Annotated in this window: 50 protein-coding genes (1 of these 50 cut by a window edge); 29 read left to right on the top strand and 21 right to left on the bottom strand. The window is 70.0% G+C overall.

The genetic code is table 11. The features are described 5' to 3' along the window. The 4 genes from KF837_15850 to KF837_15835 form a co-directional block, all read left to right on the top strand. Positions 1 to 38 carry the 3' portion of a bifunctional riboflavin kinase/FAD synthetase gene (locus KF837_15850; protein MBX3228794.1) on the top strand. It extends 850 nt beyond the left edge of the window, so the window shows 38 of its 888 coding nt (coding positions 851–888); its start codon lies off the left edge, out of view; the stop codon is at positions 36 to 38. Between the two features lie 15 nt (positions 39 to 53). Then, the gene (locus KF837_15845; GenBank protein MBX3228793.1) at positions 54 to 1,028 is read left to right on the top strand and encodes a tetratricopeptide repeat protein; all 975 of its coding nucleotides are present in this window, start codon (positions 54 to 56) and stop codon (positions 1,026 to 1,028) included. 4 nt (positions 1,029 to 1,032) lie between these two features. Further along, complete coding sequence (locus KF837_15840) at positions 1,033 to 2,091, top strand: ankyrin repeat domain-containing protein (GenBank protein MBX3228792.1); 1,059 nt, start codon at positions 1,033 to 1,035, stop codon at positions 2,089 to 2,091. 76 nt (positions 2,092 to 2,167) lie between these two features. Beyond that, positions 2,168 to 2,746 carry a hypothetical protein gene (locus tag KF837_15835; protein MBX3228791.1) on the top strand — a complete coding sequence of 193 codons (579 nt, stop codon included), beginning with the start codon at positions 2,168 to 2,170 and terminating at the stop codon, positions 2,744 to 2,746. A gap of 118 nt (positions 2,747 to 2,864) precedes the next feature. Here the strand turns inward: KF837_15835 and KF837_15830 are convergent, their stop codons facing one another. Further along, positions 2,865 to 4,634, bottom strand: a complete 1,770-nt coding sequence (locus KF837_15830; GenBank protein MBX3228790.1) for an acyl-CoA dehydrogenase family protein — start codon at positions 4,632 to 4,634, stop codon at positions 2,865 to 2,867. Positions 4,635 to 4,699: 65 nt separating this feature from the next. On the opposite strand from KF837_15830, the gene KF837_15825 reads away from it, so the two are divergent. The 6 genes from KF837_15825 to KF837_15800 all read left to right on the top strand — a co-directional run bounded on the left by KF837_15825 (position 4,700) and on the right by KF837_15800 (position 11,416). After that, positions 4,700 to 5,281 carry a winged helix-turn-helix transcriptional regulator gene (locus KF837_15825; protein MBX3228789.1) on the top strand — a complete coding sequence of 194 codons (582 nt, stop codon included), beginning with the start codon at positions 4,700 to 4,702 and terminating at the stop codon, positions 5,279 to 5,281. Between the two features lie 329 nt (positions 5,282 to 5,610). Then, complete coding sequence (gene folP, locus KF837_15820; GenBank protein ID MBX3228788.1) at positions 5,611 to 6,474, top strand: dihydropteroate synthase; 864 nt, start codon at positions 5,611 to 5,613, stop codon at positions 6,472 to 6,474. Continuing rightward, positions 6,474 to 7,559, top strand: coding sequence for a diadenylate cyclase CdaA (cdaA, locus tag KF837_15815; GenBank protein MBX3228787.1), 1,086 nt, complete (start codon positions 6,474 to 6,476; stop codon positions 7,557 to 7,559). The genes folP and cdaA overlap by 1 nt, the downstream gene beginning before the upstream one ends. 6 nt (positions 7,560 to 7,565) lie before the next feature. Continuing rightward, a complete protein-coding gene (locus KF837_15810) occupies positions 7,566 to 8,483 on the top strand; it encodes a YbbR-like domain-containing protein (GenBank protein ID MBX3228786.1) in 918 nt (305 codons plus the stop codon). A 9-nt stretch (positions 8,484 to 8,492) separates the two neighbouring features. Next, positions 8,493 to 10,637 carry a serine/threonine protein kinase gene (locus KF837_15805; protein MBX3228785.1) on the top strand — a complete coding sequence of 715 codons (2,145 nt, stop codon included), beginning with the start codon at positions 8,493 to 8,495 and terminating at the stop codon, positions 10,635 to 10,637. After that, entirely contained in the window at positions 10,634 to 11,416 is a 783-nt protein-coding gene (locus KF837_15800; GenBank protein ID MBX3228784.1) for a Cof-type HAD-IIB family hydrolase, read from the top strand. Before KF837_15805 ends, KF837_15800 begins: the two co-directional genes overlap by 4 nt. On the opposite strand, the gene KF837_15795 is transcribed toward KF837_15800, so the two are convergent. Next, positions 11,413 to 12,150: an ABC transporter ATP-binding protein gene (locus KF837_15795; protein ID MBX3228783.1), complete on the bottom strand. Its 738-nt coding sequence runs from the start codon at positions 12,148 to 12,150 to the stop codon at positions 11,413 to 11,415. The two genes, KF837_15800 and KF837_15795, sit on opposite strands and share 4 nt — an antisense overlap. 152 nt (positions 12,151 to 12,302) lie before the next feature. On the opposite strand from KF837_15795, the gene KF837_15790 reads away from it, so the two are divergent. The 3 genes from KF837_15790 to KF837_15780 are packed head-to-tail and all read left to right on the top strand — an operon-like array spanning position 12,303 to position 15,425. Continuing rightward, a complete protein-coding gene (locus KF837_15790; protein MBX3228782.1) occupies positions 12,303 to 13,175 on the top strand; it encodes a serine/threonine-protein phosphatase in 873 nt (290 codons plus the stop codon). A gap of 56 nt (positions 13,176 to 13,231) precedes the next feature. Continuing rightward, positions 13,232 to 14,665, top strand: a complete 1,434-nt coding sequence (locus KF837_15785; protein ID MBX3228781.1) for a hypothetical protein — start codon at positions 13,232 to 13,234, stop codon at positions 14,663 to 14,665. 16 nt (positions 14,666 to 14,681) lie between these two features. Then, positions 14,682 to 15,425, top strand: coding sequence for a class I SAM-dependent methyltransferase (locus KF837_15780; GenBank protein ID MBX3228780.1), 744 nt, complete (start codon positions 14,682 to 14,684; stop codon positions 15,423 to 15,425). A gap of 8 nt (positions 15,426 to 15,433) precedes the next feature. On the opposite strand, the gene ada is transcribed toward KF837_15780, so the two are convergent. The 3 genes from ada to KF837_15765 are packed head-to-tail and all read right to left on the bottom strand — an operon-like array spanning position 15,434 to position 18,609. Next, entirely contained in the window at positions 15,434 to 16,546 is a 1,113-nt protein-coding gene (ada, locus tag KF837_15775; protein ID MBX3228779.1) for a bifunctional DNA-binding transcriptional regulator/O6-methylguanine-DNA methyltransferase Ada, read from the bottom strand. A 3-nt stretch (positions 16,547 to 16,549) separates the two neighbouring features. Then, a complete protein-coding gene (locus KF837_15770; GenBank protein ID MBX3228778.1) occupies positions 16,550 to 17,941 on the bottom strand; it encodes a M20/M25/M40 family metallo-hydrolase in 1,392 nt (463 codons plus the stop codon). An 11-nt stretch (positions 17,942 to 17,952) separates the two neighbouring features. Continuing rightward, positions 17,953 to 18,609 carry a TetR/AcrR family transcriptional regulator gene (locus tag KF837_15765; protein ID MBX3228777.1) on the bottom strand — a complete coding sequence of 219 codons (657 nt, stop codon included), beginning with the start codon at positions 18,607 to 18,609 and terminating at the stop codon, positions 17,953 to 17,955. 90 nt (positions 18,610 to 18,699) lie between these two features. Between KF837_15765 and KF837_15760 the strand changes: the two genes are divergently transcribed. After that, positions 18,700 to 20,112 carry a radical SAM protein gene (locus tag KF837_15760; protein ID MBX3228776.1) on the top strand — a complete coding sequence of 471 codons (1,413 nt, stop codon included), beginning with the start codon at positions 18,700 to 18,702 and terminating at the stop codon, positions 20,110 to 20,112. Positions 20,113 to 20,117: 5 nt separating this feature from the next. Here the strand turns inward: KF837_15760 and KF837_15755 are convergent, their stop codons facing one another. Next, positions 20,118 to 21,311 (bottom strand): GAF domain-containing sensor histidine kinase, encoded by a 1,194-nt coding sequence (locus tag KF837_15755; protein ID MBX3228775.1) that lies wholly within the window; start codon positions 21,309 to 21,311, stop codon positions 20,118 to 20,120. Between the two features lie 87 nt (positions 21,312 to 21,398). Between KF837_15755 and KF837_15750 the strand changes: the two genes are divergently transcribed. Then, entirely contained in the window at positions 21,399 to 21,791 is a 393-nt protein-coding gene (locus tag KF837_15750; protein ID MBX3228774.1) for a response regulator, read from the top strand. Positions 21,792 to 21,800: 9 nt separating this feature from the next. On the opposite strand, the gene KF837_15745 is transcribed toward KF837_15750, so the two are convergent. The 4 genes from KF837_15745 to KF837_15730 all read right to left on the bottom strand — a co-directional run bounded on the left by KF837_15745 (position 21,801) and on the right by KF837_15730 (position 26,975). After that, positions 21,801 to 22,229, bottom strand: coding sequence for an SWF/SNF helicase family protein (locus tag KF837_15745; protein MBX3228773.1), 429 nt, complete (start codon positions 22,227 to 22,229; stop codon positions 21,801 to 21,803). Beyond that, positions 22,142 to 22,855 carry a YdeI/OmpD-associated family protein gene (locus KF837_15740; GenBank protein MBX3228772.1) on the bottom strand — a complete coding sequence of 238 codons (714 nt, stop codon included), beginning with the start codon at positions 22,853 to 22,855 and terminating at the stop codon, positions 22,142 to 22,144. The genes KF837_15745 and KF837_15740 overlap by 88 nt, the downstream gene beginning before the upstream one ends. Positions 22,856 to 22,861: 6 nt before the next feature. Then, positions 22,862 to 24,871, bottom strand: a complete 2,010-nt coding sequence (locus tag KF837_15735) for an ABC transporter permease (GenBank protein ID MBX3228771.1) — start codon at positions 24,869 to 24,871, stop codon at positions 22,862 to 22,864. A 427-nt stretch (positions 24,872 to 25,298) separates the two neighbouring features. Further along, the gene (locus KF837_15730; GenBank protein ID MBX3228770.1) at positions 25,299 to 26,975 is read right to left on the bottom strand and encodes a lysine--tRNA ligase; all 1,677 of its coding nucleotides are present in this window, start codon (positions 26,973 to 26,975) and stop codon (positions 25,299 to 25,301) included. A gap of 150 nt (positions 26,976 to 27,125) precedes the next feature. On the opposite strand from KF837_15730, the gene KF837_15725 reads away from it, so the two are divergent. The 3 genes from KF837_15725 to KF837_15715 all read left to right on the top strand — a co-directional run bounded on the left by KF837_15725 (position 27,126) and on the right by KF837_15715 (position 31,622). Further along, on the top strand, positions 27,126 to 27,965 hold the full coding sequence (locus KF837_15725; GenBank protein MBX3228769.1) for a hypothetical protein: 840 nt from the start codon (positions 27,126 to 27,128) through the stop codon (positions 27,963 to 27,965). A 1,027-nt stretch (positions 27,966 to 28,992) separates the two neighbouring features. Beyond that, positions 28,993 to 30,771: a hypothetical protein gene (locus KF837_15720; protein MBX3228768.1), complete on the top strand. Its 1,779-nt coding sequence runs from the start codon at positions 28,993 to 28,995 to the stop codon at positions 30,769 to 30,771. Beyond that, positions 30,768 to 31,622, top strand: a complete 855-nt coding sequence (locus tag KF837_15715) for a hypothetical protein (protein MBX3228767.1) — start codon at positions 30,768 to 30,770, stop codon at positions 31,620 to 31,622. The genes KF837_15720 and KF837_15715 overlap by 4 nt, the downstream gene beginning before the upstream one ends. Positions 31,623 to 31,712: 90 nt before the next feature. On the opposite strand, the gene KF837_15710 is transcribed toward KF837_15715, so the two are convergent. Then, positions 31,713 to 32,546, bottom strand: coding sequence for an endonuclease (locus tag KF837_15710; GenBank protein MBX3228766.1), 834 nt, complete (start codon positions 32,544 to 32,546; stop codon positions 31,713 to 31,715). A 133-nt stretch (positions 32,547 to 32,679) separates the two neighbouring features. Then, the gene (gene pip / locus KF837_15705) at positions 32,680 to 33,633 is read right to left on the bottom strand and encodes a prolyl aminopeptidase (protein MBX3228765.1); all 954 of its coding nucleotides are present in this window, start codon (positions 33,631 to 33,633) and stop codon (positions 32,680 to 32,682) included. 49 nt (positions 33,634 to 33,682) lie between these two features. Between pip and KF837_15700 the strand changes: the two genes are divergently transcribed. Beyond that, positions 33,683 to 35,266: a TldD/PmbA family protein gene (locus KF837_15700; protein MBX3228764.1), complete on the top strand. Its 1,584-nt coding sequence runs from the start codon at positions 33,683 to 33,685 to the stop codon at positions 35,264 to 35,266. Further along, positions 35,263 to 36,612 (top strand): TldD/PmbA family protein, encoded by a 1,350-nt coding sequence (locus tag KF837_15695; GenBank protein MBX3228763.1) that lies wholly within the window; start codon positions 35,263 to 35,265, stop codon positions 36,610 to 36,612. The genes KF837_15700 and KF837_15695 overlap by 4 nt, the downstream gene beginning before the upstream one ends. Position 36,613: 1 nt before the next feature. Here KF837_15695 and KF837_15690 read toward each other — a convergent pair whose 3' ends face one another. Continuing rightward, positions 36,614 to 37,066 (bottom strand): hypothetical protein, encoded by a 453-nt coding sequence (locus KF837_15690; protein MBX3228762.1) that lies wholly within the window; start codon positions 37,064 to 37,066, stop codon positions 36,614 to 36,616. 54 nt (positions 37,067 to 37,120) lie between these two features. Here KF837_15690 and KF837_15685 point away from each other — a divergent pair, with 54 nt between their 5' ends. Continuing rightward, on the top strand, positions 37,121 to 37,912 hold the full coding sequence (locus tag KF837_15685) for a hypothetical protein (GenBank protein MBX3228761.1): 792 nt from the start codon (positions 37,121 to 37,123) through the stop codon (positions 37,910 to 37,912). A gap of 3 nt (positions 37,913 to 37,915) precedes the next feature. On the opposite strand, the gene KF837_15680 is transcribed toward KF837_15685, so the two are convergent. Beyond that, positions 37,916 to 40,180 carry a PQQ-dependent sugar dehydrogenase gene (locus KF837_15680; protein MBX3228760.1) on the bottom strand — a complete coding sequence of 755 codons (2,265 nt, stop codon included), beginning with the start codon at positions 40,178 to 40,180 and terminating at the stop codon, positions 37,916 to 37,918. Positions 40,181 to 40,483: 303 nt separating this feature from the next. Next, the gene (locus tag KF837_15675) at positions 40,484 to 41,293 is read right to left on the bottom strand and encodes a methyltransferase (protein ID MBX3228759.1); all 810 of its coding nucleotides are present in this window, start codon (positions 41,291 to 41,293) and stop codon (positions 40,484 to 40,486) included. A 64-nt stretch (positions 41,294 to 41,357) separates the two neighbouring features. Here KF837_15675 and KF837_15670 point away from each other — a divergent pair, with 64 nt between their 5' ends. The 4 genes from KF837_15670 to KF837_15655 are packed head-to-tail and all read left to right on the top strand — an operon-like array spanning position 41,358 to position 46,260. Further along, on the top strand, positions 41,358 to 42,467 hold the full coding sequence (locus KF837_15670; GenBank protein ID MBX3228758.1) for a hypothetical protein: 1,110 nt from the start codon (positions 41,358 to 41,360) through the stop codon (positions 42,465 to 42,467). Then, the gene (locus KF837_15665; protein ID MBX3228757.1) at positions 42,467 to 43,270 is read left to right on the top strand and encodes an alpha/beta hydrolase; all 804 of its coding nucleotides are present in this window, start codon (positions 42,467 to 42,469) and stop codon (positions 43,268 to 43,270) included. Before KF837_15670 ends, KF837_15665 begins: the two co-directional genes overlap by 1 nt. A 3-nt stretch (positions 43,271 to 43,273) precedes the next feature. Further along, a complete protein-coding gene (locus KF837_15660) occupies positions 43,274 to 44,932 on the top strand; it encodes a fumarate hydratase (protein MBX3228756.1) in 1,659 nt (552 codons plus the stop codon). A gap of 5 nt (positions 44,933 to 44,937) precedes the next feature. Beyond that, positions 44,938 to 46,260 (top strand): serpin family protein, encoded by a 1,323-nt coding sequence (locus KF837_15655; protein ID MBX3228755.1) that lies wholly within the window; start codon positions 44,938 to 44,940, stop codon positions 46,258 to 46,260. Between the two features lie 4 nt (positions 46,261 to 46,264). Here KF837_15655 and KF837_15650 read toward each other — a convergent pair whose 3' ends face one another. Then, positions 46,265 to 46,627 carry a hypothetical protein gene (locus KF837_15650; protein ID MBX3228754.1) on the bottom strand — a complete coding sequence of 121 codons (363 nt, stop codon included), beginning with the start codon at positions 46,625 to 46,627 and terminating at the stop codon, positions 46,265 to 46,267. Continuing rightward, a complete protein-coding gene (locus tag KF837_15645; protein MBX3228753.1) occupies positions 46,624 to 47,001 on the bottom strand; it encodes a hypothetical protein in 378 nt (125 codons plus the stop codon). The genes KF837_15650 and KF837_15645 overlap by 4 nt, the downstream gene beginning before the upstream one ends. A gap of 439 nt (positions 47,002 to 47,440) precedes the next feature. Between KF837_15645 and KF837_15640 the strand changes: the two genes are divergently transcribed. Together KF837_15640 and KF837_15635 are read left to right on the top strand one after the other, a co-directional pair. After that, a complete protein-coding gene (locus tag KF837_15640; GenBank protein MBX3228752.1) occupies positions 47,441 to 48,889 on the top strand; it encodes a protein kinase in 1,449 nt (482 codons plus the stop codon). Between the two features lie 23 nt (positions 48,890 to 48,912). Then, positions 48,913 to 49,311 carry a hypothetical protein gene (locus KF837_15635; protein MBX3228751.1) on the top strand — a complete coding sequence of 133 codons (399 nt, stop codon included), beginning with the start codon at positions 48,913 to 48,915 and terminating at the stop codon, positions 49,309 to 49,311. 7 nt (positions 49,312 to 49,318) lie between these two features. Here KF837_15635 and KF837_15630 read toward each other — a convergent pair whose 3' ends face one another. After that, positions 49,319 to 50,356 (bottom strand): hypothetical protein, encoded by a 1,038-nt coding sequence (locus KF837_15630; GenBank protein MBX3228750.1) that lies wholly within the window; start codon positions 50,354 to 50,356, stop codon positions 49,319 to 49,321. A gap of 67 nt (positions 50,357 to 50,423) precedes the next feature. Here KF837_15630 and KF837_15625 point away from each other — a divergent pair, with 67 nt between their 5' ends. Beyond that, complete coding sequence (locus KF837_15625; GenBank protein ID MBX3228749.1) at positions 50,424 to 51,587, top strand: hypothetical protein; 1,164 nt, start codon at positions 50,424 to 50,426, stop codon at positions 51,585 to 51,587. A 17-nt stretch (positions 51,588 to 51,604) separates the two neighbouring features. Here KF837_15625 and KF837_15620 read toward each other — a convergent pair whose 3' ends face one another. Both KF837_15620 and KF837_15615 read right to left on the bottom strand, forming a co-directional pair. After that, positions 51,605 to 52,555: a PEGA domain-containing protein gene (locus KF837_15620; protein ID MBX3228748.1), complete on the bottom strand. Its 951-nt coding sequence runs from the start codon at positions 52,553 to 52,555 to the stop codon at positions 51,605 to 51,607. A gap of 15 nt (positions 52,556 to 52,570) precedes the next feature. Continuing rightward, the gene (locus KF837_15615) at positions 52,571 to 54,019 is read right to left on the bottom strand and encodes a serine/threonine protein kinase (protein ID MBX3228747.1); all 1,449 of its coding nucleotides are present in this window, start codon (positions 54,017 to 54,019) and stop codon (positions 52,571 to 52,573) included. A 257-nt stretch (positions 54,020 to 54,276) separates the two neighbouring features. On the opposite strand from KF837_15615, the gene KF837_15610 reads away from it, so the two are divergent. Further along, complete coding sequence (locus tag KF837_15610; GenBank protein ID MBX3228746.1) at positions 54,277 to 55,680, top strand: sigma-54-dependent Fis family transcriptional regulator; 1,404 nt, start codon at positions 54,277 to 54,279, stop codon at positions 55,678 to 55,680. A 576-nt stretch (positions 55,681 to 56,256) separates the two neighbouring features. Here the strand turns inward: KF837_15610 and KF837_15605 are convergent. Further along, positions 56,257 to 57,007: HNH endonuclease (locus KF837_15605; protein MBX3228745.1), on the bottom strand; the 751-nt coding region annotated here is incomplete at its 5' end.

Raw genomic sequence — 57,007 nt, 5'->3', positions numbered from 1 at the left:
GGCTCCTCGCCGGCTTGCCTCCCAAAGCCGCCCGCTGATACGACCCGATCCGAATGGACCGCGTCGATCTCGAGCGGCTCGATCGCGAGAGCCTCGTCCTCCGCGCGCAGGCGGCCGGCATCCGGCGCGCGCGCGTCCTCACGCGGCCCGAGCTCGTCGACGAGCTCCTCCGCCTCGACGTGAGGATCGACGAGGCGCAGCTCAAGCGATCGCGCGGCTTCTTCGGCCTCGCGCGCGACCTGCTCTCGCGCGTCGTCGAGCGCGGCCTCCACTTGCCCGACGCGGCGGAGCGCTTCCGCGCGGCGCTCGTCGATCCGGTCCGCGAGGTCCCGCGGCCCGAGGCGCAGGCGATCCCGACCGTCACGCTCGCGGAGATCTACGCCGCGCAAGGACACAAGGACCGCGCGATCGACACGCTCCGCCGCGTCCTCGCGGAGGAGCCCGACCACCTCGCCGCGCGCGCCCTCCTCGAGAAGCTCGAGGCGAAGGACTACGTCCCGCCGACGGAGCCGCTCCCCCCCGAGCCGGAGGTCGAGCCCGTCCAGCCCGATCCCGAGCCCGAGCCCGAGCCCGATCCGGAGGCCGAGGTCCTGACCGTGGCGCCGCCATCGGAGCGAGCGCCGATCGCCGATCGCTGCGTCGCGGTCCCCGCCGGCGGCGCGCACTACGTCTGGTGGAGCCTCTCGGCCGCGTCGCAGCAGCTCGCCGAGGAGTCGTTCTTCTTCCTCCGGATCGTCACGATCGCGCCGTCGTGGGAAGGTCCGCGCGTCGAGACGCGAGACCTCGCCGCGGATCCGCGCGCGGGCGAGCTCGTCCTCCGTGACCTCCCCGCCGACGCGGTGGTGCGCATCGCGATCGGGTTCGTCCCCGCCGGCGAGTTCGTCCCCGTCGCGCACTCCCCTGCGCTCGAGCTCGGGCCCGGCAGCACCCTCCGGCACTGGACCTTCGACGCGAGCGAGCCGAGCCTCCTCGACGACGCGATCGTCCGCGCGGCGGCGGAGCGCGCGGCGCAAATCGTAGCGGGTTGACGCCGTGTCCGAGGATCTCCTCCTCTACGCACAGCTCGGGCGCGCCGACCGCATCGCGCGGCTCGTCGCCGGCGGCGTCGATCCGGACTGGCGGCGCGAGGATGGCGTCACGACGCTGATGATGGCGGCGATGACGGGGCGGCTCGAGGTCATGAGCTCGCTCATCGACTGCGGGGCGACGATCGATCTCCAGGCCCCGGACGGGACGACCGCGCTCCTCGCCGCGTGCGCCTACGCGCGAACGACGCGCGACATCGCCGGGGTCGAGCTCCTCCTCGCGCGCGGCGCCGATCCGAACCTCGGAAACACCGAGGGGAACGACGCGCTGATGCTGTGCGCGCGGCACGGCCTCGTCGAAGGGGTCGTCGCGCTCGTGAAGGCGGGGGCGAAGCCGAACCGTGCGAACCGCCACGGCAGCACCGCGCTCATGCAGGCGGCGCGCGGTCACCTCGTCGAGACGGTGCGCGTCCTCCTACGCGCCGGCGCCGACCGCGCGCTCCTCGACGAGAACGGCCTCAACGCCTCGCGCTACGCCTACGAGGTGGGACCGCCGCCGCCGGAGCTGTCGATCCTCCTCGCGCCGAGCGATCTCGGCTCGCTCGAGCTCTCCCACAGCGCGTCGCGGTTCGACCGGCCCGAGTTCAAGATCAAGCTCCTCGGGTCGTGGAACGAGACCGAGGGGGAGGGGAGCTACGAGTACCTCGAGGTCACGGGCGAGCGGCAGATCGTGGTCTCGATCGTGAACCTCCCGGAGGAGCTCGATCCGGACGAGCGCCAGGACGCGATCGCGCGGAACGTGGCCGCCCACAACGCCCAGACGCGGGCGGAGGCGGAGGGCGCGGAGGTGCGCTTCACGGAGGTGCGCTTCCACGAGACGCCGGAGAGCATGCAGGCGCGCTGGACGGCGACGTCGATGGGCGGAAACCTCTTCGTCGCGAACGCGATCTACGCGCTCCCGACGCGTTTCGTGAGCCTCTCGTACCGCGACTACCGCCCCAACCTCAGCGACGAGACGCGCGGCCGGCAGGCGGGGGAGAGCGTCGCCTCGTTCCGCGTGAAGTAGTCGATCGCGAACGTAAATCGCCTCGACGGATCGCCGTCCGCGATCCAGGGTTAATGAGACGATCGTGCGAGCCACCGTGAGCGTTGTCGTATTGGCGCTCCTCGGACTCTCCGGATGCGCGGGGAGCGTCCCAACGGCGGAGTCTCGCCACTTCGTCCCGAGCACGCTGACGCCGATCGCGCTCCTCGACTTCGACGTGGTCTCGTTCGTCGACGTCGACCTCCACACCGCGGTCCAGACGCGCGAGGCGGTCGAGAGCGAGTTCGGCAAGGCCTACGGCACGCCGGGGCATCCGCGCTGGTTCTTCCACGCGTTCGATCGCCAGAACCTCGACTTCATCGTCGCGCGCTACGAGCCGAACGACGCCCACCCTCCGCGCTACGTCGCGCAGCGCCGCCTCCGCGTGAAGCGCACCCCCGAGGCGGAGCGCGCGCTCGGCGTCACCGACGTGGTGCGCGACTACGAGATCGGCGGCGCGAACGGCGTGAAGGCGGGGATGACACGCAAGGAGGCGCTCCGCCGCCTCGGCCGCGTCGAGGTCGAGCACGCGCTCCCATCCCCACGCACGACGAAGGCCCGCTTCGCCACCGCGTGTATCGTCTTCGTCGACGACAAGATCGCGCGGGTGTGGCCGCGCGACATGTGCGTTCTCTAGTTTCGAGAGGGCTCTGCCCTCTCGAGCTCTCCCGCCGGGGGCCGTCGCGCGGGGACGCGCTCCGCGCCCCCGGGCTCCCCGAGAGAGCGCTCACCGCTTCAGCGGCTTCACGGCTGCTTCAAAGGATGTCGAGGGGGTAGCCGCCGTCGGAGCAGGTTTTGGCTGCGATCGCCTTGCGGTGTTCGTCGTCGTTGTCGTCGAAGGAGACGACGTTTTCGGCGAGGCGCGCTTTGGCCGCGCGCGCGAACATCGTGAGGAGGTCGATCTCGCGGCGGCTGCCCTCCTCGCCGCGCTTCTCGATCGAGCGCGTCGTCCGCGCGATGCAGGCGGTGAGGGCGTAGAGGTCGATCGCGACGTCGGCGACGCGCTTCTGGGTGTACTGCATCTCGGCGATGTTCTTGCCGTGACGGCGGAGCACCTTGTCGACGCTCTTCGCGAGGTGCTGCGAGTAGTCGATCACGAGCTGGCTCTGCGCTGCGAGCGACGGGTGCGCGCGCGCGAGGCGATCGCGGTTGAGGACCGAGCGCGCCTTCTTCATCGCGAGCTCGCTGAGGAGGCCGAAGCCCTTGATCGGCTCGCGCATCGCGCGCGACACGTCCTCGATCTGGAGGCTCGCGCCCTGCATGCCGGAGAGGGCGACGAAGCAGCGGAGGATCTCGTTCGTGCCCTCGAACACCATCATCGCGCGCGCGTCGCGGACCATCCGCTCCCACGGCTCGTTCGCGGAGTAGCCGAGGCCGCCCGCGATCTGCGCCGACTCGTTCGCGACGCGCCAGAGCACCTCCGAGCCGAAGACCTTGCACATCGCGCTCTCGACCGAAAAATCGGTGCGCCCCGCGTCGACGATGCCGGTCGTGAGGTACGTCGTGCACTCGAGCGCGAAGATCTCCGCCGTCATCGACGCGATCTTGTCCTTGATCATCGGGAACTCGGCGATGTGCCGGCCGTACGTCTTCCGCTCCGTCGCGCGGTCGACCGCCATCTTGAGGAGGCGCTTCGACGCGCCGATGCAGCTCGACGCGAGCGCGAGGCGGGCGGTGGTGAGGACCTCCATCGCGACCTTGAAGCCACGGCCGACCTCGCCGAGGACGTGCTCGGGCGAGACGCGCACGCCGTCGAACGAGAGCGTCGTCGTGGAGGCGCCGCGGACGCCGAGCTTCGGATCGTTCGGTCCGTTCGTGACCCCCGCGCCGCGCTCGACCACGAACGCGGTGAGGCGCGGCTTCGCGCCGTCCTCCGCCGGCGAGGTGCGCGCGAACACGACGAGGACGTCGGCGACGCCGCCGTTCGTCACCCACGCCTTCTCGCCCTTGATCACGAACGCGTCGCCGTCGCGATCGGCGCGCGTCTGGATCGCGCCGGCGTCGCTGCCTGCGCCGACCTCCGCGAGCGCGAACGCCGCGAGCGTCTCGCCGCGCGCGCAGCGCGGGAGGTACTTGGCCTTCAGCTCCTCGCTCCCGAAGTAGAGGAGCGCGGAGAGGCCGAGGCTCTGGTGCGCGCTCACCGTGAGCGCGACCGACGCGTCGAGCGCGGCGAGCTCCTGGACGACGCGGGCGTACGCGGTGAGGCCGAAGCCCGCGCCGCCGAGCGTCCGCGGGACGACGAGGCCGAAGAGGCCCGCGTCGCGCAGCGCGGAGATGACCTCGAGCGGGATCGCGCCTTCGCGGTCGATGCGCGCCGGCTCGATCTTCGGCGCGAGCTTCCGCACCGACTCGAGCACGCGATGGATCTCGTCGACCTCGCTCCGCGTCGGCTCCGGGAACGGGAACACGAGGCCCTCGGCCGGGGAGCCGACGAAGAGGCTCTTCGCGAAGGACTCGTCGCTCGAGGCGCTCGTGGCGGGGGCCGGGATGTGTCCCGACGGCGGAGACGAAGGCAAGTGCGCCATCCCGATAGAGTCGCACGTTTTGTCGCTGCGCTGCATTCGCGCGTGCGAGGTGCTAGGTGTCACGCATGCCGAAGGAGCTGCCGCCGAGCGTCGACGACTGCGCGGAGATGAGCCTCCAGTGCGCGTGTCACAACCTCCGCCGTGCCTCCCGCGCGATGACGCAGCTCTTCGACGCCCACTTCGACGAGATCGGCCTGAAGGCGACGCAGTTCACCGTCCTCGCAGCGCTCGCATGGTCGGCCGATCGTCCGATGCCGATCGGCGAGCTCGCCGAGATGCTCGTGCTCGATCAGTCCTCGCTCTCACGCAACCTCGCCGTGCTCGAGCGCCTCGGCCTCCTCAAGCTCGAGCCCAGCCCCTCCGACCGCCGCGAACGCCTCGTCCGCCTCACGCGCTCCGGCCGCGCCACCCTCACCCGCGGCTACCCGATCTGGAAAAAAGCCCAGGCCGCCATCGCCACCGCCCTCAACGACGACCTCACCCGCCACCTAAAGTTGCTACACAAACTAACGCGCATAGCTCTTACTCAACGTCGGGGCTTCGCCCCGACACCCCACCCCAGACACGGCCCTCGCGCTGCGCGCTCGGGGCGCTTCGCGCCCGCTTTCGCGGCCGCTTCTGGGGCCCCGTCGAGGCGCCCGCACTAACAGCCCGCCGCGCCCCAAGCACGAAGAGCGAGCATTGGCTTCGAGCGGCGGCACCAAGCGCTGGCAGCAAAGCGGCACCAAGCGCTGGCAGCAAAGCGGCACCAAGCGCCGGCAGCAAGAGGCACGAAGCGCTGGCAGCAAGCGGCAGCAAAGTGGCGGCCCCTTCGAGGGGCCCCGCGAACGCGACCGCCACAGCGGTTGCAAAGCAACCCGCCGCGCAAAGCGCGGCGGGTCGTGTTCGCGGGGTGGGGGTGTCGGGGGCGAAGCCCCTGACGTTGAGAGAGAACCTTGTTTGGGGGCGTGCATCTTGCTACGCCTTTCCTAAGGAGATGGCGGCACGGAGCGAGAAATTCGCCGACGTGATCCGAGGGGCCGTGGCACGCCGCGGTGCAGCCCTGATGGGGATCTGCAACGTCACGCCGGACTCCTTCTCCGACGGCGGTCGCTACCTCGCGGCGTCGGACGCCGCGGCGCGTATCGACGAGCTCATCGCCGAGGGCGCGGACATCATCGACGTCGGCGGCGAGTCGACGCGGCCGGGCAGCAAGCCGGTGCCGGCGGAGGAGCAGCTCGAGCGCGTGCTCCCCGCGATCCGTCACGCCGCCGCGCGCGGCGCGTGCGTCTCGATCGACACGGCGAGCCCGAAGGTCGCCGCGGCCGCGCTCGACTGCGGCGCGCACGCGATCAACGACGTGTCGCTCCTCACGGACGAGGGGCTCGCGGACGTCGCGGGCGGCAGCGGCGCGGCGCTCATCCTCTCGCATTACCGGCCCGCGGTCGGAATGCGCGCGTCGCTCCAGGAGTACGGCGACGTCGTGAAGGACGTCCTCGTCGACTGGGAGCGCGCGGCGGAGCGCGCGATCGCGCGAGGGGTCCCGCGCTCGGCGCTCGTCATGGATCCCGGCCTCGGCTTCTCGAAGACGGCGCGCCACAGCCTCGAGCTGCTCCGCCGCGCGCGCGTCCTCGTCGAGAAGCTCGACGGCGTGCCGGTCCTCGTCGGCGCGAGCCGCAAGTCGTTCCTCACCCTCATCGATCGCGACGCCGCGGCCGCCGATCGCGACGGCGCGTCCATCGCCGCCGCGATCCACGCCGTTCACGCCGGCGTCCGTGTCCTCCGCGTCCACGCCGTGCGCGCGACGCGCCAGGCGATCGATCTCGACAACGTCCTCGGCACCCCGCGGAGGAAGATCTGATGCTGGACGGCCTCCGGCATCTCTTCGCTGCAAGGTCGCTGACGCAAGCGGCGATCGACGTCGCCGACCTCCTCATCGTCGCGTACGTCGTCTACCGCGCGCTGCTCGTCCTCCGCGGCACGCGCGCGATGCAGATGGGCACCGGCCTCGGCGTCATCTTCCTCGTCTACGTCGTCGCGAAGTGGGCCGGCTTCCTCACCCTCTTCAACCTGCTCTCGTCGCTCCTCTCGAGCGTCATCCTCATCGTCGTCGTCGTGTTCCAGAACGACATCCGCCGCGGCCTCATGCGCGTCGGATCGCGCGCCTTCTTCACCGGGATGTCGCGGCAGCAGGAGACGCGCGTCATCGACGAGGTCGTCGCGGCGGCGACCGAGCTCGCGCGCCATCGCATGGGCGCGCTCATCTGCTTCGAGCAGGACGCGAACCTCGAGGAGTTCGTCGTCGGTCAGGGCACGACCGTGGACGCGCAGGTCCAGCGCGAGCTCCTCGTCAGCATGTTCATCCCGGAGGGGCTCAACAAGCTGCACGACGGCGCGGTCGTCATCCGCAACCTCCGCATCGCGAAGGCCGGCGTCTTCTTCCCGATGCCGGACGTGAAGGTCCTCGACAAGTCGCTCGGCTCGCGTCACCGCGCGGCGCTCGGCATCACGGAGGAGACGGACGCCGTCGTCGTCGTCGTCTCGGAGGAGCGCGGCACGATCAGCTTCTGCTTCAACGGCAACATCGTCCCGAACCTCGACGGCGCGTCGCTCAAGCAGGCGCTCCTCGGCCTCTTCGGGCAGCGCGCGCGCGCGAAGAAGAAGGGCGGCGCGGCCGCGGCGCAGAAGGGGCGGAGCACGCTCGTGCCCTCGTCGGGCCCCGTCCGCGTGACGTTGCCGCCGGCGGAGGTCATCGCGCCGGTCACGCGCCGCTCCTCGATCATCCCGGAGGACTCCGTGCCGGCGCAGCGGGTGACGGATCCGACCGCGACGCGGCCGATGCAGCCGGCGCCGACGCTCGCGACGCCGCTGCCGACCCCGCTCCCGATCTCGAACACGCTCCGGCCCTCGACCGTCCCGCCGCCGCCGAAGGACGATGGGGAGTAAGTCGCCATGTGGGAGCGGATCAAGGCGGCCCTCACCGAGAACCTGAACCTCAAGCTTCTGAGCTTCGCGTTCGCGCTCGTCCTCTATTCGCTCGTCCACGGCGGGCAGGACGCGCGCGGATCGCTCTCCGTCGACCTCGAGGTGAACCTCCCCGCCGAGAGCGGCGACAAGGTCCTCGTCGGGACGATCCCGCGCGACGTGCGCATCTTCGTCCGCGGGTCGACGCAGACGATCGACAACCTGCGCGGCGGCTCGGTGCACATGCTCGTCGACCTGACGGAGGCGCCAGAGCACGTCATCTTCAACCAAAAGATGGTGCGCCTGCCCGACGGCGTGCGCGTCGAGGTCGAGCAGTTCGAGCCGCCGAACATCGAGCTCAAGTGGGAGCAACGCGTCACGCGCGACGTGCCGGTCCAGGTCTCCGTCGTCGGCTCGCCGGCGGAGGGCTTCGTCGTCAAGGGACCGCTCACGTCCGAGCCGAAGACGGTGAAGGTCCGCGGCCCGCAGAGCGACGTCATGGTGCTCCAGTTCGTGCGCGCGGAGGCGTTCGACGTCCGCACGATCACGGCGGACGGGCTCTATCCGCGGCCGCTCGCGGTCGAGAAGCCGAGCCCGCGCCTCCGCATCGATCCGACGAGCGTCGTCGTGACGGCCGAGATCGCGCGCGAGGTGAGCGAGACGGAGTTCAAGAAGCTCGCCGTCGCCGTCGTCGGCCAACCGAAGGCGAAGACCACGCCGGCCGAGGTGAACGTCCGCCTCGTCTGTCCGCCCGAGATCGTGAAGAGCCTCCATCAGGACCAGATCGTCCCGCAAGTCGACGTCACGTCGAAGGAGCCGACCGGGAGCGAGAGCCTGCCCGTCGGGCTCCACATCGAGCGGTGCGAGGCGCACTTCACGCCTCCGAACGTCATCGTCAAGTGGTGAACGGCTCGGATGGCGGCTGAAGACCTCCCTGTCCTCATCGCGTCGCTCTCGAAGGACGAGGCGCGCCAGCTCGAGGAGGCCGCGCGCGTCGGACGTGACGTGCGCCTCAACCTGAAGTGGTCGCCGATCGAGGCGGGTCCCCACCTCCTCGAGGTCTATCTCCCGACCTCGCCGATGCCGCTCAACTTCCTCGCCGAGCCGCTCGAGGTCGGTGACGGCGAAGAGGGCGTGGTCCCGCTCCGCGTCTACCCGTGGGAAGAAGAGGAGGAGTCCGCGCCGGTCGCGGCCTCTATGCCCGAGGTCGAGGTGCCGGAGGTGCCGCAGGACCGCTTCGTCGGCCGGCCGTTCGCGCGCGGGCGCTTCGAGATCATCTCGCCCCTCGGCGAAGGCAGCATCGGCGCGGTCTATCGCGCGCGGCACACGGGCCTCGGCATCATCGTCGCGCTCAAGGTCCTCCACGAGGCGTTCCAGCACGACGCGGAGTTCGGCCGCCGCTTCCACGCCGAGGCGCTCGCGCTCTCGCAGCTCGATCACCCGAACCTGATCCACATCCAGGACTTCGGCGAGGACCCCGACGAGCAGCTCCTCTACATCTCGATGGCGTTCGTCGAAGGCGAGACCTTGCGCGGGATCCAGAAGAAGGAGAACAAGATCTTCGCGCTCCCCCGGATCGTGAACCTGATGGCGCAGGCGTGCGCCGGCCTCGGTCACGCGCACGAGCGCGGGCTCATCCATCGCGACGTGAAGCCCGACAACATGATGGTCCTCACGCGCGAGGACGACGACGGCAACAAGACCGAGGTGGTGAAGGTCCTCGACTTCGGCTTCGCGGTCACGGGCAAGGTCTCGGGCGAGGTCGCGCAGCGCCTCGCGGGCACGCCGGTCTACATGAGCCCGGAGCAGTGCCTCGGCCACGAGCTCGACGGACGGAGCGACGTCTACGCGTGCGGCATCATGCTCTTCGAGATGGCGACCGGCACCGTCCCGTTCCTCGCGCGCGACGCGGAGACGATCCGGCGCATGCACATAAAGACGCCGGCCCCCGCCGTCTCGCAGTACCGCACCGACATCGATCCGCGCTACGACCGCATCGTCGCGAAGGCGCTCGCGAAGCGCCGCGAGGACCGCTTCGCGTCGATGTCGGAGCTGCGCGCGGAGCTCCGGCAGCTCCTCGTGAAGGAGGCGCCGCGCGTGCCGGCTCCGGCTCCTCCGCCGCTCCCCCGCGCGGCTCCGCCGCCGCCGGTCCCGGCTCCGCCGCCGCGTCCGGTGCGGGCCGCCGCGCGCGAGCTGCCGTCGTGGGCGCGCGAGGTCGCGAACGCGCCCGACTTCGCGACGCTCGCGCATCGCCTCGTCGATCTCGGCGGCCACATCCGTCCGCTCGCGCAGGAGGCCGACGTCCTCGCCCTCCACGCGATCGCGAAGCTCCTCGACAGCGTCGCCGATCGCGCGCACATCGACGACGACAGCCGCGCCGCGCACAACGCGGTCGCGAGCATCTTCACCGAGCCCGCCGTCCTCGCGCCGATCGCGGCGCGCCTGCTCGCGTGGGACGAGGAGGGCCGCGAGGCAGCGGCGGACCTCATCGTCCGCGGCGGCGCGGCGGGGGTGTATGCCCTCTACGGCGCGCGCACGAGGGTCGCCGACGCGAACGCGCGCATCGCGTTCGTGACGACGATGAAGGCGTGCGGCGACATCGCGCTCCCGGTCGTGCGCGCGGCGCTCGAGAAGGTCATGCCGCGGGCGGTGGGCGGCGAGCACCGCGCGGGGGTGGAGCTCGCGGAGGACTTGCTCCTCTCGGTGCCGCCGCTGCTCGACGACGCGACGGGCCGCCTCGTCGAGCAGTACGCGTCGTCGCCGGTCCCGACGTTGTGCCGCGCCGCCGCGCGCGCGCTCCCCCGCGTCTGGGCCGATCGCGCGGGCCCGACGTTGCTCAAGCTCCTCGACATGGGCGACGAGTCGGTGCTCACCGCCGCGATCGCGGGCCTACGCGAGTCGAACCAGGTCGACGCCCGCGCCGTCCGCAAGCTCGGCGCGCTCGCGGACCGCGGCAAGCTGAAGTCGCCCCAGCTCAAGGCCGTCGCCGTCGCGGCCCTCGGCGCGGCGATGCCGAGCGCGAAGCCCGACGCCGCGCAGGTGCTCGAGAGCCTGCGTTGACGCGGCTCGCGTTCGTCGATCTCGACGGTACGTTGCTCGGGCCCGACCGCCGTGTGAGCGCGGAGAACGAGCGGGCGCTCGCGCGGCTGCGGGCGGCGGGATGCGAGATCGTGCTCGCGTCGGGGCGGCATCATCGGAACATCCTCGCGCTCGCGGCGGTCGGGGCCGACGGATGGATCCTCTCGTCGCACGGCGTCGTCGTGCGGCACGCGCGGAGCGACGAGGCGATCCTCGAGATGGGGATCGCGTTCGACGACGTCGTCGCGCTCTGCCGGATCGCGCGCGACAGGGAGCTGAGCGTCATCGCGTACCACCGCGACGGAGCGTTCATCGAGGCGCGGACGCGCTGGACCGAGACGTACGCCGAGAAGACGGGGTGGTCGCCGCCGGTCGTGCGCTTCGACTCGCTCGATCCGCGCGGGTTCCAGAAGGTGCTCCTCTCCGACGAGCCCGCGCGCATCGCGGAGTTGCACGCGTCGCTCCCCGCCGAGCTCTCCGCGCGGCATCACGCCGTCATCACGGAGCCGGAGCTCCTCGAGCTGCTCGCGCGCGGCGCGAACAAAGCGACCGGCGCCGCCGCCCTCGCCGCGAGGCTCGGCGCGAGCGACACGCTCGCCTTCGGCGACGGCAACAACGACGTCGAGCTCCTCGCCTGGGCGGGCCGCTCCGTCGCGATGGCCCACGGCCGCGAAGCCGCGCGCCGCGCGGCGAAGCACGTGACCGAGCCCGGTGCGCCCGAGACCGCGTTCGCGCGCGCGGTCGAGATCGTCCTCGCTTAGACCTCGACCTTGCCCGTCTTGATCCCGGTGAGGGCAGGCCCTGCTTCGCGGCGTTCGTCGCGTTCGACGCGGCCGTCCTTCAGCGTGATGACGCGCGGCATGCCGGCGGCGAGGGCGCCGTTGTGCGTGACGATCACGATCGTCGTCTTGCGGCTCTGGTTCACGCTGTAAAACAGCTGATGGATCTGGTCGCTCGTGCGCGAGTCGAGGTTGCCGGTCGGCTCGTCGGCGAGGAGGAGCTTCGGCTCGAGCACCAGCGCGCGGGCGAGCGCGACGCGCTGCTGCTCGCCGCCGGAGAGCTCGCCGGGACGATGGAGGACGCGGTCCTTGAGGCCGACCTCCTCGAGGAGCGCCTGCGCCTTCGACGCCATCTCGCTGCGGGAGCGGCCCTGGATGAGGCCCGGCATGATGACGTTCTCGAGCGCGTTGAACTCGGGGAGCAGGTGGTGGAACTGGAAGACGAAGCCGATCGTGCGGTTCCGGAGCGCGGCGAGGCGCGTGCCCGAGAGCTCGGTCAGCTCCGACTCGTCGATGCGGAGCGAGCCCGACGTGATGATGTCGAGCGTGCCGATGCAATGGAGGAGCGTCGACTTGCCCGCGCCCGACTGGCCGACGATGCCGACCATCTCGCCTTCGTCGATCGTGAGGTCGATACCCCGCAGCACGTCGAGCGTGCGCCCCATGTGCTGGAACGACTTCTTCACGTCACGTGCGACGACGACCGGGCGCGGCATGAGCGGCCTCCTCATAGCACACGTCCTGTAGGACTCGACGCCCCTCTCGGGGTAGGTCGAGGCGATCTGCCCCATGCCCGTAAATACAGGCGAACCGTGGGCTCTGTTCCCGGCCCGACGGCATACGAATAGCATGACGACGAAGAGGTCCCATGTCCGACGCCCCGAGCTCGCCTCACTACGTCAGCGTTGCCGGCACGACCCACGTCGGCAAAGTCCGGGAGAAGAACGAGGACGCCTTCGTCGTCGCCGACCTCACCGGCGGCGCCCTCCTCCAGGATCGCGCCCACGCGCGCTTCGACGTGGGCGAGCGCGGCGTCTTGCTCGCGGTGTCCGACGGCATGGGCGGCGCGCAGGCGGGGGAGGTCGCGAGCGCGATCGTCGTCGACACGCTGACGCGCGAGGTCGGCTCCGCGCCGCTCGAGACCCCGCGCGACGCGACGCTGACCGAGGCGGTGAAGGCGGCGCACGAGGCGGTCCGCGAGCGCGGGCAGCACGACCACGCCAAGATGGGCGCGACGCTCACCGCGCTCTTCGTCCGCGCCGGGCGCGCGTACATCGCGGAGGTCGGCGACTCGCGCGCGTACCTCGTTCGCTCCGGCGCGATCGCGCAGGTGACGAAGGACCAGAGCATGGTGCAGATGCTCGTCGACAGCGGCGTGCTGAAGCCGGAGGACGCGAGCAACTCGCCGATGCGCAACGTCATCCTCCAGGCGATGGGGCATCAGCGCGAGATCAAGATCGCGGTCGGGAAGCTGGAGCTCCGCGATCGCGACTGCCTCGTCCTCTGCTCCGACGGCCTCACCGTTCACGTCAGCGACGAGGAGATCAAGCAGGCCGTCGTCGGCCAGCGCCCCGAGGCCGCGGTCGAGTCGCTCCTGAACCTCGCGCTCGAGCGCGGCGGGAAGGACAACGTCACGATCATCGTCGCCGGCATCGGCGGCGAGCTCGCGCCCCCCGCCCCGGAGGAGAGCGCCGAGAAGGCGGTCGAGGTCATCAAGGCGTTCGAGCCGAAGCCGACCTGACCGATGGAACGCACGCTGCGACGTGGTCGCGCGTGATGAACCGAACCTCTCCCGCCTTGTTCCTCCTCTGCGCAACCCTCGCCGCGGGGTGCGCGACCGAAGACCCGACCACCGAGCGCTCTCGCCTCGAAGGACGCCCGCCGCCGACGCTCGTTCCGGGCGCGGTGACGGCGGACAAGAGCTTCTCCGACGACGTGAGGGTGGCGGACGACCGCCTGGTCATCGCCTCCACCGGGCACGAGGACGTGCTCTCGCAGATCGAGGTCGGCACGGTCGTCGCAGGCGATCGCGCGAAGGGGATGAAGGAGACGAACCCGTACGGGTTCCTCCGCCGCGTCACGAAGATCGAGAAGGACGGCGCCGACACGGTGCTCATGACCGAGAAGGCGGAGCTGACGGACTGGATCCACGACGGCCGCCTCGACTTCTCGAGCACGAAGTCGCTCCTCCGGCCCGGCGCGACGGTGGGCAAGGGCAAGGTCGTCACGCGGACGCTGCGCTTCCAGGCGAACGAGCAGGAAGGCAGCGGCGGCGGGAGCGGTGAGGAGACGACCTCGCTCCTCGCGGCGATCGACGACGCGGTGAAGCTCGAGAACGCGACGCTCACGGTGAAGGCGTCGTTCGACGGCTACCTCGACGTCCGCCACGCGGACTGGTGGGGTCCCTTCGACCCGCCCGAGGGCGCGGCGTTCAAGTCGGTGCTCACGCTCGAGCCCTCCATCTCGGCCGACATCGTCGTGAGCGTCGCGAAGGACGCCTCGATCGACAAGGCGTGGACGGGGCCCGAGGTCACGATCCCGATCCCCGCGCCGATCCCGGTCACGGTGAGCTTCAAGCCGGAGCTGAAGTGCAACCTCAGCGCGGGCGGCTCGCTCGGCTTCACCGTCGGCGCGAACATCGGCGCGCGCGGCGTCTTCGGCTTCGAGGGCGACGTGGGGCTCGATCACTTCGATCAGACGAACCTCTCCCAGGCGCCCACCGCGAGCGGCGGCCTCGTGCTCAAGTCGATCGAGGGCAAGGCGACGGTCTCGGTCCGCTGCGAGATCGTTGCGCTGCCGAAGGTGCTCGCCTTCGACGCGCTCGGGATGGAGGGGCGGATGGGGCCGTGGCTGAAGCTCTCGTCGGAGCTCTGCGCGCTCGAGAACGAGGGCGGCAAGGCGTCCGGCGTCACGCTGCGCGAGGAGCACGGGCTCACCGGCAACATCGCCGCGCGCGTGCAGGTCCCGATCTTCGATCAGGGTCACAACGTCGACCTCGCCTCGTTCGACTTCGCGCTCGGTGACGGCGACCACTACCTCCACGGCAGCGCCGACACGTGCAAGCTCCCGCTCGCCGACAGCTGCGCCGGCCGCGCCGACGGCCTCTACTGCAGCGAGCTCGCCCCCGACTCCGCGATCATCTGCGAAGCCGGCGTCATCGCCCGCGGCCTCCAATGCGAGGCCAACGCAAAGTGCACCGGCGGAACCCCAGACGCGATCCAGTGCCAGTGAGGTAGTCTCGCTCGCGATGAACCCGCCTGCTCGGTACCTCGTCTGCGTCGTCGCCGGAGCGCTCGCGGGGTTCGCCGTGGCGTGGGTCGCGCGGATGCCCATCGCCGAGGCGCCCGCGTTTCCGGTGACCTCGAGCGCACCGACGCCGACGCCGTCGGTCGCCACGCAGGCGGCCTTCGAGAGGATCTACGAAAACAGCGAGTGGGGAGAGAACGACGCCGGCCTCGGCACGTCAGGGTCGGGCTCGACGGTCGAGGCGACCGCGGTCTATCGCGCATTCCTCACCCAGTTCATGCGCGACAACGACATCCATTCCGTGGTGGACGCGGGCTGCGGCGATTGGGAATTTTCGCAGACGATCGACTGGTCGGGTATCCACTACAAGGGATTCGACATCGTTCCGGCCGTCATCGCGCGCGACAAGGCGCAATTCGGTAAGCCGAACATCGAGTTCTTCCACGCCGACATCGTCAAGACGGAGCTGCCGGAGGCCGACCTCCTCCTCTCGAAGCACGTGCTCCAGCACCTGCCCTCCGCGGACATCAAGACGTTCCTCGCGCAGCTGCCGAAGTTCAAGCACGCGTTGATCACGAACGGCGTCAGTCCGCGCACGTTCTCGGCTCGCAACGTGGACATTCAGGCCGGCGCGTACCGCGAGCTCGACATCACGCAGCCACCGTTCGGCGTCGCCGGCTCGAAGGTGCTCTCCTACTGGGACGGCCACCACATGCACCAAGTGGTGCACGTCCGTCGCAAGTAAGCGGGACCTCAACCGGCTCTTCGCCGCTCGCGCGCGAGGAGGGCGCGTTTTCGGTCGATCCCCCACCGGTAGCCGGCGAGGCTGCCGTCCTTGGCGACGACGCGGTGGCACGGGATCGCGAGCGCGACCGGGTTCGCGGCGCACGCGCTCGCGACGCCGCGGACCGCGCGCGGGGCGCCGATGCGCGCGGCGAGCTCGGTGTACGTGATCGTGCGGCCGCGCGGGATCGCGCGGAGCGCCTGCCAGACGCGCTCCTGGAACGCGGTGCCGCGGACGTCGAGCGGGAGCTCGAAGCGCTCGGTGCGCCCGTCGACGAAGCCGATCACCTTCGCGACGAGGCGCTCGAACGCGGCGTCGCCCGGCGCGAGCTCCGCGCGCGGGAAGCGGTCTTCGAGGTCGTGCGTGAGCGCCTCGGGATCGTCGCCGAGCGCGATCGCGCAGACGCCGCGCTCGCTCGCGGCGACGAGGATCGAGCCGAGCGAGCACTCCCCCACCGCGAAGCGGATCGTCGCGCCCGCGCCGCCGGAGCGGAAGCGCCGCGGCGTCATCCCGAGGATCGCGTCGGCGCGCTCGTAGAAGCGGCTCGACGAGCCGTAGCCCGCGTCGTGCATCGCCGCCGTCACGCTCGGCGCCTCCGCCAGCCGCGCGCGGACCGCCTTCGCGCGGTGGGCCGCGGCGTACGCGCGCGGCGTGAGGCCGGTGACCTCCTTGAACACGCGATGGAGGTGGAACGGGCTCCAGCCCGCGCGCTCCGCGAGGACCGCGAGCGTCGGCGCGGCCTCGGACGTCTCGATGAGCCGGCACAGCTCCGCGACGACGCGCGCCTGCTCGGCTTCGCGCGGCGGCCCGTCCGGCTTGCAGCGCTTGCACGCGCGGAACCCCGCCCGCTCGGCGTCGGCGGCGCGGCGGTGGAACGCGACGTTCTCGGGCCGCGGCGTGCGCGCGCCGCACGAAGGCCGGCAGTACACGCCGGTCGTGGCGACGGAGTAGAAGAACGAGCCGTCCGCGCTCGCGTCGCGGTTCACGAGCGCGGTCCAGCGAGGGTCTTTCGTGATGTCCATACGCGGCAAGCTACGTCCGCGCGCCCGCCTCGACACTCCGCCCCTTGCTCTCGAATTCATTCCTCACTTCGTGAGGGCGCGGGCGAGCTCGGCGTAGAGGTGCACGTTCGCCTTGACGGTCTTCGTGTACACGCCGACGTGCATCGACTCGTTCGGGCCGTGCGCGCCGGTGTCGGGGTCGATGACGCCGTTGAGGACGAGCGGCAAGGTCGCGAAGCGGCGGCCGAAGAGCGCGACGAACGGGATCGAGCCGCCGAGGCCGACCCGCAGCGGCGCGCGCCCCCACGCCTTCTCGTACGCGCGATCGGCGGCCTCGAAGGCGGGGCCGGCCGCGACGTAGTCCCACGACGACGCGGAGCCGGGCTGCTTCGCGAGCGTGACCGCGAGGCCCGCCGGCACGTCGCGCGTCAGCTCCTTCATGACGAGGTCGAACAGCTCGTCCGACGTCTGGCCCGGCGCGATGCGGAAGCTGAGCTTCGCGGAGGCGGACTTGCGGATCGCGTTCTTCTCCGTGCCGGGCGCGGGGAAGGTGGTGGACAGGATCGTCACCGCCGGCTGGCGCCACACCCAGGCCGCCGGGGAGAGGGAGCGATCGGGGAGCGGCGCGACGCCGTCGAGCAGGCGCGCGCCGGAGCGGATCACGTCGGGCGTGAGCGGCACGTCGCGCGAGCGCTCGAGCCAGCCGGCGTCGACGTCGCGACGGCCGAAGCGGAGGCGTCCGTCCTCGTCGACGAGACGCGCGAGGACGGTGACGAGCGCCATCGCCGGATCGGGGACGAGGTTGCCCCAGATGCCGGAGTGGACGTCGCTCTTCGCGCTCTCGATCGTGACCTCGACTTCGAGGAGGCCGCGGAGGCTGACGGAGAGCCCCGGGATGTCGACGCTCGGGTTCTCGCAGTCGGTGAGGACCATCGCGTCGGAGGCGAAGGCGTCGGGATAGGCGTCCATGAAGCGCTCGAGGTTCGGACTGCCGATCTCCTCCTCTCCTTCGAGGAGGAGCTTCAGGTTGCACGGGAGCCCGCCCGTCTCCGCGAGCCACGCCTCGATCGCGACGAGGTGGCTCAGCCAACCGCCCATGTCGTCGGCGGAGCCGCGTCCGTAGATGCGATCGCCCTTGCGGACGACGCGATGGGGCTCCGTCGTCCAGACCTCGTTCTTCACTGGCTGCACGTCGAAGTGGCCATAAATGAGGACGGTGGGCGCGCCCGGCCCTGCCTTCGTCCACTCCGCGGCGACGCAAGGCAGCGCGTCGGGAAGAGCGAGGACGCGCGCCTGCTCGAGGCCGAGCTTCTCGAGGTCCGCGCGGAGCGCTTCGGCGAGGGCCCCGACCGTCTTCGGGGCGTCGGGCTCGCTCGAGATGGGAGCGAAGGTGAGGTAGCGATCGAGGCGGGCAAAGGAGCTTTCGACCGCGCGCTCGGCGGCGAGCGCGATGCGGGAGACGTCGACGTCGGCCATGATGCGAGTCTTTACCTCACCACGGCGCCACGTGGAACGCTCGCGCGTCGCCCCGCGATCCCTGCGAGCATCGCGTCGAGGCCGAACTCGAACTCCCTCTCGAGGTCGCGCGTGGCGAGGACGCGCGCCATCTCACGGACGCGCGGGAACGTCTCTTCGCTGAATCGCTCGTAGTCGGGGCGTGACTCCTCGTCCGGTCTCCTCGTCCCGTGCGTCGCGATCGTGTGACCGACGACGAACGCGAGGAGTACCTGGAGTGTCCTCAGCGCGTCTTCGGGGCGGAAGCCGGCGTCGTGGAGGAGGGCGAGCACGGCCTCGAGGTCCGCGATCGCGGCGGGCGTGACGGCGGCCCGCGTCGCGAAGAGGGGAAGGGCGTTCGGATGCGCGCGGAGGACGGCGCGGAGCGCCAGTCCGCGCTCCCTCAGCGCCGCGCTCCACGACCGGTGGCGCTTCGCGGGCGGCAGCTCCGACAGGACCGCTTCGAAGACGCCGTCGAGCATCGCGCGCTTGTTCTCGACGTGGTTGTAGAGAGACATCGCCTCGACGGAGAGCTCTTCGCCGACGCGCCGCATCGAGAGCGCGTCGAGCCCATCCCGGTCGACGACGTGGAGGGCCGCGCGCAGGATGCGCTCCCGTGTGAGCGGTTGTCGCTGGATTGGCCGGCTCATGTCGATCCCTTGACAGGCTTACAGCATAAACTTACGACGTAAGTCATGCAGATCGACGAGCCGGTGGTGGAGCGCGCGCGAGGTGGTGCCATGACTCTCCGAGACGAGCTCCGTCGTCGGATGGCGCTTCCGCAGCGCCATCGCTTGCTCCAGGGCTATCCGATGGCGCCGCTGATGCAGCCGGCGGCGCGTGGGACCGATCCGCTCGCCGCCCTCGACCTCGATCCCGCGCGCCCGCTCATCGTCGGGGTCCTGCCGCACACCTTCTGCAACCCGAAGGTCCGCGGCTGTGGATTTTGCACGTTCCCGCACGAGAAGTTCGGGCACGAGCCGATGCGACGGACGGTCCGTGAGGTCGCGCGAGAGATCGAAGCGATCGCGGCGCGCGCGCCGTCGCTCCGCGGACGTCGCGTCGAGGCTGTCTACTTCGGCGGCGGGACCGCGAACCTCACACCACCGGCGGAGCTCGAGCGGCTCTGTCGCGTCCTCGCGTCGACGTTCGACCTCGCGGACAGCGAGCTGACGCTCGAGGGCGTGCCGAGCTACTTCCTGCTGCGCGAGGAGGCGTTGCTCGACGTGCTCGAACGGACCGGCGTCCGGCATCGGCGCATCAGCATGGGCATCCAGACGTTCGACCACGAATGGCTTCGGCGGATGGGGCGCGACGCGTTCGGCGATCGCGCCGAAGTCGAGAGCGTCGTGCGCGCGGCGCATCGGCGCGGGATGACGGCGTCCGCCGATCTGCTCTTCAACCTGCCGGGTGCACCTCGCGCGCACGCCCTCGCCGACGTGCGCACGGCGATGGAGCTCGGGTTCGACCAGATCTGCACCTACAACCTCGTCCTGCGACCGGAGCTCGACACGGTGTGGGCGCGCGATCAGGCGCTCGTGCGCGCGATGCCGAGCACGACGACCGCCGCCGCGACCTGGCTCGCGGTGCGCGAGTTCCTCCTCGCGGGCGGCTACGTGCAGACGACGCTCACCAACTTCGAGCGCGCCGACGTCGCCGAGACCTCGCGGCGTTTCGTCTACGAGCGAGCGAGCTTCAGCCCCGCGCGGCGCGACGCGATCGGATTCGGGCCCGGAGCGATCTCCACGTTCACGAGCCGCGATCGACAGCGCGCGACGAAGTGGATGAACGCGGGGACGAGCGAGGTGTTCGTCGAACGAATGGTCGAGCTCGGGACCGCGGTAGCCGGCACCTTCGACTATTCGGCGCTCGACCTCCGGCTGCTCCACCTGACGCGCAACCTCGCGCGACTCGCGATCGACAACGCCGAGTACGAGGCCTTCTTCGGGGAGACCCCTCTCGCCGGTTTCGCCGTGCCCTTCGAGGCGCTCGAAGAAGCGGGCCTCGTGCGGCGCGACAGCCGGACGATCGAGCTCACGCCGCTCGGGATGTTCTACGCCGACGCGGCGGCGGGGCTCCTGGCGCACCACCGCGTCGCCGAGATCCGCCGCGCCGGCGACGAGAACCAGTCGACGCGCCACCACATGGGCTGACGCTCTTACCCCTCTTGTACAGCGCCACGGGCTCGCGGGAGGGTCATGCAGAACACCGCTCCGCGAGGCGTCCTCTCCTCGACCCAGATGCGCCCGCCGTGGGCCTCGACGGCGAGGCGGCAGAACGTGAGCCCGAGGCCGCGGCTTCGCTCGGCGTGGGGTGAGCCGTCGACGCGCGCGTACTTCTCGAAGATCGCCGCGCGCGCGGCCGCGGGGATCCCCGGTCCGTCGTCCGCGACCGTGACGCGCACGCCGGCGGCGTCGGCGCGCGCGCCGAGCGTCACCGTCCCGCCCGGCGCGTACTTCAGCGCGTTGTCGGCGAGGTTATCGAGGACGCGGCGCACGAGATCGGCGTCGAGCGATGCGGTGCCGGCGTCGTCCGCGACGTCGAGCGCGAGGGTTCCTCCTTGCTCCGTCGCGCGGGCGGCCGCGCCGGCGCGCACCGAGTCGAGCAGATCGGCGAGGACGACCGGCTCGCACCTGGGCACGAGCGCGGCGTCTTCGGCGCGACTGATGTCGAGCAGGTTCATCACGAGGCGCAACATCGCCTCCGTCGACGAGGTGATGTCCTGCGCCGCCGTCTTCGCGTTCTCGGAGAGGCCGGTCGTGCGGGCCAGATAACGCGCGTTCGGAAGAATGCTCGCGATGGGGTTCTTCAGGTCATGGACGACGAGCTCGGTGAGCTCCCGCTTCTGCCGCTCGAGGCGCACGAGCTCCATGTTGACGCGACGCAGCTCGAGCTGGCGCTCGATCATGCGACGGAGCGCCTCGAGCGCGTCCTGTTGCGTCTTCGACAGCTCGCGCGACTCGAGGTCGAGCACGCAGAGCGTCCCGAGCTTGAACCCGTCGGGCGACTTGATGGGAGCGCCCGCGTAGAAGCGAAGCGACGGCGGATACTGCACGACGAAGAGATCCTTGAAGCGCTCGTCGGCGCGGGCGTCCGGGACGACGAGCGTGTCGTCGGAGAGGATGGCGTGGGTGCAGAACGACTGCTCGCGTGGCGTTTCGTCGAAGGGGACACCGACCTTCGCCTTGAACCACTGCCGCTGGCCGTCGAGCAGCGTCATCATCGCGATGGGCGTCCCGCAGATCGAAGCCGCCAGCTCGACGGCGTCGTCGTAGGCGCGCTCGGGCTCGGTGTCGAGGATCGCCAGGCGGTGGAGCGCCGCGACCCGCGCGGTTTCGTCGTCGCCGCTCATGGACCTACAAGTCTACGTGGAGGCGCCGGAGAAGTGGATGCTGCATACGCCTGGACCGTCACCGCCGCTCGCCGATAGGCTCTCGGCATGCCCGGAGAGCCGAAGCCGATCGTCTCGATCGATGATGACGCCGCGATTCGCCGCACGATCGCCCGCGCCTTGAGCGAGGCGGGCTACGAGGTTCATTCCTGTCCGTCGGGAGCGGCGGGGATCGAGAAGCTCAAGTCCGTCGACGCCGGCCTCGTCCTGCTCGACGTATCGATGCCGAACGAGAACGGCTTCGACGTCGCGCAGAAGATCCGCGAAGGCGCAGCGGGCGAGGCCAATCGCGGGATCCCGATCGTGTTCGTGACCGCCGAGAGCGCCGAGGAATCCTACGAGCGCAGCTTCGACGTCGGCGCCCATCGCTACCTCGTCAAGCCGTTCGAAGACGAGCAGCTCCTCGCCACCGTGACCGGCGTGCTCCACCTCGGCGGCTGACCTCTCGATTCACGACTGCGCGGACCCCTCCCGGATCAGCGCGCCGAGCTCGGCGATGGAGAGCTTCCCGCTCGCGGCGGAGCCCTCGAGGATCGACTCGGCGAGCTTGCGTTTGTCGGCGTGGAGCGCGACGACGGCCTCCTCGATCGTCCCCCGCGCGATGAGACGGATCACCGTGACGGGGCGCCGCTGACCGATGCGGTGCGCGCGGTCGCTGGCCTGATCCTCCACCGCCGGGTTCCACCACGGGTCGAGGTGAATGACCGTGTCCGCCGCGGTGAGGTTGAGACCGGTGCCTCCGGCCTTGAGAGAAATGAGGAATAGGTCTCCGTCTCCGTCCTGAAATGCCTTCACGCGTCGAGTGCGCTCGGACACGGGCGTCTTGCCGTCGAGGTAGAGGTAGGAAGTCCCCCGCGCGCGGAGCGCCTCTTCGACCAGCGCGAGGTGCCCCGTGAACTGGTGACGTGCTTGGGCTTGGCGTTGGGATGGATCGTCTTGCCCGTCTTCAGCATCTCGACGAAAGCCGCGATCTTCTTCGCGCGGCCCGCGGCGGTCTTCATGCTGAGGGTGCGGAAGGTCAGCGCGAAGCGGTTCTGGGCGGAGAGCGCTTCGTACGTCGCGACGGCCTTCGGCTCGGCGTAGATCGCCGCGAGCAGATCGTCGGGCGCCTTCGTCTTGCTGACGCGGTAGGCCTTGGCCCAGCGGCCGTCCTCCTTCGCGGCGGCCACGGCGGCGAGGCCCGGAGGCTTCATCCGTCCGGCCTTCGTCAGGCGCTCGACGTTGGCGACGTTGATCTGGCTCCACACGCTCTTCTTGCCGCGCGGCGTGTAGCGCTGGAGGAAGCTCTTGTCGTCGAGGCCCTTCCGGATGGCGTCGATCCAGCCCCAGCAGAGCACCACGTCGACGGCCTCCGCCGGCGTGATCGAGGCGAGGCCCGAGCGGACCTTGTGGATCTTGATCCAGACCTCCGTCTCCTTGTTCCAGTGCTTGCCGAGCCAGCGGTCGAAGCTCCGCTCGTCCTTGAACTCGAAGACCTTGTCGGGATCGACCCGGACCGACGCCATCGCGGCTCACTCGTAGCGGAGGCCGTCGACCGGGCGGAGGCGCGACGCCGCGTAAGCGGGATAGACGGTCGAGAGCGTGCAGATCGTGAGCGCGGCGCCGGCGACGGTGAGAAAGTCCCAGCCGTTTACGCTGATCGGCAATCGGTCGATGTAATAGACGTCGGGATCGAGCCGGAGGCCGAACCACTTCAGGCCGGTGCAGGTGGCGAGGCCCGTCGCGACGCCGAAGACGGTGCCGATGCCGCCGATGATCATGCCCTCGATCATGAAGGTGCGGAGGATGGCGCCGTCGCTCGCCCCGATCGCCTTGAGGATGGCGATCTCCTTTCCCTTCTCCGTCACCATGAGGAGGAGCGTGCAGACGATGCAGAAGCTCGCGACCATGATCGCGATCGACAGGATGATGAAGGTCGCGAACCGCTCGAGCTTCAGCGCGCTGAAGAGGTTCTTGTTGATCTCGCGCCAGTCGCGGATGCGGAGCTCGGGCCGGTTCACCGCCGTGACGACGGCGGGCCGCACGAGGTCGGCGTTCTCCGCGTCCTCGACCTTCACGTCGATCGCGCTGATCTTGTCGCCGGTCGCGAAGTACTCCTGCGCGTCCTTCTTCAGCGTGTAGACGCTCATCGCGTCGTACTCGTACATCCCACTGTAGAACACCGCCGCGACGCGGAAGCGCCGCGTGCGCGGCATGACGCCCATCGGGCCGAGGTCGCCGAGCGGCGAGACGAGCGTGATCTCGTCGCCGACGTAGACGTGCAGCGTCTTCGCGAGCTCGCGCCCGAGGATGATGCCGGGGCGCTCCGGCTTCGTGTTCACGAGGACGGCGCGGACGTCGGGATCGATGTCGTCCGCGATGGCGGGGAGCTCGGAGCCTTTGTAGTACTGCTCGCCGCCGGGGCCGATGCCGATGACCTCGTTCGGTGGGAGGCGAACGAGCTTGTCGGGGTGCTCGAGGTAATCGAGCTTGCCGACCTCGATGTTGTGCTTCAGGTCGATGACGTCGTTGATGCTGCTCGTGTCGATGCCGGTCACGACGACGCCGGCGAGGTTCGACGCCGACGAGCACATCACCTCGCCGTGGACGACCGGCGTCACGCCGACGACCCCCGGCACCTTGCGCACCGCGGCGAGGATGCCCTCGTAGTCCTCCCACGGCGTCGCGGCGGTCGTGTCGATCACGATGTGCGCGTTGTTGCCGAGGATCTTGCGCTTCAGGTCCTGGCTGAAGCCGCCCATGACGCTGACGACGGAGGAGAGCGCGCACGACGACAGCGCGACGCCGCAGATCGAGAGCACGCTGATGACGGTGAGGAACCCGCTCTTCTGCGAGCGCACGTGGCGCGCCGCGACGAACGACGTGAAGCGCCGGCCCTCGAGGCGGTCGAGCATGTACGGCAGGAGCAGCGCGAGGACGACGACGATGACGGCGACGGAGGAGACGATCGCGGCGGCGCGGATCGCGGTGTCCTGGATCGAGAACGCGGTGCCGCGCATGTTCGGCAGCGCCTTCACCCAGAAGACGAGGATGCCGGCGACGAGCCCGAGCGACGCGAGGAGGATGCGGAGGAAGGAGCGGATCGACGTGCTCGCGAACTCCGGCGTGTACCAGGGGAGATCGTTGCGCCCCGTCGCGCGCGCGTAGCCGTAGGCGTGGCCGCTCCAGATGAACGCGTAGGCGAAGAGCCCGACGATCGGGAGGAGGGTGAGGAGCGCGATCGGCGCGAGCGCGACGTTGTAGAGCCAGATCGTGCCGGTGTACGGCTTCGACGCGCGCCAGCTCTTCCGCATCGCGGCGACGAGGCTCGTGTCGTCGTCGGCGAGGAAGTACGGCGTCCACCCGAAGCCGAGCGTGTAGACGAGGTTCAGCCCGGCGCAGAGGAGGATCGCGGCGAGGTGGAGCCACCACGGGGTGGGGTCGGAGGTGTCGCGCCAGATCCGCACGAGCCACGGCGTGCCTTCGATCGTGCCGAAAGGGACGAGCACGAAGAGGACGTGGAAGGAGAACCAGCCGATCATCGCCGGCCAGCGCCGGAACGCGCGCCCCGTCGCGCCGGGTCGCGGCTCGTCGTCGCGCACCGCCGCGAGCGACGACTCGGCGAGGAGCGCGCTCTGGAAGGCGAGGACGAAGAACGCGAGGACGAAGGTGCCGACGCCGATCGCGATCGGCACCCACGGCGGGATCGGCGCGACGAGCGGATCGCCGAAGGTGCGGAGCGCCGGCGCGGGCCGGGTGAGCTTCTCGAGCCGCTCGAACCCGAAGACGAAGCCTGCGACGACGGTGGGGGCCGCGATCAGCGTGTAGCCGACGAGCTGGAGGACGAAGAGCGGGACGACGAGCGACACGAGGTGTCCGCGGATCGCGCGCATCGACACGCCGATCGCCTCGCCGATGCTCCACGGCTGATCGATGTCCTCGGTCGCCCAGCGCTTGTCGGCCATCGGGTCAGTCTTCCTTCCGCAGGAGCGGGAAGAGGATGACGTCGCGGATCGACGGCGCGTTCGTCAGCATCATGACGAGGCGGTCGATGCCCATCCCGAAGCCGGCCGCGGGCGGCATGCCTTGCTCGAGCGCGCGGATGTAGTCCTCGTCGTAGTCCATCGTCTCTTCCGCTCCGGCCGCCTTCTTCCGCACCTGCTCGCGGAAGCGCTCGGCCTGATCGTCGGGATCGTTCAGCTCGCTGAAGGCGTTGCACAGCTCGCGGCCATGTACGAACAGCTCGAATCGGTCAACCAGATGCGGGCTCGCGTCATTCCTGCGCGCGAGCGGAGACGTCTCGAAGGGGTAGTCGATGACGAAGACGGGGCGCGAGCGCTTGCCGTCCTCCGCTTTGTAGTCCTCGGTCAGGAACGGCTCGGAGAGGTACTCGTAGAGCGCGAAGAGGCGCTCGCCGTCGTTCTCGCACTTCATCCAGCCCTTGCGGAGGTTCCCCCAGTCGATCGCCTTCGCGCGGGGCGAGGACTTCGACCACTCCTTCATCGAGCCGCCGAAGTCGCCGAGCTCCACGAGCGCCTTCACGAGGGCGCCGCCGTCCTTGTCCGCCCACGCCGCGATGCCGGTCGCCTTCGCCGCGTTCGCGACGGCGACGTTCATCGGGACGCGCGCGAACGGCTCGTCGAACGTGAACGGCCGCTCCGCCTTCCACTTCGGCTGCGCCTCCGGCATCGCCTTCGCGAGCTCGGCGTCGATCGCGCGGAGCATCGTCTCGGTGAAGTCCATCAGCGTGTCGTAGGTCGCGTAGGCCCAGTAGTACTCGAGCATCGTGAACTCGGGGTTGTGCCGAGTGGAGATGCCCTCGTTGCGGTAGCAGCGCCCGATCTCGTAGACGCGCTCGAGCCCGCCGACGAGGAGGCGCTTCAAGTACAGCTCCGGCGCGATCCGCATGAACAGGTTCATGTCGAGCGCGTTGTGGTGCGTGTGGAACGGCCGCGCGACGGCGCCGCCGATGATGGTGTGCAGGGTCGGCGTCTCGACCTCGAGGAACCCCATCTCGTCGAAGACCTTCCGCGTGGCGCGCACGATGTGGCTCCGCGCCTTGAACACGTCGGCGACGTGCGGGTTGGCGACGAGGTCGACGTAGCGCTGGCGGTAGCGCGTCTCGACGTCCTGGAGGCCGTGCCACTTCTCGGGCGGCGGCCGCAGCGCCTTCGTGAGGATGCGGACGCGGAGCGGCTCGATCGAGAGCTCGCCGCGCTTGCTCGCGGTGAGCGTGCCCTCGGACTCGACGATGTCGCCGAGGTCCATCTCTTCGAGGCGCGTGTATTCTGCACCAAGTGCGGCCTCGCTCACGAGGAGCTGGATCTCGCCGGTGCGGTCGCGGAGGCGGAGGAACGAGAGGCCGCCGGTCGAGCGAAAGGCGATGATGCGGCCGCGGACGTGGAAGACGGCGCCCGCGGTCGCGGACTTCACGCCCTCCTCCGTGTACTTGCCGTCGGCGCCGCGCGCGGCGGCGGCCTTGTCGCGGAGCGCGCCGACGTCGATCGTGACGCCGCCCCTTCGCGGGACGACGTCGTTGGCGAAGGGGTTCTCCTTGCGGTCCTTGAGCTTCTGCGCCTTCGCGCGGCGGGCCGCGACGAGGGACTCCTCGGCGGAGGAGCCTTCCGGCTTCGTCGGTTCGGACATGGCGCCGCGGATCTACCCCGCCGCCCATGCGACGTAAAGTCATGGAAATTCCGGCGATCCGGCGTCGGCGCAGGATCCGCGAGCGAAATGACTACATACGCGCGGACCCGATCCGCCGCATAACGCGCGGCGCGGCAGATGGTGGCGTCCTTGGCACGCGCCTTCGGGCTTCCTTGCTTCTTCTTGGCCGGGCTCGCCGCCTGCGCTGCCCCTCGGAATGGCGGCGAAGCGGCGAGCCCGGACGCGGAGGCGCTCCTGTGCCCAGAGCTCGGCGGAAACAGCGACCCGCTCGAGGCCAACTACGCAGACACGCCGGAGGCGAACGCGCAGATCCGTGCGTTCGTCGCCGCGGCGCGCGGCCTCTCCGACGTGACGCTGGAGATCGAGCGGCGCGCGATCGACACGTGCCGTCGCATCCGCAAGGACATCGGCGCGCCGGACGCGCCCGTCAACGCCCCGATCGACACGCAGTGCGAGCCGGTCCGAGCCGCGATCGAGAAGCTGCTCAAGGAGGGCGTCGAGCTCCGGATCGCGATCGCCCCGCCGCGGTGCGAGGACGATGGCGCGCGGAAGGGGCGCTGCAACTCCGTCGCGGGATCGGCCGGCGCCGAGGCCGGCGTCCTGTGCGAGTCGCAGTCGCTGGTGTATGCGCGGTGCACGTTGCCGGCGGTCTCGTTCGCGAGCTCGCGCAACGCCGACGAGGTCGTCCGCCTCGGCCGATCGCTCGAGGAGAACCTGCCGCCGATGCTCTATGCCGACATGGCGCTCGGCCGGCGGCTCGTGTCGAACGTCGAGCAGATCGCCGTCGCGTCGGCGAAGCTGACGTCGCAGCTCAAGAACGTCGGGCCGCACGGCGCAGCGTGCGTCGGGCTCGCCGGGGCGGTGACGGCGAAGGCGGCCGAGCGGCTCCGCGTCTTCCTCGCCGCGAGCGGCGCGCTGGTGCTCTCGCTCGATCCGGAGATCGTCTCCAGCGCGAAGGGACCGTCATGAGAGCCATCGCGATCACCCTCGTCGCCGGCATGCTCGTCGCCGTCGTGGCCTGTGAGGAGACGACCTCGGGCGGTGAGATCACCAAGCCGGATGTGCTCGACGCCTCGGCCGAAGGAGGAGCCGACGCGGCGCCGCTCACGCCCCTCATCGACGCCGGCGCCGACGACGCGGCCGTGATCGTGGCGCCTTGCGCGGCGTGTGCGGTCGAGAAGTGCGGCGAGGACCTCGACCTGTGCGGTCAGATCTGCGTCGACGCCCTCCGCTGCACGACGGGATGCGATTCCATCGCCTGCGAAGACAAGTGCCTGCGCCAGGCGCGCACGCCGGACGGGCTCTCGTTCAACGCGTGCGTGCTCGCGCAGTGCCCGGAGGAGTGCTTGTCGTCGAAGGCGACGGTGACCGCCGCGCTCAACTACGCAGTGGCGGATTGCAGCCGGCTCGCGGCCTGCAATCCGTCCGTACTCACCTATTTCTACGGGTCCGCGCAGACCTGCCTCCAGCGAGCCAGTGTCTACTATGCGTGGACGGCGCTCCTCCCGGCGTCGGGAGCGTCGGCGACGCTCTACACGCAGTGCACCGCGCAGCTCGCCGGCCTCTCGTGCGAGGACTACAACTCCGGCCGCGCCGCGCTCGTCTGCCAGCCGCGCGGGACGCGCATCCTCGGCGAAGACTGCGTCGACGACGCGATGTGCGAGAGCGGCTTCTGCCCCTCGATCAATCGCGGTTGCGCGCAGTGCTCGCTCGCCCCCGGTCCCGGCAAGACGTGCGTCGGAGGCCGTTGCGCGCAAGGTCTCGTCTGCGCCGCCGGCACCTGCCTCGTGCCGGCGCACGACGGCGAGGCCTGCGGCGCGACCCGGCCGTGCGAGGGGTCGAGCGCGTGCGTCGGCGGCGTCTGCATTCCGCCGAGCCGCACGGAGGGGACGCCTTGCGCCGACGGCGCAGCCACCTGCGACGACGCGAGCTCGCTCTTCTGCTCCACGGTGACGGGCACGTGCCGTCGCTACGTGATCTCGGCGCCGGGCGAGCCGTGCCCGAGCGCCGGCGGGATCCCCGCGCTGTGCGTGAACCAGGCAGCGTGCGTCGGGGGCGTGTGCCAGGCGCCGCCGGTAGAAGGCGAGGCTTGCAGCGACGTCGACGGGCCCTATTGCACGTTCCCCGACGCGTGCGTCGACGGCAAGTGCGCCGCCTTGCCGTCTCCATCGCGGATCTGCAGGCCATGAGGCGCGTCGTTGCGTTCGGCGCGGTCGCGGCGCTCGGTCTCTCCACGCTCGAGGCGCACGCGCAGAACTACCGCGAGATGCCGATCGGCGGCCGCACCGCGACGATGGGGGGCGCCGGCACGGCGGCCGGCAACGACTCGGCGATGCCGTATCTGAACCCGGCCGGGCTCGCAGGAGTGCCGGGTGACATCTTCGCGGTGTCGGCGGCAGCCTACAGCTACACGCGGCGATCGTTCACGAACGTCATGTTCCCGTCGGGTGTCCCGGCGTCGTTCGGCTTTCAGCAGGACTCCGCATCGTTCGCGACGTCGACCATCGGAGAGCTTCCGAGCTCGGTCATGTACTTCCGGCATTTCGGAGATTTGAAAGCCAAGATCCAACATCGACTCGGCATTTCACTCGTCATTCCCGGGGCCCGTGACGTCGAGCTGATCGGTAGTGTCGGAGGCCGCTACACGGCATTCAACGGCCGATATGTCAATCAGGTCAGCGCGACGAGCCAGCAACGTAGCTATTACCTCGGGCCGAGCTATGCGATCGCGCTGAATCCCGACTTGCGACTCGGCCTCTCGCTCTACGGCCTCTATCAACGCAATCAGCGTACGCGTGCGCAGCAGTTCGAGCTCAGCGGCTTCGGCGGCGCGCTGAGCGGCAACGGCAGCGGTCAGCTCGCCGCGCTGCAAGAGGCCTTCTCGATCGCGCCCATCCTCGGCGCGCAGGCCCGGCTCTTCTCGAAGCTCTGGGCCGGGCTTGGTGTCGCGCTGCCGGCGATCCACGTGACGGGCCGCGAGCGCTCCAACGGTACGATCGCGTCGACGCGCGACGGCCGGTCGCTCAGCGCCGTCTCGCAGTCCGACCTCGGGTACTTCGAGCCCGCTCCCGCGCGCTTGAACGCGGGCATCGCGTGGGAGGACCGCAAGGGGTTCTCGGCCGCGGTCGACGTTCACGTCTACCTTCCGCGCGATTTCGGACGCCGCGGAACGACTGCGGTCGAAGCTCGCCAGACGGGAGAGGTCTCGCGCCGCCAGGTGATCGGCACGGACGAGAGCGTCGAGCGCGAGCTCGTGGTCGATGTCTCCGCCGGAGTCGAATACGCCTTCACGTCGCTGCTCTCGACGCGGCTCGGCTTCTTTACCGACAATCCGCCACGAGCGACCCTCGACGCGAGCGATCGCGACAACGGCCAGCTCACGCTCCAGCGCTTCGGCGGCACGTTGGGCCTCGGCATCCAGGCCGGCTCGTTCGATACGACGTTGGGGTTGGTCTTCGCGCGTGGGACGGGGCGCTACGTGACGGTCGACCAGTTCGGTCCGGGCGGCGCGCCCGGCTTCACGACCGTGCCGACGACGGAGACGACGAGCATGATCGTCTTCTCGGGCGCCGTTACGGTCGACGAAGCAAAGAAGGCGATCCGCGACGCGTTGCCGGTGGCGGTTCCGCTTCCCGATCTCGAGATCGGAGGCACGGGGACGCCAGCGCCTTGGATCCCGGATCCGCTTCCGCCGGAGCCCAAGCCGCCCCCGCCGAAGGTCCGGCGCGCGGTGCCGGAGATGATCGAGCCGCGTCCCCCGGCGGTGCGGCCATGAGGCGCCTCGTCACCGTCGTCGCGGCGCTCTCGAGCGGGCTGCTCCTGGCGCTCGGGTGCACACCGGACGAGCTTCCCCTCACGGTCGGGTGCCGGGAGCTCGCAGAGTGTCCGCTCGGAAAGGTCTGTGACCTCGGGACGAAGGAGTGCATCGACGAGCCGCAGGAGCGCATGATCGGCAGGTTCTCCTGCACGCTCAGACGCGCGGACGACCCGCGCGGGGTCCCCCTCGGTCAGTTCTCGGAGGTGACGGTCCGGACCGCGGGCGGGCGCTTCGTCCTCGCGAACATCGGGTGCACCATCAACGAAGAGATCGACGCGATCACGGTCGGCATCAGCCCCGCCGATCGCTCCGTCTCGATGTGGATGCGGCTCACGCTCTCCAAGGCGCGCGCCAATCCGAAGGTGACCCTCGGCCCCTACTTCGAGCTCGGCTTCGAGTCGGTCGAGCTACGGACGGACTCCATTCGCTACGCGACGTCGCTCGAAGGAAGTGTCCTTCTCGGCGGGAAGCTCGAGCACAACGGCGTGCTCGACGGCTACATCGACGCGAAGATGCTGCCGGTGACGGACACGTTTCCGGCCTTCGGCGATCCCTGTCCCCAAGGCATCGCGTCGTGCGGGCCGCTGATGCCCTCGGTCGGCGGGGTCCAGTACTGCATCGAGGCCCTGCGCGACACGACGCACCAAATATGCGTGCGAGAGTGCAAGCTCGATCAGGACTGCTTCCTTCGACCCGGCGCGATCTGCGTCATCGGAGTGTGCGCGCGCGCGTGCGTTCGAGACGAGGAGTGCACGTCACCGACGAAGTGCGTGAGCGAAACGGCGGGCGGACGGAAGGGCTGTCTCTGAAGACGTCGCTCAGAAGCGGAACGACAGCGGGCCGTCAGAGGGCTGCGCCGGCCGCGCGTTGTCGAGCCCGCGCTCTTTGTCGATCGCGGATCAGAAATCCGCGATCTTCGCGACGAAGTCGGGGCGGTCGACGAAGGGGTTGCGGTTGTTCTGGACCGACTCGATCGCCGCGTTGCGCTTCTGCTCGATCGCGTCGACCGGGTCTTCGTCGTTCCACTCGCGGAGGACGACCTCTTCGGTGTTCGGGATGCGGAGGTTGTAGCGCACCGCCATGTAGAAGTGGGCGCGCGCGATGTCTCCGCGCTTCTCCGGGCGGACCTCGAAGGTGTTCTTCCCCGCCTGGTCCTTGCCCATGAACGAGCCGCCCTGATCGAAGGAGCAGCGCACCATGGAGCCGGGCTTCGCGCACGCGGGCTCGCCGAACGGGAAGTTGCTGCGCGAGCTGTTCGCGCGGCTGTCGGACGGAAAGAGGTGGTGGAGGTCGCTCTTCGCCGGCTCGCGGTTCGCGCCGTCGCTCTGCGGCCACGAATGCTCGGTGTTGAAGCTCGACACCGTGGTGGTGCCGTTCGGCGACGCGAGGCGGCCCGTGTACACGCACTCGATCTTGCCGTTGTCGGTCTGGAAGCCCGCCGCGTCGCGCGCGAACATCGTCTTCCGCGCCTTGTTGTAGCCGAGCGAGCGGTGCGACTTGATCTTGTCGAACAGCGCTTCCCTGAGCGCCGTGCCCTCGAGGTCCTCGACGTCGGCGTACGACGGGATCGTCTTGTTCTCGATGCTCGTCTTCTCGGGCTCCACCGAATCGAGGTCCGCCTCCGACTCCTCGGTGAGCTCCTCCTCTGACTCCGACGCGTTGCCGACGCACCCGACGGCGGCCGTCGTGGCGGCGATGACGAGAGCGAACAGAGAGCGGTAGTGGCCGACCATGCGGGCACGGTTATTACCCGGTCATGCCCGATCCACCCGTCTCGATTGAGCAACAATTTCAGGGAGGTGCGAGCATGTGGGCAAAGTCGCACCTGCGAAAATGCGGCAGAAAGCGGGGATCCCGCCTCCTTAGTCAGGGCCGGAAGCGGTCCGTCGCGGTGACCAGCTCGTGGATGATGCCGGGCTCGGCGGCGGAGTGCCCCGCGTCGCGGACGATCTTGAGGTCCGCCTCCGGCCACGCCTTGTGGAGGTCCCACGCGCTCTTCGCGGGGCAGACGACGTCGTAGCGACCCTGCACGATGACGCCGGGGATGTGGCGGATCTTCTGCACGTTCGCGAGGAGCTCTTTCCCGTCGAGCAGCCACCCGTGGTTCATGAAGAAGTGGCACTCGATGCGCGCGAACGCGAGCGAGAACTCGTCGCCGCCCGTGCGCGCGATGAGCTCCTCGTTCGGGAGGAGGCAGCTCGTGCGGCCCTCCCACTGGCTCCAGATCCGCGCCGCGGCGGAGCGGACCTTCGGATCGTCGCTCGTGAGGCGCCGGTAGTACGCGGCGAGCATGTCGTGCCGCTCCTCCGGCGGGATGTGCTCGCGGTACTCCTCCCACGCGTCGGGGAAGAGGTAGCTCGCGCCCTCCTGGTAAAACCAGCGGATCTCCTCCTTCCGCAGGAGGAAGATGCCGCGGAGCACGAGCTCCGTGACGCGCTCGGGGTGCGTCTCGGCGTAGGCGAGGGCTAGGGTGGAGCCCCACGAGCCGCCGAACACCTGCCACTTCGGGATCTCGAGCAGCTTCCGCAGCACCTCGATGTCCTCGACCAGGTGCCAGGTCGTGTTCTCGTCGACCGACGCGAACGGCGTCGATCGCCCGCACGCGCGCTGATCGAGGAGGACGATGCGGTACGCCTTCGGATCGAAGTAACGCCGGTGCTTCGGCTCGGTCCCGCCGCCGGGGCCGCCGTGGAGGAACAGCGCGGGCTTGCCGTTCGGGTCGCCGCACTCCTCGAAGTAAAGCTCGTGGCCGCCGGAGACCTGGAGCCGGCCGGTGCGATAAGGCTCGATTTCGGGGTAGAGCGCGCGGAGCTCGGTCATCGACGCGCTCTTAGCACTGCTCGCCGTATCTCGTGTAGCCTGCGCCGCGATGCGAGTCGGGAGGCGCTCCTTCCTGGGTGGGTCGGCGATCGTGACGCTCGGCACGGGCTGCCTCAAGCACGCCCCGCCTCCGCCGCCGCCGGCGCCGCCGAAGTCGAGCGGCAGCGCGCGCGACGACGTGCTCGCGCAGGCGCTCGAGGCGGCGAAGAAGGCGGGCGCGACGTACGCCGACGCGCGGATCGTGCGGCGCCGCACCGAGAACATCTGGACACGCGAGGACCACATCGCCGGCGTCGGTTCGGGCGAGACGTACGGCATCGGGATTCGCGTCATCGCCGACGGCGCTTGGGGCTTCGCCTCCTCCGCGCTCGTCACGCGCCCGGCGGTGGAGGAGGCCGCGCGGCGCGCGGTCGCGATCGCGAAGGCGTCGCGCGCCACCCTCAAGCACCCCGTCACGCTGGCGCCGGCGCCGGTGGCGAAGGGCGTGTGGCGGACGCCGATGGAGGTCGATCCGTTCCAGGTGCCGCTCGCGGACAAGGCACAGTGGCTCCTCGCGCTGTGGCCCCTCGTGAAGGACGTCCCGTTCGTGAAGTTCGCGAGCGCGGGCATCCAGTGCATCGGGGAGCACAAGGTCTTCGCCTCGAGCGAGGGCACGCTCGTGGAGCAGGAGATCACGCGCGTGTCTCCGTCGCTCTCCGTCACCGCGGTCGACGCGGGGCAGTTCGAGTCGCGCGCGGCGGAGGTCCCCCCGATGCAGGCGGGCTGGGAGTACGTCACGATGTGCTCGATCCCCAAGACCGCGCGGTCGCTCGCGGAGGACGCGGGCAAGAAGCTGAAGGCGGCGTCGGTGACGCCGGGGAAGAAGGACCTCATCCTCGCGCCGTCGAACCTGTGGCTCACGATCCACGAGTCGGTCGGCCACCCCACCGAGCTCGATCGCATGCTCGGCCTCGAGGCGAACCTCGCCGGCACGTCCTTCGCCACCGTCGACAAGCTCGGAAAGCTCAAATACGCGGCCGACATCGTGACGCTCTATGCCGACAAGCTCGTCCCCGGCGGCCTCGCTACTTGCCAATGGGACGACGACGGCGTGGCGACGCAGCGCTGGGACCTCGTGAAGGACGGCCTCTTCGTCGGCGTGCAGACGACGCGCGATCAGGCGTCCTGGATCGGCGAGAAGGAGTCGCGCGGCTCGTCCTATGCCCAGGACCACTCCTCGGTCGCGTTCCAGCGCATGCCGAACGTCTCCCTCGCGCCGAGCAGCAAGGACACGTCGCTCGACGACATCATCGCGGCGACGGAGGACGGAGTCCTGATCAGCGGAAACGGCTCCTGGTCGATTGACCATCAGCGCTACAATTTCCAGTTCTCGGGCCAGACGTTCCACGAGATCAAGAAAGGCAAGATCGTTCGCCCGCTCCGCGACGTGGCCTATCAATCCAACTCGGTCGAGTTCTGGAACAGCTGCGACATGCTCGGCGGCGAGAAGACGTGGGAGCTCCACGGCGCGCTCCACGACGGGAAAGGCGAGCCGATGCAGAGCAACGCGGTGAGCCACGGCTGTCCGCCGGCGCGCTTCAAGAAGGTCGACATCCTCAACGTGAACGCGCGCGCGCGGGTGGGGGGCAAATGAGCACGCCCGAGATCGACATCGCCGCCCTCGCGACCAAGTCGCTCGAGATCGCGCTCGGCGTGATGGCGAAGAACGGCGCCGGCGCGGCCGACGTGCGCGTCGACGTCTATCGCAACGCGACCGCGAACGTGCGCTTCGCGCGGAACGAGCCGACGACGGCGGGGGAGTCCGACGAGTACGGCGTCTCGTGCTGGGTCGGCTTCGGCTACCGCCACGCCTCGACGTCGATCAACCAGATCGACGAGGCGAGCATCGCCGGCGTGGCGCAGCGCGCGCTGACGATGGCGAAGCTCTCCCCCGAAGACCCCGAAAAAATGCCGGTCCTCGGCCCGCAGACGTACGGCCTCGTCCCGACCTCCTGGGACGACGCGGTCGCGACGATGACGCCCGCCGATCGCGCCGCCGTCGCGGCCCGCGCGATCGCGCGCGGCGACGAGTCGAAGGTGAAGGTCGCCGGCTTCTTCGAGCGCAACGCGAGCGAGCACGCGATGCAGAACAGCGAGGGACTCATCGCGCGCCATCGCAACACGTACGCGAGCTACACCGTGACCGCGCGCACGGCGGACGACGCCGGATCGGGCTGGGCGGGGCGCGACGTCTGGCGCCTCGCCGACCTCGAGGACGACATCCTCTCCGGCCGCGCGATCGACAAGGCGGAGCGCTCCGTCGACGCGAAGGTCCTGCCGCCGGGGAAGTACACCGTCATCCTCGAGCCGCAGGCGGTCTACGAGCTCCTCGCGTTCATGATCCCGTCCCTCGATCAGCGCGCGATCGACGAGGGCCGCTCCTTCTTCGCGGGCAAGGTCGGGCAGAAGCTCTTCGCCGACTTCGTCTCCCTCCGCAGCGACCCCGCCGACACCGCGATACCGGGCGCGCCGTACGACTGGGAGGGAATGCCGCTCGGCAATCACCCGTGGATCGTCGAGGGCCGCGTCAACAAAGTGACGTGCTCGCGCTATTGGGCAAAGAAGAAGAACCTCGAGCCCACCGGACAGCCCACTATGTTCCACCTCTCCGGCGGAAAGGCGGACAGCGTCGAGGAGCTCGTCAGGACGACCAAGAAGGGACTCCTGATTACCCGCTTCTGGTACAACCGCATGCTCGAGCCGCAGAGCATCGCGGTGACGGGCCTGACGCGCGACGGCGTCTACCTCGTCGAGGACGGCAAGATCACCGGCGCGGTCGCGAACTTCCGTTACAACGAGAGCCCGATCACGGTCCTGAAGAACGCGGACGCGATGACGCGCGAGACGGTGCGCGTCGCCGCCGGCTCCGGCGGTGGCTGGCACGTCCCCGCGCTCCGCACGAACGACTTCACGATGGCGAGCGCGTCGGCGGCGGTCTGACTCACCGCCCGCTGCAGGTCTCGGGGACCGACTGCAGGACGCGGGTGCAGCGCTGGTTGCCGTCGCGGCCGCGGCGCTTGCACTCCGCCGTGAGCCATTCGGCGGTCGCCATGATCTCGCCGTGTTTGGGGACGTCGTCGCAGAGCGTCGCGCTCTTGCTCGCGCTCGTGAGGCACGACTTGGTGAAGAGGCGCGCCATCGTCTCGCACATGAGCCCGTCGCAGAGGTCGGCGCGGCGCAGTCCTTCGTCGACGCACTCGTTCTGGTCATGCTCGGCGGCGAAGGCCTGCGCCTCTTCCATCGCCTTCTTGCCGTCGGCGGCGAGGCGGTCCTTGTTCGAGGACACCCACCAGATCACGGCGCCGACGCCGGCGGCGCAGACGAGGACGAACGCGCCGAAGCAGATGAGGAGGATCCCCCACCACGGCATCCCCCGCTTCGCCTCGGCCGACACGGAGCGATTACATCACAGCTCGTCGTGGTATTTCTCGATGAAGGAGGTCGAGCGATGAAAGCTGGACGAAGAGCGGCAGTCCTGACCGCGGGCCTCGCGGGGCTCGCGGCGTACCAGGCCGTGACGGTGTGGCGGGGCACGCTGTTCGAGCCGGCCGCGCTCGCCGCCGCGGCGGGCCTCGGCCTCGCCGTCTTCGGCTTCACCCGCCGCTCGCTCCACGTGCAGGTCGCGTCGCGCGGCATGGCGCTCCTCGGCTGCGCGCCGCTCGTCGTCCGCGTCGCGACCGGCGCGACGCCCGGCGCCTTCGAGCTCGCGTCGTTCCTCCTCGCGCTCGCGGCGCTCTGGCTCGGCCGCCCGCTGCTGGACACGGAAGAAGCGAGGGCCGCCTTCGCGCCGGCCCGCTTTCGCGGCGCCTTCCTCGCCGGCGCGACGACGATGACGGCCGCCGCGGCCGGCGCCGCCGCCTACGCCGTCGCCGGCGTCGCCGCGCAGTCTCCGATCATGATCGCGTTCAACGCGGGCCTCGCCGTGCTCTTGCTCGTCGCGGTGCGCGCGTTGCTGGCGATGCGCACGTGGGGCCTCCTCCTCGGCGCGCTCGTCTCGGTCGCGCTCGTCGCGCTCACGCCGCTCTACGGCCCGACCAACGCCGTCACGCTGGGCCTCGCCGCCGCGCCGGCGCTCCTCTTGTGGGTCGTGCCGCTCGTGCTCGCGTGGCGCAAGCCCGCGCCCGCGCCGGAGATCCAATACCGCGTCGCCGCCCACGCCGCGTCGAGTGAGCGCGAAGAAGAGGTGGAGGAGGAAGAAGAGGAAGAGACCGCCGGCCGGCGCGCCCACCTGGCGCGATGAGCCTCAAGGGCACGCCGTCGTCGCGGTGATCCATGCGTCGAGCAGGTCGGCGCCTTCGGCGTGCACGACGTTGCTCGCGAGCGGGGGCATGCGCGTCGCGTCGAGGGTGCGGACGCGGCGGGAGAGGACGCTCTTCGTCGGATCGCCCGGGGCGAAGAGCTTCGCGCCGATGATGCCGAGGTCGCCCTCACTCGGGTCGGCGTCGCAGACGCCGAGCGCGGTCGCGGTGACGCGGAAGTCGGCCGGGCCGCGGCCGGGGCCGCCGGGGCGATGGCAGCTCGAGCAGTTCGCGTGCACGTAAGAGCGCGCGCGCGTCTCCACGCTCGGGCCCGCGACGAGGGGGTCGACGAGCTTCGGGAGCGCGGTGAGACCGCCGAGCGGCGCGCCGAAGAAGCCGATGTGCTCGAGCGTCGTGAGCTGGTTCGCGACGCGGTTCGTGGTCGGATACGTGAGGTCCGCGTCGAGCTGACGGAGCTCGAGGCCGAGCGAGCGGCCGGCGGCCTCCGTGTGGCAGGAGAAGCAGCTGGCGCGGTCGGGGAAGCTCCACGACTGCGCGCCGATCGTCTTCGTCTTGCCGGCGGGGAGGAGGTCCGCGTCCGTCTCCGCGTCGTTCCACTCGTACGAGTAGCCGCCCCACTCGCCGTCGTCGTGACGCATGAAGAGGCGCGTCTCGACGCGCTTGCCCCCGAGCCGGAACTCCTTAACGAGGACGGTGCCGGTCGGAAGGTCGAAGTCGCCGTCCGCACCGACGGCGACGGTCTTGCCGTCGGGCAGGCCGATCCAGCGCGACTTCTCCGCGCCGTCGGACCAGAGCTCCGCGATCGGGGCGAACGGGACGAGGCCGGAGGCCGGCACCTTCGCGTCCGCGGGCGTGAAACACCCGGTCTCGGAGAGCTTCTTCGGGAACGTGTCCGGCGGCGGCGTCCCCGCGAGCGCCACTTTACGGATCTTGCCTCCGTAATTGACCACGTAGAGCTCGCCGTCGTTGTCCTCTCCAAAAGAGGATATCTGCGGGCCGGAGGGGAGCAGCTCGCGCCGCGAAGGCGCGCCCGTCGTCGCGTCGTAGTCGATCGTGAAGACGCGGCCGCTGCCGTAATCGGCAAAGAGGTATTTGCCAGAGAGCGACGGGAGCGCGGCGCCGCGGTAGACGTAGCCGCCGGTCACCGAGACGCCAAGGCCATGATCGTATTCGACGACGGGATCGATGAGGCCGGCGGTCGGACACGTCGCCGGTCCGCCGGGGCGGCAGTGTTTTCCCTCGCGGATCTTCCAGCCGTAATTCCCACCACGTTTGATGAGGTCGATCTCCTCGTATTGACCCTGCCCCACGTCGCCGGCCCACAGCTCGCCGGTCACGCGATCGAAGCTGAAGCGCCAGGGGTTGCGGAGGCCGAGCGCGTAGACCTCGGGCGCGCCGCCGCCGTCCTTGAACGGGTTGTCGTCCGGGATCGTGTACGGGCCCGTCGCGCCGACCGTGATGCGGAGGAGCTTGCCCTGGAGCGAGGCCGGGTCCTGCGCGTTGTTCTCCGGATCGTTGCCCGAGCCGCCGTCGCCCATGCCGAGGTAGAGATCGCCGTCGGGACCGAAGGCGATGTGGCCGCCGTTGTGGTTCTCGAAGCTCTTCTCGATCGTGAGGATCGGATCGAGCGAGGCGGGATCGAGCGTGACGCCGCCGTCGTTGCTCTTGAGCCGCGCGACGCGCGTCGCCATCGGCCTCGCGCTCGGCGGGTCGAACGTGTAGGCGATGAACGCGGTGCGGTTCGTCGCCCACTGCGGGTGGAACGCGAAGCCGAGGAGGCCGCCTTCGCCGAACGCGCCGAGCTTCACCGCGCCGGCGGGGAGCGCGAGGAAGTCGCTCGCGGTGGAGGCGGCGCCGTCGTTGGCGAAGACCCTGATCTTCGCCGAGCCGTCGGGATACGCCTGCTCGACGACGTAGTTCTTCGTCGCGTCGCCGGGGGCCTGGGTGAAGAACACCGGCCGCGTGAACGCGGGCAGGCTCGGGAACGGATCGGTGAGCTCGATCGATCCGCCGGTGGGCGGCCGCGGCTTGGCGATGCACGTCGCGTTCGCCGGTCGCGCGTCGAGCCCGAAGGCGGTCGGGATCGGCCCCGCCTCGCGTCCGCCGTCCGTCGAAGGCGAGCCGCCCGACGACGAGGACGAAGACGTGGAGCTCGAAGACGACGTCGTCGGCGGCGGAGCGTCGTCGTCGCCGCCGCAGGCCGCGAACGAGGCGACGACGGCGCTGAGCGGGATCCAGAGGCGGCGCATGCCGCAAGACTATGCGCGATGCCGCTTCAAGGACACGGACGCCAGCTGCACTCGCCGTCGAGCTTCTCGAGGAGCTTCGCGTGGCGGCGGTGCATCGCCTCCTTCATCCAGAGGCGACCTCCGGCTCCGCGCGGTCCCTGATCTGGGCCGCGAGCGCGTCGATGCGCCGGTCCACCGCGCCGGCCGCGAGCGCGCCTTCGCGGAGCTCGCGGCGGAAGCGGCCCCGGTAATTGATATTCGCCCATCTTGGTCGCCGAAATACCAATTTCGGGGAACGCGGGAGGTCCGCGCGCGATCCGTGGGTCAGGTCTTCGGCTGGGGCGGGAACCCGAAGCGCGCGCGCACCGCGTCCATCGCCGGCGTGTGATCGCCGTTGGCGTGGCGCACGACGAAGGGCGCCTGGATGAGGCCCTCGCGGTGGATCAACGCGGGCTCGAGGCGGCAGGCGAACAGCGTGAAGAGCGGCGGCAGTCCTTCGCGCGGGACGACGTCGCGCTCGTTCGCGATCGAGAAGCGCTCGCCGTGCACGGCGTCGATCGCGCGCTGCTTCTGCGCGAACGGGAAGCAGAAGACGAAGAGGCCGTTCGGCTCGAGCCGCTCGCGGGCGACGCGCGCGTAGTCGCGGACGTCGCCGCGCAGCTCGAAGCGCGCGTGCGCCTTCTGCGAGTCGGCCGGGACGACGCCCGCGCCCTTCGGGAAGTACGGCGGCGAGCCGGTGACGAGGGGGAACTTCGCCTCGATGAACACGTCGCGGAGGTCCCCGCGCAGCATGTCGACGCGACCCTCGAGCCCGTTCGCGCGCACGTTCTCGACGAGGAAGCGGAAGCTGATCTCCTGCGCCTCGATCGCGGTGAGGCGCGCGGCCGGCCCGAGGCCCGAGAGGACGAGGAGGCCGACCGTGCCGATGCCGGTGCCGAGGTCGAGCGCGCGATCGACCGCGCCCTCGAGGCGCGCGGACTGCTCGAGCGCGTACCAACCCGTCAAGAGGTCGTCGGTGGAGTGACGATGACCGTTCTTGCGCTGGAAGATGCTCCATGACGCGGTGAGGGCGTCCACCGTGATCGGCTCGCCGAGCTCGGCCTCGAGCTCCCTCCTGCGCGCTTCGAACGACATCAGAAGACCTCGAGCATCGTTTTCAACCGGGACACGAGCACGCGCAACGGGCAGAGTAGTCGGGATGCGCCGCCTCGGGTGCCTCGTCGCCGTGATGGGCGCCCTTTTCACCGGCGGCTCGGCGCGCGCGGAGACGGCGCCGGCGCCGCCGGCAGCGGACGCGGCGCCACCGGCGAGCGCGCCCAAGCGGAAGCCGCGGAGCCCGTGGCAGGCGTTCCGCACCGGGGCGCAGCTCGTCCACTCGATCCCGGTCGCGGCGGTGCTCGACGGGATCTGGTCGCTGTCGCTGCAGACGGCGACGCAGATGGTGAACCGCACGTGGGCGCCGCCGTTCCCTTGGGGAACGATCGGTCACTACTCGACGCACCTCCTCTACGGCACGACGTGGACGCTGATGCTCGGCACCGAGAGCCTCATCGTCGTCATGGCGCGCGGCATCGACTGGATCGGCGACGCGGTCTATCGCATCGACTGGATGCTCGGCTACGACCTGCCCGCGTGTCCGCGCCCCGGCGCGATGGGCGGCTGCGGCGTCGGCGCCGGCGACTTCGCGTTCCTCCAGGTGCGGCCGAACGGATCGCGCTGGTGGTGGGAAGCGGGCGGCGGATGGTTCCAGCAGCGCGTCGCGAACGACGAGCTCCGCACGCTCGGCGAGTCGACGTGGGTGCTGACGCCGATCTCCGTCTTGCGTGAATTCTCGACCGATCGCGAGGCGCCGGTCGCGCTGCGCACCTTCATCGGCCCCGGCCTCTACGGCGGCATGCACAACGCCAACCTGCATCCCACCCAGCGCGGACACGAGGTCTACTCGCCGCCGTGGACGGAGCTGTACCCGCTCGACATCGGCGCCGGCCCCGGCGCGCGCGCGGAGGCGCGGCTCACGTTCTTCCAGCAGGTGTCGCTCGAGGCGGAGCTCACGTTCGCGCCGTTCCTCCTCGGCGGGCCGGTGCGGAAGCAGTCGCGCGAGATCGCGCCGCTCGACTTCGAGCGTCAAGGCATGTCCGTGTGGCGGAAGCTCACCGCTGGCGTCGCGTGGTTCGATCCGCACGTCCTGCCGTTCAAGACGACGCTCGCCTTCTACGCCGCGGAGCTGTCCGATCGCCCGGTCGGGCTGATGGGGTATCGTGGCGCGATGCTCCGCTTCGACGTGCCGCTCAAGGTCCCGAACGAGTGATGCCGACGCTCGCCGTTCATCCCGTCACCGCGCCGGACGCTTCGGGGAGAGAGCCCGAGCGCTGGCTCGTCTTCCTCCACGGCATCCTCGGCTCCGGCGCGAACTGGCGCACGTTCGCGCGCCAGATCACGGCCGCGAAGCCGGAGCTCGGCGCGCTCCTCGTCGACCTCCGCCTGCACGGCGAGTCACGCGGCTTGCCGCCGCCGCACACCGTCGCCGCCGCCGCGCGCGACGTGGTGGAGGCGTGCGCCGGCAAGCGCGTCACCGCCGTCCTCGGTCACAGCTTCGGCGGCAAGGTCGCGATCGAGTGCGCGCGGACGCTCGCGCTCGAGCACCTCTTCGTCGTCGACTCGACGCCCGGCGCGCGCCCCGACTACCGCGGCTCGTCCAACGTGCGCTCCGTCGTCGAGCTCTTGCGCGAGCTGCCGGAGCACTTCCCCGATCGAAACGCGTTCACGCAGTGGGCGGTGGACCGCGGGGTGAGCCGCCCGACCGCGATGTGGCTCGCGATGAACGTGCGCGCCGACGATCAGGGCCGCTTCGTGTTCCGCGTCGACGTCCCGAGCATCCGCGTGATGATGGAGGACTACTTCAAGGTCGACCTCTGGGACGTCATCGAGGACGGCGCGCAGACGACGCACCTCATCGCGGGCGGCAAGTCCGAGGTCCTCGACGCGGCCGACCTCGACCGTGCTCGCGCGCTGCCGCGCTGCACCGTCGACGTCATCCCCGACGCTGGGCACTGGGTCCACGTCGACGCACCGGATGCGCTCCGGGAGATGGTCCTCGGCTATCTTGGGTGACCGATGCCCGCACCGACGTTCCAGTACGAAGAGCTCCTCCCGCTCGGCCACGACGACAAGACGCCCTATCGCCTGATCACGAGCGACCACGTCTCGACGTTCGAGGCGCTCGGCAAGACCTTCCTGAAGGTCGACCCCGAGGCGCTGACGAAGCTGACGACGGAGGCGATGAAGGACATCGCGCATCTCCTTCGCCCCGGCCACCTCGCGCAGCTGCGGAAGATCATCGACGATCCCGAGGCGTCCGCGAACGACAAGTACGTCGCGCTCGACCTGCTCAAGAACGCGAACATCGCCGCCGGCGGCGTGCTCCCGATGTGCCAGGACACCGGCACCGCGATCGTGATGGGAAAAAAAGGCCAGTACGTCTTCACCGGCGGCGGCGACGAGGCGGCGATCGCGAAGGGTGTGTTCGACACCTACCTCACGTCGAACCTGCGCTACTCGCAGCTCGCGCCGCTCGACATGTATCGAGAGAAGAACACGGGCAACAACCTGCCGGCGCAGATCGAGATCTTCGCGACCGACGGCGACGCCTACAAGCTCCTCTTCATGGCGAAGGGCGGCGGCTCCGCGAACAAGAGCTACCTCTATCAGGAGACGAAGGCGCTCCTGAACCCGGACAGCCTGATGGCCTTCGTCGAGGACAAGCTGAAGGGCCTCGGCACCGCGGCGTGCCCGCCGTACCACCTCGCGCTCGTCGTCGGCGGCACCTCCGCGGAGCACGCGCTGAAGACGGCGAAGCTCGCGTCGGCGCGCTACCTCGACACGTTGCCGACGGCGGGGAGCGACCTCGGCCACGGCTTCCGCGACGTCGAGCTCGAGCAGAAGATCCTCGAGCTGTCGCAGCGGACGGGCATCGGCGCGCAGTTCGGCGGCAAGTATTTCTGCCACGACGTGCGCGTCATCCGCCTCCCGCGCCACGGCGCTTCGTGCCCCGTCGCCGTCGCGGTCTCCTGCTCCGCCGATCGCCAGTGCCTCGCCAAGATCACGAAGGAGGGCGTCTTCCTCGAGGCGCTCGAGCGCGATCCGGCGAAGTACCTCCCCGACACGACGCACGACGACCTCGGCGGCGACGTGGTGAAGGTCGACCTGTCGAAGCCGATGAGCGAGATCCGCGCGCAGCTCTCGAAGTACCCGATCAAGACGCGCCTCTCGCTGAGCGGCCCGATGATCGTGGCGCGCGACATCGCGCACGCGAAGATCAAGGAGCGCCTCGACGCGGGGCAGGGCATGCCCTCGTACATGAAGGAGTTCGCGGTCTACTACGCGGGCCCGGCGAAGACGCCGGAGGGCTACGCGTCGGGCTCGTTCGGCCCCACCACCGCGGGCCGCATGGACGCGTACGTCGACGCGTTCCAGGAGGCCGGCGGCTCGCTCGTGATGCTCGCGAAGGGCAACCGCTCGCCGCAGGTCACCGCCGCGTGCAAGAAGCACGGCGGCTTCTACCTCGGCTCGATCGGCGGTCCGGCCGCGCGCCTCGCGAAGGACTGCATCAAGAAGGTGGAGGTCCTCGAGTACCCGGAGCTCGGGATGGAGGCGGTGTGGAAGATCGAGGTCGTCGACTTCCCCGCCTTCATCGTCGTCGACGACAAGGGCAACGACTTCTTCGCGAGCCTCACCGGCTCGGGCGAACGCAAGCGCGCGCTTCCGGTAAAGTGATGGGGATGCGATCTCTCCGAACGTTGCTCGTGACCGCGGTCCTCGTGTCGTCGCTCGGCGCTTGCGAGAAGAAGCCGCAGGCCACCGCCGATCCGCCGAAGTCCGCCGCGGCGCCGCCTTCACCTGCACCACCTGCACCTGCACCTCCTGCCTCCGAGGGCACGCCGATGACGAAGCCGCTCGCTACCGACGAGGTGACGGTCCTCGCGAAGGGCTCGAACGACCTCGCCTTCGATCTCTACGGTCGCATGAAGGCGTCCGCCGGCAACCTCGCGTTCGCGCCGGCGAGCATCTCCGCCGCGCTCGCGATGACCTACGGCGGCGCGAAGGGCGAGACCGCGGCGCAGATGAAGAAGACGCTCCATTTCACCGCCGACCCACCGGCGACGATGACCTCGTGGGGCGGGCTGACGAAGACGCTCGCCGATCCCGCGCGGCCGATGAAGCTCCGCGTCGCGAACCGTCTCTTCGGCGAGAAGACGTACACGTTCGAGGCGCCCTACCTCGCCGCGACGAAGGACGCGTTCGGTGCGCCGCTCGAGCCGGTCGACTTCAAGACCGCGTTCGAGCCCGCGCGCGCGTGGATCAACGGGTGGGTCGAGGAGCAGACCGAGAAGCGGATCAAGGATCTCCTCCCCGCGCGCTCGCTCAACGGCGACACGCGTCTCGTCCTCGTCAACGCGATCTACTTCCTCGCGGAGTGGGAGGAGCCGTTCGAAAAGGAGCGTACGCGCGACGAGCCGTTCAACCTCACCGCGACGACGAAGAAGAACGTGCCGACGATGAAGCGCACCGAGCACCTCCCGATCGCGAAGGTGCCGGGCGCGAGCGTGCTGGAGCTGCCGTACAAGGGCTCGACCTCGATGCTCGTCGTCCTCCCCGAGCGCGTCGACGGCCTCGCCGACGTCGAGAAGTCGCTCTCGAGCGCGGCGCTCGCGTCGTGGCGGAGCGCGCTCAAGGTCGAGAACGTCCGCGTCGAGCTCCCGCGCTTCGAGGTGAACCCGGCCGCGTCGCTCGCGCTCGCCAAGGAGCTCACCGCGCTCGGCATGCCGGACGCGTTCGATCGCGAGAAGGCAGACTTCACCGCGATGGCGCACCCGCCGGACCCGCGCGATCGCCTCTACATCGGCGAGGTCTTCCACAAGGCCTTCGTGAAGACGGACGAGAAGGGCACCGAAGCCGCGGGCGCGACCGCGGTCGTGATGGCCCGCGCCGGCGGCGTCCCGCAGAAGCCGATCGACTTCCTCGTCGATCGCCCCTTCCTCTTCTTCATCGTCGACAAGCCGTCCTCCCTCGTCCTCTTCATGGGCCGCGTGACGGAGCCGTGAGGGCTCACATTCCAGCGTCAAAGTCCATCGTGGCACGACAACGCCCTTCCTCGCAGACAGCCACGAGCCATTCACAACCGCCGATGCCGCATTCACGGATGTCGACGCCATCCACGCGGCACGACTCTTCGGCGGCCCGCTGGTCTTCCGCTACCTCCGAGGTTCCCTTGACAGCGACCGTTTCGGAGCAGCAGCGGAAGCAATCCGCCATAGGGACGACCAGCATGCAGTCGCTCGCGGTCGCGCAGGTCGTGTCGTAGTCGCTCGGATCAAAGTCGATCCCGCTCGAACACGAGACGATGGCAAAGAGCGCCCCGCCACACGAGACGGTCGGGAGCGCGATGAAGCTCCAGAAGTTGGCGTTCATGCGAGGGATGCGACGCAATGTAACGTCCGTGTAACGGCCCGCAATTTCGGGCTCCGATACGCTCGATGGTTGGAGGGTTCCTTAGCCATGCGCGTTGCGAACAAGAGCATCGGATACGTTGCGGTTGGGTTGATCGCCGTTGTGGCCTGCGGCATCGCCGCATGCGGTGACGATGACGATACGCCGGCGAACACGTCGTCGTCGTCCACCTCCAGCTCGAGCTCGAGCACGAGCAGCTCGGGTAGCTCGTCATCCTCGTCGAGCAGCAGCTCGTCGTCGAGCAGCTCGTCGGGTGGCGCTGATGCGGGCGGCGACGGCGGTAGCACGAAGAAGAAGAACGGCGCAGCATGCGCGAGCCAGGACGCGACCGGCAACGCCGAGTGCGAGAGTGGTCACTGCCGGCAGCAGGGCAGCGGTGGTGGCGGCGGCGGCGGTGGCGGTGGCGGCGGAACGGCCGGCACGTTCTGCACGATCGAGTGCACGCCGGTCAGTACGGACAACGTTGCAGCATGCACGGCTCAGGCGGACGTCTTCACGGGTCGCTGCGGCGGCCAAGGCTTCTGCCAGGTGAAATAACGGCGGAGTAGGACGTCACGCGGTCACCTGCGCTGGTCGGCGCGGTGACCGCCGAACGTCTCACCGAAACGCGAACATTTCTGCGCGCGTGACGCCACTCTCCACTGTGTGGCGATCATGCGCGCTTCGCGTTTGTCGCTCGTGTCGAGACGCGAGCAATTGGCGCCACTTGGCTCGTGCGCTCGAGCTCGCGCTGCGGCGACGTGGCTGGGAACGGGCCTTGAATGAGCGGCCATCGTGGTCCCTTCCGCCGTTCAGAACGACGAAAAATTCCCGCCGTTTACCGACAAGTATGACGTCGAGCGCGTCATCGGCCGCGGCGGCATGGGGACCGTCTTCGAGGCGCGGCACACGCGCCTGGGTCAGCGCGTCGCGATCAAGGTCCTCGGCGAGGACCTCCGCATGTACCCCGATCTCGTGCGCCGCTTCGAGCGCGAGGCCCGCGCCGCGAGCGCGCTCTCGAGCCCGCACGCGGTCCGCGTCTTCGACATCGACACGACCGAGGACGGCACGCCGTTCTTCGTGATGGAGCTCCTCGCCGGGCGCGACCTCGGCGAGGTCGTCGCGACGGAGGGACCCCAGCCGGTGGGCCTCGCCGTGCGTTGGGTGATCGAAGCGGCCGACGCGATCGCGGAGGCTCATCGCCTCGGCATCGTGCATCGCGACATCAAGCCGTCGAACCTCCTCCTCTGCGAGAGCGGCTCGATCAAGGTCCTCGACTTCGGCATCGCGAAGCGGGTCTCTCCCAACGAGCGCGCGATCACGCTCGGCGTCCAGCCGCTCGGCACGCCGCAGTACATGTCGCCGGAGCAGGTCCGCTGCGCGAAGGACGTCGACGCGCGCACGGACATCTGGTCGCTCGGCGTCACGCTCTACGAGCTCGTCTGCGGACGCCCGCCGTTCGATCACGATCTGGCGGCGGCGTGCATCGCGTCGATCGCGGCGGACCCGGTGCCGGACCCGCGCACGTTCGAGCCGGACCTCCCCGTCGACCTCTCCGCCGTCATCATGCGCGCGCTCGAGAAGGAGCCGTCGAAGCGCTACGCGACGGTGGACGAGATGGTCCTCGCGCTCGCGCCGTTCGGCGAGTCGATCACGCCGGAGACACCTTCGTGGCGCGTCATCTCCACGATGCGGAAGGCGTTCGCGACGCAGGAGGCGACCCTCGACGGCAACGGGCTCCTCGAAGACGAGGACGACGAGCCGGTGCTCCCGCTCTCGGGCGCGCACCCGAAGCTCTCGGCGGCGAAGCTGGCGAAGCCCTTCGAGCTGGACGACACCGTCCCGCCGACCGTCGCGCCGTTCTCGGTGCCGATGCACGGTCGGCGCGTGCGCAGCGTGCTCGCGCTCGCCGCCGCCGCCGTCCTCGGCCTCGCGACGCTCGCGATGACGCCGCGCTGGATGAGCACCTCGCTCGACGCGCAGACCACGAACGCGACGGCGGCGACGATCGTGTCGGCGCCGGCGCTCGAGCCTGCTCCCATCGAAGCTCCGATCGCCACGCCCGTCGAACCCGTGGAAGACGAGGCGCCGCCGCCGGTCGCGGCGCCGTCCACGCCCGTCGTTCGCGACGCTCCGAAGGACCCGCCGCCCGCCCGCCCCGCCGTCACGCGCCCGCGCGGCACCGTCCGCGTCGTCGGCTCGGATCGCCCCGTCCACGGCGGCATCTCGAGCCCGGGCTTCTGAGCTCGCGTGCTACGCTGGGGTTTATGGCCGAGCCGATCGACCTGACCGTGGAGATCTTGAAGCAGATCCGCGACGGCGTCCTCGAATCGAAGGCGGAGATCGTGAGCCTCCGAAACGAGCTCAGCTACCGCATCGACGCAACGAACGCCCGTCTCGACGCGACGAACGAACGACTCGACGCGACGAACGAACGACTCGACGCGACGAACGAACGACTCGACGCGACGAACGAACGACTCGAGTCCCTCGGCGCCGAGCTGCGCGCCGAGCTCAAGGACCTCAAGCAGACGGTGATGCGCGTGGCGCGCATCAGCCATGAGACGCTCGGCGTCTCGCTCGACGGTTCGAGCCGGATGGACACCCTCGAGGGGCGCGTGGGCACGCTCGAAGCGCAGATGCGCGGGTTGAACGAAGGTCGCTAACTTCGGACTAGAACGAGAACGCGGCGCTCGCGTAGCCGCCGCCGGGGAGGGGGCTCACGCTCGCGCGAGGGGCGTCGGTCTTCTTCGAGGTCATGAAGAAGTACGCGCCGAGGGCGCCGGCGGCGAGGCCGAGGCTCCCCATCGCGATGCCGATCGCCTGCTTCGTGTTGCCTGCGTCGGCGGCGTCCGAGGCCCGACGGCGGAACGCGGCCGCTTCCGGCGTCTCCGGGACCGACGCGCGGTTTCCGTTGCAGCGCGTCGCGACGCACCAGCTCGAGTGCATCTCGTCGCGCGTGCTCGCGTCGCCCGCCGACGCGGCGAAGACGATGATGCCGCCCAGCACGAGGGCGGTGCCGGCGCCGACGAACACCCACGGGAGGAGGTCGTCTCCCGGCGCGCTGCTCGAGGCGTCGGACATCCGCAGCGGCGGCGGAGCGTGGCGGTCTTGCGTCGTGTCGCGGCCTGCCACGGCGGCGCCGGTGTCCACGTCGACGCTCCGCACCGTGCCGCGGCCGACGTACGCCATCTGCTCGATCGACTCGTCGGTCCCCGTGCGCTCGACGCGAATGACGTGCGAGCCCGGGTTCACGTTGAGGATCGCGACGTCGTCGTCGCGCTTCACTTCCTTGCCGTCGACGATGACGCGCGCGCTCGCCTTCGACGCGCCGGTGACGCGGACCTTGATGACGGGCATCTTCTTCTCGAGATCGGCGAGGCGCGCCGACGCGAGGCGCGTGGCCTCCTCTCCGCCCGAGCGGTTCTGCCCCTGCTTCATCGCGGTCTCGTACTCGGCCTTCGCTTCGAGGAGCTTGTCGTCGTTCTCGAGCGCCCAGCCGAGCGCGTAGTGGAGCTGCGGCGTCTCGCGGAGGCGGAGCGCCTGGCGGAGACGCTCCTCTGCGCCCGACCAGTTGCCGTGCCGCTCCAGCTCCCCCGCCTCCTCGAAGAGCGCCCGCGCGCGCTCGAGATCGGGATCGCCCGCCCACGCAGGCCCCCGGTGGAGGACCGCGGCCCCGAGCACCAGCCCAGCCGCGATGGATCGGCGCATTTTCCCCAAGCAAACGCCACTGAAGCACACCACGGGCCAGCTCAGCCAGATCGGCTATAGTAAGAGGATGCGGACCGTCCGACTCGGGGCGTTGATCGGTGTCGCGGTGGCCGGGACGGCGCTGAGCCTCGCCGCGACCAACTGCGCGTCGGCCACGACGATCACGATCGAGGTCCGGACGTACTCCGACCTCTGCGAGGGCGAAGGGCTGCGCCTCAACCAGACGGGCATCGCCGTCGCGTCGCCGAAGAACATCGACGACCTCGAGCGCGCCCCGCTTCGGGACTTCCAGTCGGGTTGCCTCAACCGGTCCGGTTCGGTCGGCACGCTCGTGATTCGACCGGGAGAGGACAAGAACGGGCAGATCGGGATCCGCGTCGTCGCCGGCCTCGGCGACAACTCGGCGAGCGATTGCGACTCCGAGGACAACCCCGCGAAGAACTGCATCATCACGAAGCGGCTCGCGCGCTTCCTCGAAGGAACGGACGTCCCCGTCACCATCATGATCGAGCCGGACTGCGCCGGCGTGCAGTGCCCCGACGACCTCGTCTGCGTGAAGGGCGGGCGTTGCGCGCCCGTCGACGCGATCCCGAACACGCCGGACGAGCCCGACGCGAACGCGATCGAGGACGCGACCGGCGTCTCCGATCGCGAGCCGGAGAAGAAGGACACCGGCACACCCGACGCCGGACCGTGCGGCAAGTGCGTCGAGGCGAAGGGCCGGTGCGTCGACAACGACACGACGTGTTTGTTCGACTGCTCCGAGATCCGCTGCACGAGCGAGACGAAGTGCCCCGACCCGAGCCTCAACTGTCGCTTCAACTGCAAGCGGCCCGGCGACTGCGCGCAAGTCAGCTGCCTGAACCCCGGCAGCGGCCGGACGTGCACCTACGACTGCGACGGGCTCACGCCGGGCGGTGCGCACTGCTCGAACCTCGCGTGCGACGCGTCGACCTGTATCTTCAACTGCGCGGACACGACCAACACGTGTCTGAGCATCACGATGGCGGGCGCCACGAACACGATGGCGTGCGGAGCGGTCGGCGCCGACGACGCGCCGTCGTGCGACGACATTCACTGTTTCGGCGGCACGTGCACGCGCACGTGCGCGAAGGACGCGGGCTGCGGGAAGGTGAGCTCGTGCGACGCGGGCAACTGCGCCAACTTCCGCCAGAACGACGGCGGCCCGCCGCCCCCGCCCCCGGATCCGCCCGACGCCGGCGGAGATTGAGCGGCGCGTGAGCGCGGCTACGGCTGGAACGGGCGGACGCCGCCGCCGAACGTGCCGGGCTCCGGCTCGCGCTCCGTCGTGAAGGCCACGTAGGCGCCGATCGCGGCGCCGGTCACGACGACCGCGGCAATAGAGGCCCAGAACCACCAGCGCCCGGTGATCTTCGGTGACTTCCGGAGCTCGATGTCGAGCTCGCGGCGGTCGCCGAGGGAGAGCGTCATCGGGACGGTCTCGGTCTCGTAGCCGGGGGCGTCGGCGGCGAGGGTGTAGCGTCCGGCCGGCAGGCGGAACTCGAGCGGCACGCGGCCGATCGCCTTGCCGTCGACGCTGATGTCGGAGGGCGGCCGGCTGCGGACGAAGATGACGGCGTCCGACTTCTTGAGCTGCAGCTGCGCGTCGACCTTCACCGTGGAGCCGGCCGCGAGCTCGACGTCCTTCTTGAACGTGATGTAGCCCTCGGCCGCGACCTCCACCGTCGCCGGACCGCCGCGCGTGCGGAGCTTCAGCTCCCCCGCAACCGTGCCCGCGTCCTTGCCGCGGACGAGGAGGCGCGCGCCGGGAGCGTTCGTCGTCACCACGAGCGTCGCGATGCGGTTCTTCAGGTCGGTGATGAGCTCCTTCAGCGCGGGGACCTTCGCGCGGAGGGAGGGCGAAGCGTCTTTTTCGAATTTTTCGAGCTTGTCGATGGCTTCGGGATATTCGCCCATCGCCTCGAGCGCGCGGCCCTGGTTGTAGAGCAACGCGGGATCGGACGAGAGCTCGTACGCCTTCTGGTACAGCGCGAGCGCGTCGGCGTAGCGGTCCTGGCCCATGAGGCCGTCCGCTTCCTTCTTGAGCTTCGCGGCCTCGGTCTGGCGCGACTTCGCCGTCTTCGCGTCGCTCTTCGCGTCCGCCCACGCCGCCGCCGGCATCATCGTGATGACGGTGAAGAGGACGAAGAGGACGGTGCGAAGGAAAGAGGACCGCACGGGACGGCTGAAGGACTAAAGGAGCTTCGGGTTCGTGGTCGGCGGCGGAGCAGGCGCCGGCGCCGGCGCGGGCTTGGGGCCGGTCCGCGGCGGCGGCGGCTTCTTGGGCTTTTCGTGTTTCTCGGGTTTTTCGGGCTTGTCTGGCTTCTCCGCCGGCGGCGCGGCCGACGCCGGCGCGACCGCGATCGGCGTCGGGGTCGTGTCGGTCGGCGCGGCGGTGAGCACCGGCGCCGGCGCCGTGAGCACGACGGGCATCGGCGGGAGCGCGGGCTGCGCCGGCTGCGCGGCGGGGTTCTGGATCGGCGCCTCGACCGCGGTCACCGTCACCGGCGGCGGCTTCTTCCTCCGCGTCATGCCGATGAGGAGCACGATGCCCAGCATCATCGCGAGGGCGACGGCGAAGACGGTGATGTTCTTGTTCCAGACCTTCCCGATGACGCCGGACTCGAACGAGAGGTTCGTGCCCTTCACGTCGCGGCCGGTCTCGCGCACCATGCGGACCGAGACGCTCGAGATCGGATCGATCGGCTTGCGGCGCGGGATGCTGGTCGGCGGGATGCGCGCGAGGATGCCGGTGATCGACTCGACGCCCTCGGTGAACGGCGTCAGCGCGGCGCGGAGGTCCTGCGCGTTCTGGTAGCGCTGCGCGGGGTCCTTCGCGAGCGCCTTCATCACGACGGCGACGAGGCCGGCCGGCAGCGTCGGCACGTAGCGCGAAGGCGGGACGATGGGATCGCTGACGATCTGCGCGATGACGGAGCGCGCGTCGCCGACGTAGGGCGTGCGGCCGGTGAGGAGCTCGAACAGGATGACGCCGAGCGACCAGATGTCGGTGCGGTGATCGACGGTCGACGCGGAGCGGATCTGCTCCGGGCTCATGTAGTCGACGGTTCCGAAGACGGCGTCCGGCGCGGTGAGCTTGCGCGAGGTCTCCTGGACGTTCTTCGCGATGCCGAAGTCGAGGATCTTCACGAGCCGCCGCTCGGTCATCTCGCCGAGCTCGCTCAGGAACAGGTTCTCGGGCTTGAGGTCGCGATGCACGATGCCCATCGCGTGCGCCTCGGCGATCCCGATCGCGGCCTGGCGGACGTAGTCGACCGCGAGCTCCATCGGCAGCGAGTAGCGGCGTTGGAGCTCGGTGCCGAGGTCGTTGCCGACCAGGAGCTCCATCGTGATGTACGGCTGTCCGTCGGGGAGGAGATCGACGTCGTAGACGCGCGCGACGTTGGGGCTTCGAAGACCGGCGGCGGACTGAGCCTCTTGCGCGAAGCGCGCGACGGCGGTGGGGTCCTTCGCGAAGTCCGGCTTGAGGACCTTGATCGCGATGGCTTGCTTGAGGTGGATGTGCTCCGCCTCGTAGACGATGCACATGCCACCTGCACCGAGCTTGCGATCGATGCGGTACTTGCCGGCGAGGACCTGGCCCTCACCGACCGTTTCCGACAGTTGCGGAGACGAAGCCACGCTCGGGAAGCGTAGCGGGTCCATCCAAGCCGAAACAAGCTCGCGGGGTCCCTCGCTTTTCAGCGTGTCCTACATTTCGTGCATGCTCGCCCCGAGGGCTCGGCGCCGTGCGGCGTGCGCGTCCGCCGCGGATCGGGGCAAAAGACGCCAAGTGTGACGCGCGTCGAGCGGACCGCGCGCGCGCTCGCAGCCTCGAAAATCCAGCATTTCGCCCGCATTTCTGCGGCGGGCATGCTCCCTGCTTTGGTAGCGCGACCATGAGCGAACGCCGAGTCCTCGCCGTCGACGACGAGCAGGAGACCTGTGACCTCCTCAAGCTGAGCCTCGAACGGGAGGGCTTCGCGGTCACGACGTGCACCTCAGCGGAGGCGGCGCTGGAGCTGGTGGGCGCGGTCGATTTCGACCTCGTCATCACGGATCTCCAGATGCCGGAGATGGGTGGCCTCGAGCTGTGCGAGCGCGTGCTGGGAACGCGCCCGAACGTCCCGGTCGTCGTCATCACGGGGCAGGGCTCGCTCGAGACGGCGATCGGCGCGATGCGCGTCGGCGCGTACGACTTCATCGTGAAGCCGGTCGATCCGAAGCTCCTCTCCGTCGCCGCGAACCGCGCGCTCCGGCACAAGGGCCTCTCCGACGAGGTGAAGCGTCTTCGCACCGAGGTCGCGATCGACGACGTGAACATCCCGAGCGTCGTCGGCTCGAGCGCCTCGATGCGCCGCGTGTTCACGCTCGTGCAGCGCGTGGCGGACAGCGACGCGGGCGTCCTCATCCACGGCGAGACGGGCACGGGCAAGGAGCTCGTCGCGCGCGCGATCCACGATCAGGGCAAGCGCAAGGAGGGTCCGTTCGTCGCGATCAACTGCGCGGCGGTCCCTGCGTCGCTCATCGAGAGCGAGCTGTTCGGCCACGAGAAGGGCGCGTTCACGGACGCGAAGATGCAGCGCACCGGTCTCTTCCTCCAGGCCGACGGCGGCACGCTCTTCCTCGACGAGATCGGCGAGCTGCCGCTCGAGATCCAGCCGAAGCTCCTTCGCGCGCTGCAGGAGCGCAAGGTCCGCCCGGTCGGCTCGAACCGCGAGATCCCCTTCGACGCGCGCCTCATCGCCGCGACGAACCGCGTCCTCGAAGACGAGGTCTACGAGAAGCGTTTCCGCGAGGACCTCTTCTATCGCATCAACGTCGTGAAGATCGACGTGCCCCCGCTCCGCGAGCGTGGCGGCGACGTGCTCCACCTCGCGCGCCACTTCCTCAAGATCTACGGCGAGCGTCACGGCAAGCCGGAGGTCGATCTCTCGCCCTCGGCGGCGGAGAAGCTGATCAGCTATTCGTGGCCGGGCAACGTGCGCGAGCTCGAGAACTGCCTCGACGGCGCGGTCGCCCTCGCGCGCGGCTCGAAGATCGAGATCGACGATCTGCCGGAGAAGGTGAAGACCTTCCGTCCGGAGCGCTTCGTCGTCTCGGCCAACCAGCCGGAGGAGATCGTGACGATCGACGAGCTGGAGCGCCGCTACATCCTCCGCGTCCTCTCGCTCGTCGGCGGCAACAAGAGCCGCGCCGCCCAAGTCCTAGGCTTCGACCGCCGCACCCTCTACCGCAAACTGGAGCGCTACCAAAACGGCACCGCCAGCAACCAAGCCGAGCCCGCCCCCGCGCGGCTGTAACGCGCCCGGACCCGTGGGCGCCTGCGCGCAACTACGACGGTCGCCACAGGCTCACTGCCGCTCCGAATCGGCGGCTCCGTGAAGGGACGAGCCGGGAGCCAGCGCGCTGGCCCCCGGCGCGAGACGCTCTCCGCCGATAGGCGGCTCCAGTCGCGCCTCGATGCGGATGCGCGCGGTCTCCTCGCGGATCTCTCCGCCGATACCTATCGGCGGCTCCATTGAAGCAAGCCGCTGTCGAGTGCCCAGGACGTGATGACGATCCCCTCTCCGCCGATACCAATCGGCGGCTCCGTTGAAGCTCGTTCAGCGCCAGATGTGACGCGGGCGAACAACTCTCCGTCGATGCGAATCGGCGGATGCATTCAGAGTATTAGGAAAACCGGCGGGAGTCCTCGGCGATCGAAGCGATCGTCCTTGGTTCCTCTCGCTCGGCCTCTCGTGTCACCGCACGGACCGCGCGCGACCGTCCAGCCGACGCGCAGGCGCTCGAGCAACCCCCTCCACACGTCGCTCGAGAGCGCGCGTCGTCGACGTCGCTCCGCGCGTGCGTCCCTGTTGTTCGCCTGGACCGATGGTCTACGTGAGCAGGCGGAGCGCGGCGCGCACGGCGACGTCGAGCGGCTCCGACCACACGGTCGAGGGCAGTCGCGCGAGCGCGGTGCCGACGTCTCGGTCGCGAAACCCAAGGCGGACGAGCGCGAAGCGGACGACCTCGCGCGGCGTCCGGTCGTCGTGCGGCACCGGCGCGAACGCACCAAGCGATCCGCGACGGCGCGGATCGACCTTGTCGTCGCCCGGACCATCCCCGCCCCCGGCCACCAGCGTCGCGGACCCGACGACGCTCGCGTCCGTCGCACTGGCGACGCCCGCATTCGCGGCCACCAGCGTCGCGGACCCGACAACGCTCGCGTCCGTCGCACTGGCGACGCCCGCATTCGCGGCCGCCGACGCCGCCGAACCGACGCTCGCGTCCACGTCGTGGGCAAGCGTGGCGACCCCCGTATTCGCAGCCACTGGACCGCGCGCGACCGCCTGCGTTGCCGGGGGCGTCGACGTCGGAGAGTGCGGCGACGTCGTGCTGGCTGGCCGGCCGATCAGGTTCGGGGGCGCGCTGGGTTCGGCGGCGGCGCGCGCGGCACGTGCTTCCTCGATCTTGCGCGCGACGTGCTCGACGCCGAAGGCTTGCTCTGCGGCGAGTCGATTGTGTGCGCGACAGAGGATACGGACGTTCTCGATCGTGCCGGCGCCGCCGAGCGCGCGCGGCTGGCGATGATCGACCTCGAGCCACTCTCGCGCCGGACAGCGCTCGCCGTCCGCGCTGACGAAG

Source organism: Labilithrix sp. (assembly GCA_019637155.1).
Lineage (GTDB): Bacteria > Myxococcota_A > Polyangia > Polyangiales > Polyangiaceae > Labilithrix.
Note: the sequence above shows the minus strand (reverse complement) of the source record. Positions and strands in the feature narration are given on the sequence as shown.

Bases quoted from the DNA above. Each gene is read 5' to 3' on its own strand.
- KF837_15845 (MBX3228793.1), top strand. From the start codon at position 54: ATGGACCGCGTCGATCTCGAGCGGCTCGATCGCGAGAGCCTCGTCCTC.
- KF837_15830 (MBX3228790.1), bottom strand. From the start codon at position 4,634: ATGGCGCACTTGCCTTCGTCTCCGCCGTCGGGACACATCCCGGCCCCC.
- KF837_15825 (MBX3228789.1), top strand. From the start codon at position 4,700: ATGCCGAAGGAGCTGCCGCCGAGCGTCGACGACTGCGCGGAGATGAGC.
- folP (MBX3228788.1), top strand. From the start codon at position 5,611: ATGGCGGCACGGAGCGAGAAATTCGCCGACGTGATCCGAGGGGCCGTG.
- cdaA (MBX3228787.1), top strand. From the start codon at position 6,474: ATGCTGGACGGCCTCCGGCATCTCTTCGCTGCAAGGTCGCTGACGCAA.
- KF837_15810 (MBX3228786.1), top strand. From the start codon at position 7,566: ATGTGGGAGCGGATCAAGGCGGCCCTCACCGAGAACCTGAACCTCAAG.
- KF837_15805 (MBX3228785.1), top strand. From the start codon at position 8,493: ATGGCGGCTGAAGACCTCCCTGTCCTCATCGCGTCGCTCTCGAAGGAC.
- KF837_15795 (MBX3228783.1), bottom strand. From the start codon at position 12,150: ATGCCGCGCCCGGTCGTCGTCGCACGTGACGTGAAGAAGTCGTTCCAG.
- KF837_15790 (MBX3228782.1), top strand. From the start codon at position 12,303: ATGTCCGACGCCCCGAGCTCGCCTCACTACGTCAGCGTTGCCGGCACG.
- KF837_15780 (MBX3228780.1), top strand. From the start codon at position 14,682: ATGAACCCGCCTGCTCGGTACCTCGTCTGCGTCGTCGCCGGAGCGCTC.
- ada (MBX3228779.1), bottom strand. From the start codon at position 16,546: ATGAATTCGAGAGCAAGGGGCGGAGTGTCGAGGCGGGCGCGCGGACGT.
- KF837_15770 (MBX3228778.1), bottom strand. From the start codon at position 17,941: ATGGCCGACGTCGACGTCTCCCGCATCGCGCTCGCCGCCGAGCGCGCG.
- KF837_15765 (MBX3228777.1), bottom strand. From the start codon at position 18,609: ATGAGCCGGCCAATCCAGCGACAACCGCTCACACGGGAGCGCATCCTG.
- KF837_15760 (MBX3228776.1), top strand. From the start codon at position 18,700: ATGACTCTCCGAGACGAGCTCCGTCGTCGGATGGCGCTTCCGCAGCGC.
- KF837_15755 (MBX3228775.1), bottom strand. From the start codon at position 21,311: ATGAGCGGCGACGACGAAACCGCGCGGGTCGCGGCGCTCCACCGCCTG.
- KF837_15750 (MBX3228774.1), top strand. From the start codon at position 21,399: ATGCCCGGAGAGCCGAAGCCGATCGTCTCGATCGATGATGACGCCGCG.
- KF837_15740 (MBX3228772.1), bottom strand. From the start codon at position 22,855: ATGGCGTCGGTCCGGGTCGATCCCGACAAGGTCTTCGAGTTCAAGGAC.
- KF837_15735 (MBX3228771.1), bottom strand. From the start codon at position 24,871: ATGATCGGCTGGTTCTCCTTCCACGTCCTCTTCGTGCTCGTCCCTTTC.
- KF837_15730 (MBX3228770.1), bottom strand. From the start codon at position 26,975: ATGTCCGAACCGACGAAGCCGGAAGGCTCCTCCGCCGAGGAGTCCCTC.
- KF837_15715 (MBX3228767.1), top strand. From the start codon at position 30,768: ATGAGGCGCCTCGTCACCGTCGTCGCGGCGCTCTCGAGCGGGCTGCTC.
- KF837_15710 (MBX3228766.1), bottom strand. From the start codon at position 32,546: ATGGTCGGCCACTACCGCTCTCTGTTCGCTCTCGTCATCGCCGCCACG.
- pip (MBX3228765.1), bottom strand. From the start codon at position 33,633: ATGACCGAGCTCCGCGCGCTCTACCCCGAAATCGAGCCTTATCGCACC.
- KF837_15700 (MBX3228764.1), top strand. From the start codon at position 33,683: ATGCGAGTCGGGAGGCGCTCCTTCCTGGGTGGGTCGGCGATCGTGACG.
- KF837_15695 (MBX3228763.1), top strand. From the start codon at position 35,263: ATGAGCACGCCCGAGATCGACATCGCCGCCCTCGCGACCAAGTCGCTC.
- KF837_15685 (MBX3228761.1), top strand. From the start codon at position 37,121: ATGAAAGCTGGACGAAGAGCGGCAGTCCTGACCGCGGGCCTCGCGGGG.
- KF837_15680 (MBX3228760.1), bottom strand. From the start codon at position 40,180: ATGCGCCGCCTCTGGATCCCGCTCAGCGCCGTCGTCGCCTCGTTCGCG.
- KF837_15675 (MBX3228759.1), bottom strand. From the start codon at position 41,293: ATGTCGTTCGAAGCGCGCAGGAGGGAGCTCGAGGCCGAGCTCGGCGAG.
- KF837_15670 (MBX3228758.1), top strand. From the start codon at position 41,358: ATGCGCCGCCTCGGGTGCCTCGTCGCCGTGATGGGCGCCCTTTTCACC.
- KF837_15665 (MBX3228757.1), top strand. From the start codon at position 42,467: ATGCCGACGCTCGCCGTTCATCCCGTCACCGCGCCGGACGCTTCGGGG.
- KF837_15660 (MBX3228756.1), top strand. From the start codon at position 43,274: ATGCCCGCACCGACGTTCCAGTACGAAGAGCTCCTCCCGCTCGGCCAC.
- KF837_15655 (MBX3228755.1), top strand. From the start codon at position 44,938: ATGCGATCTCTCCGAACGTTGCTCGTGACCGCGGTCCTCGTGTCGTCG.
- KF837_15650 (MBX3228754.1), bottom strand. From the start codon at position 46,627: ATGAACGCCAACTTCTGGAGCTTCATCGCGCTCCCGACCGTCTCGTGT.
- KF837_15635 (MBX3228751.1), top strand. From the start codon at position 48,913: ATGGCCGAGCCGATCGACCTGACCGTGGAGATCTTGAAGCAGATCCGC.
- KF837_15630 (MBX3228750.1), bottom strand. From the start codon at position 50,356: ATGCGCCGATCCATCGCGGCTGGGCTGGTGCTCGGGGCCGCGGTCCTC.
- KF837_15625 (MBX3228749.1), top strand. From the start codon at position 50,424: ATGCGGACCGTCCGACTCGGGGCGTTGATCGGTGTCGCGGTGGCCGGG.
- KF837_15610 (MBX3228746.1), top strand. From the start codon at position 54,277: ATGAGCGAACGCCGAGTCCTCGCCGTCGACGACGAGCAGGAGACCTGT.